Origin of the sequence: Arthrobacter cheniae (assembly GCF_003602275.1) — a bacterium.
Taxonomy (GTDB): domain Bacteria; phylum Actinomycetota; class Actinomycetes; order Actinomycetales; family Micrococcaceae; genus Arthrobacter_D; species Arthrobacter_D cheniae.
This window is the reverse complement of record NZ_QZVT01000005.1, coordinates 114,089-169,852: the sequence shown is the minus strand read 5'-3', so window position 1 is coordinate 169,852 and position 55,764 is coordinate 114,089. Positions and strand designations below refer to the sequence as shown.

General features: G+C 66.9%; 55 protein-coding genes, 1 pseudogene and 3 riboswitches (2 of these 59 only partly in view). Of the genes and pseudogenes, 34 read left to right on the top strand and 22 right to left on the bottom strand.

Annotated features, from left to right (window positions below; all coding sequences use genetic code 11):
• The 4 genes from D6T63_RS11060 to D6T63_RS11045 all read left to right on the top strand — a co-directional run.
• Window positions 1-247 carry the 3' portion of a hypothetical protein gene (locus D6T63_RS11060; protein WP_120149101.1) on the top strand. 2 nt of this gene lie to the left of the window's left edge, so the window shows 247 of its 249 coding nt (coding positions 3-249); only part of the start codon is in view: it crosses the left edge, with 1 base visible at window position 1; the stop codon is at window positions 245-247.
• A 127-nt stretch (window positions 248-374) separates the two neighbouring features.
• Window positions 375-959, top strand: coding sequence for a hypothetical protein (locus D6T63_RS11055; RefSeq protein WP_147394348.1), 585 nt, complete (start codon window positions 375-377; stop codon window positions 957-959).
• 467 nt (window positions 960-1,426) lie between these two features.
• On the top strand, window positions 1,427-1,933 hold the full coding sequence (locus D6T63_RS11050) for a GNAT family N-acetyltransferase (RefSeq protein WP_120149099.1): 507 nt from the start codon (window positions 1,427-1,429) through the stop codon (window positions 1,931-1,933).
• Window positions 1,934-1,964: 31 nt separating this feature from the next.
• Entirely contained in the window at window positions 1,965-2,468 is a 504-nt protein-coding gene (locus D6T63_RS11045; RefSeq protein ID WP_120149098.1) for a tetratricopeptide repeat protein, read from the top strand.
• Between the two features lie 77 nt (window positions 2,469-2,545).
• Here D6T63_RS11045 and D6T63_RS11040 read toward each other — a convergent pair whose 3' ends face one another.
• Entirely contained in the window at window positions 2,546-3,298 is a 753-nt protein-coding gene (locus D6T63_RS11040) for a DUF7793 family protein (RefSeq protein ID WP_120149097.1), read from the bottom strand.
• Between the two features lie 875 nt (window positions 3,299-4,173).
• Here D6T63_RS11040 and D6T63_RS18920 point away from each other — a divergent pair.
• A complete protein-coding gene (locus D6T63_RS18920; RefSeq protein WP_147394347.1) occupies window positions 4,174-4,374 on the top strand; it encodes a hypothetical protein in 201 nt (66 codons plus the stop codon).
• A 61-nt stretch (window positions 4,375-4,435) separates the two neighbouring features.
• Here D6T63_RS18920 and D6T63_RS11030 read toward each other — a convergent pair whose 3' ends face one another.
• On the bottom strand, window positions 4,436-5,320 hold the full coding sequence (locus D6T63_RS11030) for a ribonuclease Z (protein ID WP_120149095.1): 885 nt from the start codon (window positions 5,318-5,320) through the stop codon (window positions 4,436-4,438).
• A gap of 272 nt (window positions 5,321-5,592) precedes the next feature.
• On the opposite strand from D6T63_RS11030, the gene D6T63_RS11025 reads away from it, so the two are divergent.
• Together D6T63_RS11025 and D6T63_RS11020 are read left to right on the top strand one after the other, a co-directional pair.
• Window positions 5,593-6,348 (top strand): CPBP family intramembrane glutamic endopeptidase, encoded by a 756-nt coding sequence (locus D6T63_RS11025; RefSeq protein WP_235830712.1) that lies wholly within the window; start codon window positions 5,593-5,595, stop codon window positions 6,346-6,348.
• 14 nt (window positions 6,349-6,362) lie between these two features.
• On the top strand, window positions 6,363-6,974 hold the full coding sequence (locus D6T63_RS11020; RefSeq protein WP_120149094.1) for a DNA alkylation repair protein: 612 nt from the start codon (window positions 6,363-6,365) through the stop codon (window positions 6,972-6,974).
• Window positions 6,975-7,042: 68 nt separating this feature from the next.
• Here D6T63_RS11020 and D6T63_RS11015 read toward each other — a convergent pair whose 3' ends face one another.
• The 4 genes from D6T63_RS11015 to D6T63_RS11005 all read right to left on the bottom strand — a co-directional run bounded on the left by D6T63_RS11015 (window position 7,043) and on the right by D6T63_RS11005 (window position 10,751).
• A complete protein-coding gene (locus D6T63_RS11015) occupies window positions 7,043-7,804 on the bottom strand; it encodes a glycosyltransferase family 2 protein (protein ID WP_182976961.1) in 762 nt (253 codons plus the stop codon).
• Window positions 7,805-7,852: 48 nt separating this feature from the next.
• A complete protein-coding gene (locus D6T63_RS19235) occupies window positions 7,853-8,017 on the bottom strand; it encodes a hypothetical protein (protein WP_182976960.1) in 165 nt (54 codons plus the stop codon).
• Between the two features lie 59 nt (window positions 8,018-8,076).
• The gene (locus D6T63_RS11010) at window positions 8,077-9,063 is read right to left on the bottom strand and encodes an SGNH/GDSL hydrolase family protein (RefSeq protein WP_120149092.1); all 987 of its coding nucleotides are present in this window, start codon (window positions 9,061-9,063) and stop codon (window positions 8,077-8,079) included.
• A 116-nt stretch (window positions 9,064-9,179) separates the two neighbouring features.
• Complete coding sequence (locus tag D6T63_RS11005) at window positions 9,180-10,751, bottom strand: MDR family MFS transporter (RefSeq protein ID WP_120149091.1); 1,572 nt, start codon at window positions 10,749-10,751, stop codon at window positions 9,180-9,182.
• Between the two features lie 319 nt (window positions 10,752-11,070).
• Between D6T63_RS11005 and D6T63_RS11000 the strand changes: the two are divergent.
• The 7 genes and pseudogenes from D6T63_RS11000 (at window position 11,071) to D6T63_RS10970 (ending at window position 16,884) form a co-directional block, all read left to right on the top strand.
• Window positions 11,071-11,847 (top strand): annotated as a pseudogene (locus D6T63_RS11000) (thioesterase family protein).
• A gap of 138 nt (window positions 11,848-11,985) precedes the next feature.
• Entirely contained in the window at window positions 11,986-12,270 is a 285-nt protein-coding gene (locus D6T63_RS10995; protein ID WP_120149089.1) for a DUF427 domain-containing protein, read from the top strand.
• A 49-nt stretch (window positions 12,271-12,319) separates the two neighbouring features.
• Window positions 12,320-13,351 (top strand): aldo/keto reductase, encoded by a 1,032-nt coding sequence (locus tag D6T63_RS10990; RefSeq protein ID WP_120149088.1) that lies wholly within the window; start codon window positions 12,320-12,322, stop codon window positions 13,349-13,351.
• An 88-nt stretch (window positions 13,352-13,439) separates the two neighbouring features.
• Window positions 13,440-13,538: riboswitch (TPP riboswitch) on the top strand.
• A 42-nt stretch (window positions 13,539-13,580) separates the two neighbouring features.
• Window positions 13,581-14,426, top strand: a complete 846-nt coding sequence (gene thiM, locus D6T63_RS10985; protein ID WP_235830690.1) for a hydroxyethylthiazole kinase — start codon at window positions 13,581-13,583, stop codon at window positions 14,424-14,426.
• Window positions 14,426-15,085 (top strand): thiamine phosphate synthase, encoded by a 660-nt coding sequence (gene thiE / locus D6T63_RS10980; RefSeq protein ID WP_120149087.1) that lies wholly within the window; start codon window positions 14,426-14,428, stop codon window positions 15,083-15,085. Before thiM ends, thiE begins: the two co-directional genes overlap by 1 nt.
• Window positions 15,086-15,248: 163 nt before the next feature.
• Entirely contained in the window at window positions 15,249-16,040 is a 792-nt protein-coding gene (locus tag D6T63_RS10975; RefSeq protein ID WP_147394345.1) for an alpha/beta hydrolase, read from the top strand.
• Between the two features lie 94 nt (window positions 16,041-16,134).
• Window positions 16,135-16,884 (top strand): lipoate--protein ligase family protein, encoded by a 750-nt coding sequence (locus tag D6T63_RS10970; protein ID WP_120149085.1) that lies wholly within the window; start codon window positions 16,135-16,137, stop codon window positions 16,882-16,884.
• A 26-nt stretch (window positions 16,885-16,910) separates the two neighbouring features.
• Here the strand turns inward: D6T63_RS10970 and D6T63_RS10965 are convergent, their stop codons facing one another.
• The 3 genes from D6T63_RS10965 to D6T63_RS10955 form a co-directional block, all read right to left on the bottom strand.
• Window positions 16,911-17,540, bottom strand: a complete 630-nt coding sequence (locus D6T63_RS10965) for an MBL fold metallo-hydrolase (RefSeq protein WP_120149084.1) — start codon at window positions 17,538-17,540, stop codon at window positions 16,911-16,913.
• Complete coding sequence (locus D6T63_RS10960) at window positions 17,540-18,625, bottom strand: S-(hydroxymethyl)mycothiol dehydrogenase (RefSeq protein WP_120149083.1); 1,086 nt, start codon at window positions 18,623-18,625, stop codon at window positions 17,540-17,542. Before D6T63_RS10960 ends, D6T63_RS10965 begins: the two co-directional genes overlap by 1 nt.
• Before the next feature lie 95 nt (window positions 18,626-18,720).
• Window positions 18,721-18,978 (bottom strand): mycoredoxin, encoded by a 258-nt coding sequence (locus tag D6T63_RS10955; RefSeq protein WP_120149082.1) that lies wholly within the window; start codon window positions 18,976-18,978, stop codon window positions 18,721-18,723.
• A gap of 149 nt (window positions 18,979-19,127) precedes the next feature.
• Between D6T63_RS10955 and D6T63_RS10950 the strand changes: the two genes are divergently transcribed.
• The 5 genes from D6T63_RS10950 (at window position 19,128) to D6T63_RS10930 (ending at window position 23,414) form a co-directional block, all read left to right on the top strand.
• Window positions 19,128-19,430, top strand: a complete 303-nt coding sequence (locus D6T63_RS10950; protein ID WP_120149081.1) for a chorismate mutase — start codon at window positions 19,128-19,130, stop codon at window positions 19,428-19,430.
• Window positions 19,431-19,646: 216 nt separating this feature from the next.
• Entirely contained in the window at window positions 19,647-21,641 is a 1,995-nt protein-coding gene (gene thrS / locus D6T63_RS10945) for a threonine--tRNA ligase (protein ID WP_407923740.1), read from the top strand.
• Window positions 21,641-22,279, top strand: coding sequence for an HIT family protein (locus D6T63_RS10940; protein ID WP_120149079.1), 639 nt, complete (start codon window positions 21,641-21,643; stop codon window positions 22,277-22,279). Before thrS ends, D6T63_RS10940 begins: the two co-directional genes overlap by 1 nt.
• The gene (gene pgsA, locus D6T63_RS10935) at window positions 22,279-22,899 is read left to right on the top strand and encodes a phosphatidylinositol phosphate synthase (protein ID WP_120149078.1); all 621 of its coding nucleotides are present in this window, start codon (window positions 22,279-22,281) and stop codon (window positions 22,897-22,899) included. Before D6T63_RS10940 ends, pgsA begins: the two co-directional genes overlap by 1 nt.
• Window positions 22,900-23,141: 242 nt before the next feature.
• Complete coding sequence (locus D6T63_RS10930; RefSeq protein ID WP_120149077.1) at window positions 23,142-23,414, top strand: hypothetical protein; 273 nt, start codon at window positions 23,142-23,144, stop codon at window positions 23,412-23,414.
• Between the two features lie 120 nt (window positions 23,415-23,534).
• Here D6T63_RS10930 and D6T63_RS10925 read toward each other — a convergent pair whose 3' ends face one another.
• On the bottom strand, window positions 23,535-24,788 hold the full coding sequence (locus D6T63_RS10925) for an acyl-CoA dehydrogenase family protein (protein ID WP_182976958.1): 1,254 nt from the start codon (window positions 24,786-24,788) through the stop codon (window positions 23,535-23,537).
• Between the two features lie 61 nt (window positions 24,789-24,849).
• Window positions 24,850-25,461, bottom strand: coding sequence for an AmiS/UreI family transporter (locus D6T63_RS10920; RefSeq protein ID WP_120149274.1), 612 nt, complete (start codon window positions 25,459-25,461; stop codon window positions 24,850-24,852).
• 36 nt (window positions 25,462-25,497) lie between these two features.
• A riboswitch (SAM riboswitch) is annotated at window positions 25,498-25,610 on the bottom strand.
• A 163-nt stretch (window positions 25,611-25,773) separates the two neighbouring features.
• Between D6T63_RS10920 and D6T63_RS10915 the strand changes: the two genes are divergently transcribed.
• Both D6T63_RS10915 and pdxS read left to right on the top strand, forming a co-directional pair.
• The gene (locus tag D6T63_RS10915) at window positions 25,774-26,883 is read left to right on the top strand and encodes a spore photoproduct lyase family protein (RefSeq protein ID WP_220725922.1); all 1,110 of its coding nucleotides are present in this window, start codon (window positions 25,774-25,776) and stop codon (window positions 26,881-26,883) included.
• A gap of 125 nt (window positions 26,884-27,008) precedes the next feature.
• The gene (gene pdxS, locus D6T63_RS10910; protein ID WP_120149075.1) at window positions 27,009-27,923 is read left to right on the top strand and encodes a pyridoxal 5'-phosphate synthase lyase subunit PdxS; all 915 of its coding nucleotides are present in this window, start codon (window positions 27,009-27,011) and stop codon (window positions 27,921-27,923) included.
• A gap of 160 nt (window positions 27,924-28,083) precedes the next feature.
• Here the strand turns inward: pdxS and D6T63_RS10905 are convergent, their stop codons facing one another.
• From D6T63_RS10905 to D6T63_RS10880, 6 genes are all read right to left on the bottom strand, one after another.
• Entirely contained in the window at window positions 28,084-28,800 is a 717-nt protein-coding gene (locus D6T63_RS10905; RefSeq protein ID WP_182976957.1) for a GNAT family N-acetyltransferase, read from the bottom strand.
• Window positions 28,801-28,825: 25 nt separating this feature from the next.
• Window positions 28,826-30,835 (bottom strand): M3 family metallopeptidase, encoded by a 2,010-nt coding sequence (locus D6T63_RS10900; protein WP_120149073.1) that lies wholly within the window; start codon window positions 30,833-30,835, stop codon window positions 28,826-28,828.
• Window positions 30,836-31,029: 194 nt separating this feature from the next.
• Window positions 31,030-31,734: a DUF305 domain-containing protein gene (locus tag D6T63_RS10895; RefSeq protein ID WP_120149072.1), complete on the bottom strand. Its 705-nt coding sequence runs from the start codon at window positions 31,732-31,734 to the stop codon at window positions 31,030-31,032.
• Between the two features lie 134 nt (window positions 31,735-31,868).
• On the bottom strand, window positions 31,869-32,297 hold the full coding sequence (locus D6T63_RS10890) for an ArsR/SmtB family transcription factor (RefSeq protein ID WP_456236539.1): 429 nt from the start codon (window positions 32,295-32,297) through the stop codon (window positions 31,869-31,871).
• A gap of 36 nt (window positions 32,298-32,333) precedes the next feature.
• Window positions 32,334-33,584 (bottom strand): MFS transporter, encoded by a 1,251-nt coding sequence (locus tag D6T63_RS10885; RefSeq protein ID WP_120149071.1) that lies wholly within the window; start codon window positions 33,582-33,584, stop codon window positions 32,334-32,336.
• A gap of 96 nt (window positions 33,585-33,680) precedes the next feature.
• The gene (locus D6T63_RS10880) at window positions 33,681-34,580 is read right to left on the bottom strand and encodes a hypothetical protein (RefSeq protein WP_120149070.1); all 900 of its coding nucleotides are present in this window, start codon (window positions 34,578-34,580) and stop codon (window positions 33,681-33,683) included.
• 264 nt (window positions 34,581-34,844) lie between these two features.
• Here D6T63_RS10880 and D6T63_RS10875 point away from each other — a divergent pair, with 264 nt between their 5' ends.
• Window positions 34,845-35,129: an ANTAR domain-containing protein gene (locus D6T63_RS10875; protein WP_235830689.1), complete on the top strand. Its 285-nt coding sequence runs from the start codon at window positions 34,845-34,847 to the stop codon at window positions 35,127-35,129.
• A gap of 94 nt (window positions 35,130-35,223) precedes the next feature.
• Here D6T63_RS10875 and D6T63_RS10870 read toward each other — a convergent pair whose 3' ends face one another.
• Together D6T63_RS10870 and D6T63_RS10865 are read right to left on the bottom strand one after the other, a co-directional pair.
• Entirely contained in the window at window positions 35,224-35,994 is a 771-nt protein-coding gene (locus D6T63_RS10870) for a type 1 glutamine amidotransferase (RefSeq protein WP_120149068.1), read from the bottom strand.
• Window positions 35,994-37,265: a Mur ligase family protein gene (locus tag D6T63_RS10865; RefSeq protein ID WP_120149067.1), complete on the bottom strand. Its 1,272-nt coding sequence runs from the start codon at window positions 37,263-37,265 to the stop codon at window positions 35,994-35,996. Before D6T63_RS10865 ends, D6T63_RS10870 begins: the two co-directional genes overlap by 1 nt.
• 111 nt (window positions 37,266-37,376) lie before the next feature.
• On the opposite strand from D6T63_RS10865, the gene pdxT reads away from it, so the two are divergent.
• The 9 genes from pdxT (at window position 37,377) to D6T63_RS10820 (ending at window position 47,572) form a co-directional block, all read left to right on the top strand.
• On the top strand, window positions 37,377-38,225 hold the full coding sequence (gene pdxT / locus D6T63_RS10860; protein WP_235830688.1) for a pyridoxal 5'-phosphate synthase glutaminase subunit PdxT: 849 nt from the start codon (window positions 37,377-37,379) through the stop codon (window positions 38,223-38,225).
• Between the two features lie 2 nt (window positions 38,226-38,227).
• The gene (locus tag D6T63_RS10855; protein WP_120149066.1) at window positions 38,228-38,986 is read left to right on the top strand and encodes a YebC/PmpR family DNA-binding transcriptional regulator; all 759 of its coding nucleotides are present in this window, start codon (window positions 38,228-38,230) and stop codon (window positions 38,984-38,986) included.
• Between the two features lie 36 nt (window positions 38,987-39,022).
• Entirely contained in the window at window positions 39,023-39,592 is a 570-nt protein-coding gene (gene ruvC / locus D6T63_RS10850) for a crossover junction endodeoxyribonuclease RuvC (RefSeq protein ID WP_120149065.1), read from the top strand.
• Window positions 39,593-39,713: 121 nt separating this feature from the next.
• Window positions 39,714-40,343 (top strand): Holliday junction branch migration protein RuvA, encoded by a 630-nt coding sequence (ruvA, locus tag D6T63_RS10845; protein ID WP_120149064.1) that lies wholly within the window; start codon window positions 39,714-39,716, stop codon window positions 40,341-40,343.
• Window positions 40,340-41,455, top strand: a complete 1,116-nt coding sequence (ruvB, locus tag D6T63_RS10840) for a Holliday junction branch migration DNA helicase RuvB (RefSeq protein ID WP_120149063.1) — start codon at window positions 40,340-40,342, stop codon at window positions 41,453-41,455. Before ruvA ends, ruvB begins: the two co-directional genes overlap by 4 nt.
• A gap of 99 nt (window positions 41,456-41,554) precedes the next feature.
• Window positions 41,555-42,142, top strand: coding sequence for a preprotein translocase subunit YajC (yajC, locus tag D6T63_RS10835; RefSeq protein WP_235830687.1), 588 nt, complete (start codon window positions 41,555-41,557; stop codon window positions 42,140-42,142).
• An 83-nt stretch (window positions 42,143-42,225) separates the two neighbouring features.
• Window positions 42,226-43,986 carry a protein translocase subunit SecD gene (gene secD, locus D6T63_RS10830; protein ID WP_120149061.1) on the top strand — a complete coding sequence of 587 codons (1,761 nt, stop codon included), beginning with the start codon at window positions 42,226-42,228 and terminating at the stop codon, window positions 43,984-43,986.
• Complete coding sequence (secF, locus tag D6T63_RS10825; protein ID WP_120149060.1) at window positions 43,983-44,981, top strand: protein translocase subunit SecF; 999 nt, start codon at window positions 43,983-43,985, stop codon at window positions 44,979-44,981. The genes secD and secF overlap by 4 nt, the downstream gene beginning before the upstream one ends.
• Window positions 44,982-45,154: 173 nt before the next feature.
• Window positions 45,155-47,572 (top strand): RelA/SpoT family protein, encoded by a 2,418-nt coding sequence (locus tag D6T63_RS10820; RefSeq protein WP_235830686.1) that lies wholly within the window; start codon window positions 45,155-45,157, stop codon window positions 47,570-47,572.
• 47 nt (window positions 47,573-47,619) lie between these two features.
• On the opposite strand, the gene D6T63_RS10815 is transcribed toward D6T63_RS10820, so the two are convergent.
• Both D6T63_RS10815 and D6T63_RS10810 read right to left on the bottom strand, forming a co-directional pair.
• Entirely contained in the window at window positions 47,620-48,270 is a 651-nt protein-coding gene (locus tag D6T63_RS10815; RefSeq protein ID WP_120149059.1) for a hypothetical protein, read from the bottom strand.
• Window positions 48,271-48,377: 107 nt separating this feature from the next.
• Window positions 48,378-50,237: a DUF349 domain-containing protein gene (locus D6T63_RS10810; protein WP_328588670.1), complete on the bottom strand. Its 1,860-nt coding sequence runs from the start codon at window positions 50,235-50,237 to the stop codon at window positions 48,378-48,380.
• A gap of 359 nt (window positions 50,238-50,596) precedes the next feature.
• Between D6T63_RS10810 and hisS the strand changes: the two genes are divergently transcribed.
• A complete protein-coding gene (gene hisS / locus D6T63_RS10805) occupies window positions 50,597-51,925 on the top strand; it encodes a histidine--tRNA ligase (protein WP_120149058.1) in 1,329 nt (442 codons plus the stop codon).
• 90 nt (window positions 51,926-52,015) lie between these two features.
• On the opposite strand, the gene D6T63_RS10800 is transcribed toward hisS, so the two are convergent.
• Window positions 52,016-53,278, bottom strand: a complete 1,263-nt coding sequence (locus D6T63_RS10800; RefSeq protein WP_120149057.1) for an APC family permease — start codon at window positions 53,276-53,278, stop codon at window positions 52,016-52,018.
• A gap of 199 nt (window positions 53,279-53,477) precedes the next feature.
• Here D6T63_RS10800 and aspS point away from each other — a divergent pair, with 199 nt between their 5' ends.
• Both aspS and pnuC read left to right on the top strand, forming a co-directional pair.
• Window positions 53,478-55,244: an aspartate--tRNA ligase gene (aspS, locus tag D6T63_RS10795; protein WP_120149056.1), complete on the top strand. Its 1,767-nt coding sequence runs from the start codon at window positions 53,478-53,480 to the stop codon at window positions 55,242-55,244.
• Between the two features lie 156 nt (window positions 55,245-55,400).
• Window positions 55,401-55,541, top strand: a riboswitch (FMN riboswitch).
• A gap of 111 nt (window positions 55,542-55,652) precedes the next feature.
• On the top strand, window positions 55,653-55,764 hold the 5' end (the start) of the coding sequence (gene pnuC / locus D6T63_RS10790; protein WP_120149055.1) for a nicotinamide riboside transporter PnuC. Its footprint extends 572 nt past the window's final position; 112 of the gene's 684 nt are visible here — the first part of the coding sequence; it begins with the start codon at window positions 55,653-55,655; its stop codon lies beyond the right edge, outside the window.

Sequence of the window (55,764 nt, the reverse complement as noted above, 5' to 3'; positions counted from 1 at the left end):
GAAGGTTTGGCACCTGAGCGTCCTTTCATGGATCGTTACCGCACTCATCGCAGTCCTCGGGGTCACAGCCGCGAGCACCATCTGGTACTTCCAGGAACCCGTCGTCGATTCAGTAGCTCAACCCGGTAGTTACTCAATTGCCGCTGTCTCGGGACTGGTGGTGCTCATGCTCAGCTTCCTCCTCAGCTGCGGACTTACTGTGCTCGCCGAACAATCTGCCAAAGGCCGGAGCACCACAAGCAGATAGCTGCGGACTTACTGTGCTCGCCGAACAATTTGCCAACAGCCGGAGCACCACAAGCAGATAGCTTCGGCAACAGGGACCTGTTGCGTAAAGGACCCCGCCAGTACTGTGGAGGCACCTAAGGGGGGCAATGAATAGTGTGCGGACGTGTCTGGCACTTCTCGTGGTGGGGGTGCTCGTGTCGTGCGGTGTGATGGACGAGAACCCTGGATCGAGGCCAGACACCGGGGAATCGTCCTGGGAGACTGATGCCGGCGAACCGCCTTCCCTGACAACCGACTCGCCCCTCGAATCGCGAGCGTCTGTAGCGGAGGGCGATGTGTCAACGGCCGCTAGCGAAATCACGGGTGAGCTGCAGAGTGAGGAACAGTTCGCTTCGGTCGAGGTCATCGACCGACAGAAGATCCGTGTTCGCTGGTTCGGGGAGCCGACGCCGCAGATGCAGGATGTCCTCGACAAATTCCCCCAGCTCGATATCACGGTGGATCAGGTGTCCTGTTCGCCTGGCCACGTGCGGGAGTTTGGGGAAGGATTGCTGCAGACGGACCCGAACGTGCGGGCCTTCTCCCTGGAGCCGGACGGTTCCAGCGCCAACGTGATACTGGATGAATCACTCCGGGCAATATCTGAGGTATCCGACCTTGAGCACCGTTACTCAGAAGCAGCGGACTGCCCTATAAGGGTGAGTTTCGGCAGTACCCAGCCAGCGCTGTGAGGTACCACGATGAGCACTCTCGGAGCCCTTCAGCAGAGCACTGTGAGGGATCCGATAGCGGACGATTCAGATAACGGGCGATAGGCGTTTCAGGTTGAGTAGCGAGTGCCCTGGTCTTAGCGTGTTCCGACTACCCAGCTGAAGTGAATCACACCGTTGGGGGAAGCGGTCCTGAATATCGTCCGCGAGGCTCCTCGCCTCAGCTTCTGTCTCGTACACTCCTCGAACTGCGTTGTGCGGTGTCTCGTCCTGACACACGATCCAGACTATTTGAGCCACCCCGTGAGCCTCGCGCCACATGACCGACCACCGCGATCGCCGTCAACAGTATTCGCAAGAGGATCCGTATACGGAGTTGTTGGCACTCGCTGAACGAGGCTTACCGGGCTTCGACTCCATACCCGGTGAACGCGAGCCGACGCTCACCACCGCCTGAGGTACCGAAGGCTTCCCGATAGGTTGAGGACATGAACCCACCTGCGCTGAGTCTGCGGCCTCTGCTGTGCAAGGACGCACCTGTTCTGGCTGAATGGGGCGGGGACGGTCTCTTCTGCCAGCACGCCGGATGGACTGCAACGTCTCGCGCCGCCCTGCACGACTTCTGGGTGGGGCAGGTCACCGACCCGCCTGCTGAGCTGATCCGGCTGGCGGTCGAAGACCCTGCCGAGGGCCCATTGGTCGGGTACGTGGATCTTCACGGTTTGGACCCGGGAGAGAAGGAACTCGGGTTCGTCATCGGACCCTCCCACCGCTGGAGGCAGGGTCTGGGGCGACGAGCCGCCGCAGCCGGTCTCATGTACGGCTTCGGGGAACTGGGGCTCGAGCGTGTCTGGGCGGAAGCCTTGGCCGCCAACACAGCATCACTACGCATCCTGCGCTCCGTCGGGATGGAGGAAACAGGGAGAGGCGGGCTTGGGACTTTCCTGAACGAGGACAGCTACTACCGGCAATTCCGCATCAGCCGCACGGTATGAACGCATCAGGGTGACCTGACAAGCTGATGGCATGACAGTGACAGTGACAGCGTGGCAGCAGAAGGTCGATCGCTTCTATGAGCAGGACTTCGACGACGACGATCCGCAAGGCTCCATCGTAAGGATGCGCGAGCTTCTGTCCGAGCGGCCCGAGGGTGATGCAGAGTCCCTGTTCGAGTTGGCCGGTGTGTACGATTCCCTGGGTCTCGAGAACGACGCGATCCCGCTGTACAGGCAAGCTTTCGAAGCGGGACTGGAGGGCACGAGCGCCCTGCGTGCGTCCATCCAACTCGCGAGCACCCTGCGCAACGTCGGCGAGTCCGCCGAGGCTGTGTCGATTCTCGAATCAATGCCCGATGCCGGTATGGACGAGGGAGCGCGCCAGGCATTCCTGGCCCTGGCGTTGCACGATGAGGGCAGACATGGGGACGCGCTCAGGACAGCACTACTGGCCCTCATCCCAACGCTGGATGGCTACAAGCGGTCACTCACCGGTTACGCAGCAGAACTGCCGAGCAGCGTCACGAAGCTCTGAACATCTTCACTGCTCTTGGGAAGGATCGGCCTGCGGTCACGGGAAACACCCTGTAGGTGTGGGGCGCTACCTTGACGCTACGGCGTCGGTATGAGGGTCAGCCAGTGCTCGGCTTCCTCGGTGGTGCTGAAGTGGCGGGTTGTGTAGGGCGGGTGCGACCGCTGCTTGTAGTAGGTGATGAGCGCTTGACCGCGGGGATCCGCGCTGACGACGGCCAGGGCAGCGATGTTCAACCCGTCGGCGAGGATTCTCATCGCGTTGTCCGTCGCTGACATGACCTGCTGGAGTTCCAGGAGCATGGGCGGACACGATGTGGGATTCATGAACTCGGCCCGTAATACGATGTTCTCCGCAATGGCGTCCGTGATGTGCATGGCCTGCGCCCATGTCACCCACAGCACCCCGTCGCGCATTTCCGAGGTGAAGGCTTTCTCGACCCCGTAGCTTTCACCGAAGATGCTGGGGTGCTCACGCGTTTCATCGAGCAACCATTCGGTGGCCTCCTCGTCATCGGTGAAGTACCGGGTGGGCGTCACCGACCGATGGGTGAAGGCGGTGAGGACCCTACCCATGTCGTCGGCGCCGATGATGGCTGTGCGGGAGGAGCAGATGTCCCTGATCAGAAGTTGTTTGGCTTCCGCGGTGATGTGTTCGATGAGGTTGATGCGCACCAGGAGGGGACGTGGACCGTCGGGGGATGCGGCAGTGACCGCCATCGTCGCAGACACCACATCCGCGGCTTCCACGGTGATCCCCGACCTCCACTGAAGGCACAGATAGTCCCCGGCGTGCTCGAGCAGATAACGGGCTCGTGCTCCCTGCTTTTCCATACGTTCCCCTGACCTCACCGCGTACAACTTACCGGTACCAGCGCCCATGGCAGTCCTTATCGCGGTGCATCCTCCTCTCCAAGGGCACGTCATGCGGTCTAGCCCCGGCGGCATTGCGAGCCGAGCGGCGCACGAGTCTCCCTGCCTGAGTACATGAAGGGAACCCTGCCCTTCATGTACTCAGGCGAATCTGTCGGGGGTGGTTCATCGACGACGACGCACCGACAGTGGGGGAGCTGCACCCGAAGCTCCAGCCGATCCGCACGCGAGCGGTTGCACGCGGTTGGCCCTTCGAGGTGGTCGATCCAACAGAATTGGCAATCGCAGGTGCGGTGGGCCCGGGTTCTTCTCGCAGGCCGCCGCTTTTGTCTTCGGTCTCGTGGGGTTACGGGAAGCGCTCGAGGCACCTGAGTCGCAGCGACACTATAAGCACGTGTATTCGGTGAGACCCCACGGGAGTGGTGGAAAAGAGCGACTCCGGGTTACCGTACCGCCCCTGATGTCCTTTTTCGCTTCCGCTGGGATCCGTGGCTGGTGCGACGATGGGAAACTTACTCACCGCCAAGCCATTTCATATGCGGTCATCGATCCTGATCGAGTCCGTCAGGCATGGCCACCGCTGGAAGGTGACCCGTTCAATCACAGGCTCGAGCTTGTCAATCTTGCGTCGCTGGCAGCGAACTACGCGGCCGTTGACATAACAACACTCGTCCTTGCCGGCGTGATCGAAGGAATGGCGGCTGTTCCGCGATATGAGCATGCTGTAGCCGGACTGAGTCTGGTGACCGTTCGGCTTACCGCTGACGAGCAGGTGAGGAAGGCGAGGCTCAAGGCGCGCCACATCGATCTCTCGACAGCGCACTACGGTAGCCGGTATGCCGAAAAACACGTGGTTAGCGGCCATCGCTCTACTTCTCATCAACGCTGTGGGTGGCCTCGGCTACTTTTTCTTCTCCCTGCCTGAGCGGTCGGAGTGGGGCGAGATGACCACCGGAATCATCTGCGGCATCGTCGCGGCTCTTCTGGTCATCAATTACAGGAGAACCTACGGATCAAGAGTGGATACTCGGCCGTGAGTTGGAGCAGCGTTCCGCCGGTCACAAGCAGACGCCGCCGACGAAGGATCGAGGGTTGTCGTCAACCCCGGCGCGACGGGAACGGGATGTGGTCCAGGTCCGACGCCGCGATGACCGTCGTCGCGCCAGCCGTTCCGCGTGCCTGCGCGGCCAGGAGCCCGACGTCGTCGTACCTCGACGAGAAGTGGGTGAGGACGAGGCTGCCGGCTCCACCGCTGCCGGCAAGGGCACCGGCCTGCCCCGCGGTGAGATGCAGGTACTGATCGGCGAGGGCTGCGTCATCGTTGCTGAAGGTGCTCTCGGCGACGAGCAGGTCGGCACCGTCGGCGAGCGCGAAGGCGCCGTCACACACCCCCGTGTCCATCACGAAGCCGAACCGGAGCCCCGGCCGGTGCACGCTGACGTCCTCGAGGCGGACGGGACCGAGGCGGCCCTCCCGTTGTAGCAGCCCGACGTCCGGCCCCGTGATACCTGCTGCCTCGAGGAGCGGGGGGAGGAAGGTCCGCCCGTCCGGCTCGACCACCCGGTAGCCGAACGCCTCGATACGGTGACGCAGCGGCTCGACCTCGATGCCGTCGGCAATCGGGCCGGCCGTGCCATGCGGGTGCAGGTGGAGGTCGAGTCCCGGTGTCGCGAGGGAGACGAGGGCCCGCACCACGTCCCCGCCGGACGCGGGGTAGTGGAGGTGTACAGGGTGCGCCACGCCGTCGAGCACCATCCGGGACAGCACGCCGGGAAGCCCGAAGCAATGGTCCCCATGGACATGGGTGAGGCAGATCCTCGTGATCTTCGAGGCTGAGACGCCGGCGTGGATCATCTGCCGCTGCGTACCCTCGCCGGGGTCGAACAGGAGGCCCTCGCGCTCCCACCGCAGGAAGTACCCGTTGTGGTTGCGGGTCCTGGTGGGTACCTGGGACGCCGTACCGAGGATGACGAGCTCACGCATGGTCCCAGTCTTGCACCGACCCGGTCGGGTCGAGGAAGTGGTGGACCCGAGCAGCGTCGGGAGACAATGGCACTGGGCCGGCATGGGAGCCGACGAGCGAGGCGGCGTGGCGCGGGGGCAGGCGCGCATGGATGGAGGAGCAGGATCACGTGGAGCAGCAAGCCGAACCGGCAGCGCAGGACCTGCGGCGGGAAGGCGTGACGCGGAGGGCCACGCGCGCCTGGAAGCAGGGGGCCTGGAACACACCGTCGCGCCAGCTGATCCCCGCCGCGATGGTGTCTCTCTCAGGCTTCCTCCTTCTCGTCCTGCATATGCCTGCCGCCGGCTACGGGCTCATGGTGCTGGCCCTCGTGACGTCCGCCATCATCGATCGCCCGCTGTTCCGGGACCTCCTGCTCATCGCGTTCGGTCTCACGGTCATGAGCCTCGTCCCCATCACCACGGACATCAGCCCCCAGCACATGGGTGTTATGGGGGCGGCCATGATCCTGGCAGTCGGCGTACCTTACGCGGTGTCGCGCTTCGCCTACCGGGATCATGCGGTCACCTTCCCCGTGCGCACCGGGGAGCCGTGGACGCGGACCGAGAAGTGGTACCTGCCCGCCGTCGTCGTCATCGGGTATGCCCTGCTGCCCGTCTACATGCTCAATACCGGGGTCTACACGAACTGGCCCGCCTCGGACGAGCCCGCAGAAGTCGCCCGACTGTTCCTCGGCACCAACGGGCTGGGCATCTGGGACGAGCTGTTCTTCATCTGCACTGCCTTCGCCCTCCTGCGCCGGCACCTGCCCATGGCGCAGGCGAACGTCCTGCAGGCCGTCCTCTTCACGTCCTTCCTGTGGGAACTCGGCTTCCACGCCTGGGCGCCGCTGTTCATCTTCCCCTTCGCCCTCCTGCAGGCCTTCATCTTCACCAGGACCCGATCGCTCTCCTACATCATCTGCGTGCACCTCCTCTTCGACTTCGTCCTGTTCCTCGTGCTGATCCACGCCCACAACCGGGCGTGGATCGACATCTTCATCTACTGAGGAGGAACACACCCGTGAGCGAGCCCGCCGAGTTCATCGACGAGTCACTGCAGTACGAGAGTTCATGGGAACGCGCGGAGGACCACGAACGCCGCTACGGCCCACACCTCGAGTACTACGGCGCGTCGGTCGGCGCCGTGCGCGGCACCATCCGCAACGCGGAGCGCCGCTACCCGGGACTCGGGCACGACGACGTCACCGCGCTCGCTTCCGAGCTGTGGTCCCGGCCGGTGTTCGAGCGACGATTGGCGGCCGTGGTCCTGCTGCAGTCGGCGGTGGAGCTCCTACGGCACTCGGACCTGACGCGCATCGAGGGGTTCCTCCGATCGGCACAGGTGCCCGAACTCGTGGATCCGCTCGCCGTCGACGTCGTCGGGCACCTCCTCCTGCGACTGACAGGACAGGATGCCGTCCGCGCCCGTGTGGTCCTGGACCGCTGGGCGAGTGCGGACGACGCCTGGTTGCGCCGCTCCGCCGTGCTCGCACACCTGCCCGCCTTCCGCGCGGGCACGGGTGATGACGCCTCCTTCCGCCGCACAGTGCGCCTGATCTCCGGAGCGCAGCAGGGGAGGGTGGTCGAGGTCGAGGAGGCGCTCGTCCTGGTGCGGGAGAGCGGAGCCCTCTGATGCCCGTCCCGCGGGCGACGATAGTGGCGCTGCCGTGGGCGTGCTTGTGAAGCGGCTTCCCAAAGCAGCTAGCGGATGTCGATGGTGCGGATGAGTTTGCCGCGCAGTGCCGGCACGAGGTGGTGGATGCCCATCATGCCGAGGCCGTATCGGCGGACCCGGCGCATTGATGTTGCGACCCTGAGGGCCGGGTCGATGCGCACGGCACCGTAGCCGAGACGACGCGAAACCAGCGTGGAGAACTCGATGTCCTCATCCCGCTCGTCGATGGAGGTCCGCGCGAATCCGCCGGTGGCGAGGTAGGCCGACGCCCGGACGGCCATGTTGTGCCCGACGACGAAGCGCAGGAACGTTGGGTCCAGATGCATGGCGGCCATCATGAGCCGCAGAAGCCTCAGGGCGCCGGGCATGAGCAGGTCATCCCCCCAGCGGTAGTACCGATCCCGCAACGGCACACTCGTACCGCCGACCAACTGCACCTCGGGGTGGCGCGCGAACAACCCGCGGATCCGCCCGGTCCAGTCCTCGGCGGGCTCGCTGTCCCCGTCCGTGCGGGCGATGATCGCGAAGCCGTCCGCGATCGCGGTACGGAAGCCGGTGTCGCACGCCGCTCCCGTACCCTTCTGCAGTTCACTGAGCACCGTGATGGCCAGGTCCGGGTGGGCGGCAGCGAAGCGCTGTACGCGCTGCACCGTGTCATCGGTCGAGCCGTTGTCCACCACGTAGATGCGCAGGTCGCCCCGGTCGCGCTGGCCGCGGAGTGCCTCGAGCGTGCGTGTGATGTCCGGTTCGTTGAAGGCGGGTACGACGACGGCGAGCGAGGCGGTCACGGGGTGTTCCTGACGGGGTGCGGAAGGGGCATGGCAGCGGATCCAGGTTCAGGGGACGTCGAGATCGTGTGCGGCGAAGGTGTAGCAGGACCGCAGGTCACCGGTCTCGTAACGCTGTGAGAACCAGGCCTGGCGCCGGGCGACACCACGGCCGCGTCCACGCCGGTCGCCGACCCTCGACGGGTCGAGCCGGGTGTTGTCGTTGAAGCTCATGCCTAAACCATAAGCCGACTTAGCGTCTGCCTGGGTACCGGTCGTTCGAGTGGTTCGCGCTATTCGAGGGGACGTTCCCAACGGGGCCACTGCGAGGGATTCGAGAGCACCGCCGGCGCACCGAGCTTCAGCGCGGCAAGGTTCTGTTCGAGGACCACGGCTGCCTTCTGGGCACCCGTGGACGTCAGGTGCACCTCGTCGGCGAGGAAGCCCTTCAGCTTGTGCGTCGTCAGCCAGTCACCCGGTGACACGAACGTGATTCCCCGCGAGGTCGCGAAGTCGCGGAGAAGGGCATCGACCTCGGCGCGGCGCCCACCGCCGTCCCGTGGGCTTCGGCTGAGTGTCCCGATCAGGACCAGCCGCGAGGTGGGGTACGTCCGCTCCAGGCCGAGAAGGAGGGCGTTGGCGCTGGCGAGGATGTCGCCGTCGGAGGCGCCGTTCGCGGCATCGTTACCGCCACCCTGTACGACGACGAGGGCCGGATCTCCGTGGGGCAGCACCCAGGCATTGCTGGTGAACGCGTCGTAGTAGTTCGCGGCGCCATTATGCTGACTGTTCGCGACGAAGCCGGTGCCACCAGCACCGGCGAAGCTCACGGTGTAGCCCAGCTGCCGCAGGGCTATCTGGGGCCAGGTATCCGGACCAGCGGCCTGGGAGTCACCGATCAGGACCGCGGTACGCCGGACATCGGGCACCACGATCTCGCGACGGCCCGTAGCAGGATTCTTGGCGAAGCTGCCCACCTGTGGTCTCACCACCGGTGGGGTCACAGGAGCGTTGACCGTCGTCGTACCGGTTGTCCTGGGGGCCGTGGCGCGCGATTCCGGCCCTGCGGGAAGGCTGACCCCGGGCGGCGTGAGCAGGGGGACGGCTCGTGGCGCTTCGGCGCTGATGACCGATGGCCTGTCCGGTGGGTTCGCGGCGGCGGGCGGCACGAAGCCTGCTACCACGGCCAGATTGAGCCCGAGTGCCATGACGGCGGCTCGGGAGGTGCGCTTCCGCACGCTGTCGCGGACCCCGGAGGGTCCCGTCGTCCTGCTGTTCATTGATGTCCGTTCCCGCCCTGAGCGCCCCCATGCGGCGTCCCCGGTACAGCCTATAGCGGGACGCGACGAAGCCCCGCCGGAATACTCCGACGGGGCTTCGCGGACCGTGCTTCTCGCTAGTGGAGCGGCGTGGGTGCGTCGTCGTCCTGCTGCGGTGTACGCACGAAGAACGAGGCGACGACGGCGAGCAGGAAGATGATCGCCCCGTACAGGAAGGCCGCCCTGATGCCACCGGCGAGGGCCGCGTCCGCAGCGACGCCCGTACGTGCCAGGGAGGTGCTCTGGATGGTCATCACCGAGATGAACAGGGCAGTTCCGGCGGCCCCGGCCAGCTGCTGCGCCGTACCGAACACGGCGCTCCCATGGGAGTAGAGGTTCCGCTTCACAGAGCCGAGGGCGGAGGTCAGCAGGGGAGTGAACATCAGTGCAAGGCCGATGCTGAGGAACACGTGCGCGACCAGGACCAGCTGGACGGGCGTCGTCTCGGTCACCTGGGTCATGGACCAGAAAACCGCACTGACGATGAACGCTCCCGGTACCAGCAGCACCCGGGGTCCACGGCGATCGTAGATACGACCGACGACGGGACCGAGGAGGCCCATGGCGAGACCACCGGGCAGGAGCAGCAGTCCGGAGATCAGGGGGTCCATGCCGAGGACGGTCTGCACGTAGATAGGAATCAGGATGATGGTTCCGAAAAGGGCCATCATGCTGACCGCGATGGCCACGATGGAAATGGTGAAGTTGCGCGAGGCGAAGACCCGAAGGTCCAGCAGGGCGGCGTCCTGCCGCTGCAGCATCAGCTGGCGCGCGATGAAGAGCCCGAGTCCGACGATGCCGGCGACCAGCGGGATCCATGCGGGGACGGCGCTTCCGGTGGAAGCCTCGCCCAACTGGCTCAGGCCGTAGATGATGCCGCCGAAGGCGACAGCGGACAGGATGACCGACGGGACGTCGATCGCCGACCGGCGGGGCTCCGTGACATTCTGCATCTTCGAGGAGCCGACGGCGAGGGAGGCGAGGGAGATCGGGAGGACCAGCCAGAACATCCAGCGCCAGTCGAGCACGCTCAGGATCGCGCCGGAGATGGTGGGGCCGAGCGCGGGAGCCACGGAGATCACGATGGAGATGTTGCCCATGATCTTTCCGCGCGAAGCCGGAGGGACCAGTGTCATGACCGTCGTCATGAGCAGGGGCATCATGATCGCCGTTCCGCTGGCCTGCACGACGCGGCCGACCACCAGGACGCCGAACCCAGGAGCCAGTGCGGCAATCAGCGTGCCGAGGCTGAAGAGACCCATGGCCGCCATGAACACCGGACGCGTGTTGAACCGCTGGAGCAGGTACCCGGTGATGGGAATGACGACGGCCATGGTCAGCATGAAGGCGGTGCTGAGCCACTGACCGGCGCCCACGGTGATGCCGAGGTCCTCGACGAGACGGGGGATCGCCACACCCATGATGGTCTCGTTGAGGATGACCACGAAGGCGGAGATCAGCAGGAGGGTGATGACCAGCTTGTCGCGCGGCGGGAGGGCGCCGTCGGCGGGAGAAGATGAGGGGGCCGGGGAGTAGGGACGCGTGTTCTGTGTGGTGGACCCGGCTTCCGGGGAGGCGGCAGCGCCGGGGGACGGAACCTCGGGGCTCGGGATCGCGTCGGAGACGCGGGACGGTGTGCTCTGGGTCATGGGGTCCGCTCGATTCGATCTGCTGCGCGGCTCGGCCGGGATCTAGCCGTCCGGGTGCCGCTGAACATGTGCTCTGTGGGACCGCTCAGGGAGCATTGGTCCGATCAATCATCTGAACTCCGGGACGGGGGAGTCTATTCCGTCCCGCCCATCCACGGGGCGCGTCCGTCGGCGCGGGTACCCGGATGCCCGGGAGATGGGAGCACGACTGCTCCATTAGCATAGGGCGGGTGCGACGCCCGGAGCTCCGGCTCCGGGCGTATTCCTGCCGGCCGGCGCACCACGAGCGCCCGGCTTTCATCGACGAAGGAGAGTCCTTGTGCCTGATGCTTTCTACCGCGAGCTCGGCGGGGGCAGATTCGCATCGACGATCAACGCCCAGGGCGCCTGAAACCCTGAAGAGCAACACATGGCTCCTATCTCGGGACTCCTGACGCAGTGCCTGCTCGAGTGCGAGCCCCGCGAGGGGATGCAGCTGAGCCGCCTGAGCTTCGACATCCTCGGCATGATCCCCGGGGGAGAGTTCGACATCTCCACCGCCGTCGTCCGGCCCGGACGCACCATCGAACTGCTGGAGGCGCGGATGGAGGCCGGTGGACGGACAGCCATCGTGGTGAAGGCCTGGCGCCTCAGCTCGCAGGACACCGCCGCCGTCGCCGCTGTCGAGGATCCACGCATCCCGGGGCCCGACGCGGCAGGGCCGCACGAGGGGATGACGGCGTGGCCGGGAGGCTTCATCCGCTCGCTCGAGGTCCGCGTGGTGCCCGGCCATCGCCCGGGGCGGGGACAGGTCTGGATCCGAAACCCCTACGCGATGGTGGACGGGAAGAAGACCTCCGATGTCGTGCGCCTCGTCGGCATGATGGACGCGGCCAACGGAATCGCTTCCCGGGTGCTGCCGGGCGGGGACAGCTGGATGTTCCCCAATGTCGACCTGCAGATCCACCTCCACCGCATGCCGTCCGGGGAGTGGCTCGGACTCGACACCCGGGTCACCTTCGGTGAGCACGGCGTGGGGCTGACCTCGAGCGTCGTCCACGACCTCGATGGGCCGTTCGGTCGGCTCGAACAGATCCTCACCGTCCGGAAGCTCTGAGCAGAAGCCGAGGCCCGGACGCCGCGGAATGCGCCGGGCCCGCCCCGGGTTGCACGGAGAACGGCCGCCCACGCACCACCCGGGCGCGGCGGACATCACACCCACGCGACCGTGGGACGTTTTCGAGGAAGAGGAATCATGCCCAAGGCAGTCTGGAACGGCAGTGTCATCGCGGAGTCAGCGGACACAGTGATGGTCGAGGGGAACCACTACTTCCCACCGAGCTCGATCACCGAGGAGTTCTTCGTACCCACGCAGACCAACACCGTCTGCCACTGGAAGGGAACGGCCAGCTATTTCACCCTGGAGGTCGGGGGCGAGAAGAACAAGGATGCCGCCTGGAGCTATCCGGAACCGAAGGAAGCGGCGGAGAACATCCGTGGTTACTACGCTTTCTGGAAGGGCGTCACGGTCAGCGAATAACCGACCGGACGCACGACGGCGCCGCACGGCGCACCAATGAAGGAGCACCATGAAGAACCGGAAACTCGGCAACAGCGGCACGTCGGTGTCGCACCTCGCGCTCGGCACGATGACCTTCGGCGCGGAATCGGACGAGGCCACGTCACACGCCATGCTGTCCGACTACGCGGCGGCGGGCGGAAACCTGATCGATACCGCCGACGTCTACACCGCAGGGACCTCGGAGGAGATCATCGGGCGATGGCTGGGCAAGAACCCGGCGGAGCGGGATCGCATGGTGCTCGCTTCCAAGGGCCGCTTCCCCATGGGCTCCGACGCCAACGACCTCGGCTTGTCCCGGCGGCACCTCCGCCGCGCACTGGATGCATCCCTGAGCCGCCTCGGGGTGGACCACCTCGACCTGTACCAGGTGCACTCGTGGGATCCCCTGACCCCGCTGGAGGAGACCCTCGGCTTCCTCAATGAAGCGGTGGTGCAGGGCAAGATCGGCTACTACGGTTTCTCCAACTACACGGGCTGGCAGCTGACGAAGGCGGTCATGATCGCGCGCCAGCGCGGGTACTCCCTCCCGGTCACACTGCAGCCGCAGTACTCCCTGCTGGTACGGGAGATCGAGGCGGAGATCGTCCCCGCAGTGCTCGACGCCGAGATGGGCATGCTGCCCTGGTCCCCGCTCGGCGGTGGCTGGTTGACGGGCAAGTACACCCGCGACACCGAGCCGACAGGAGCCACCCGGCTCGGCGAGAACCCCCAGCGCGGCATGGAGGCCTGGGAGAAGCGGAACGCGCAGGAGCGGACGTGGCGCATCATCGACACGGTGACCGGCATTGCGACAGAGCGTGCCGTCAACGCGTCACACGTGGCGCTGGCCTGGGTGGCCGCGAAGCCCGGTGTCACCTCGGTGATCCTCGGAGCGCGTACACAGGAGCAACTGGCCGACAACCTCGCCTCGGCGGACCTGCAGTTGAGCGCCGAGGAGCTCGGGCGGCTCGACGACGTCAGCGCCCCGACCTTCAGCGACTACCCCTACGGTGGCCCGGGCATCGAGCAGCGCAGTCGCGGCATCGACGGCGGCCGCTGACAGGTCCGCCCCGGCGGTAACAGCGCTCCGACGTGAAGGGCGTCGCAGACCAGGGGTTGGATGCGTCCGCGTGACGCGTTATCGTTCGAGCAATGACACGGGGTGTCCCTCCACCGGAGGGGCTGAGATAAGACCCGTCGAACCTGATCCAGCTCATACTGGCGAAGGGATGTCCTGCCGGGCTGTCAGCCCCGTACGTCCTCTCGCCTCCTCACGAGAGGCACACCGCTTGAGAAACGCCACAGAACGTCCCACCCCGACCGCCGGGCACACCACCGCCGAGGCCTGCGCGGGGCTGCTGGCCGACCTGCGCGATACCGCTCCGCTGGTCCAGTGCATCACCAACGTCGTGGTCTCCAACTTCACGGCCAACGTCCTGCTCGCGCTCGGTGCGTCCCCTGCCATGGTCGACATACCCGGCGAAGCCCGGCAGTTCGCGCCTGTGGCATCAGGGCTCCTGGTCAACCTCGGGACGCCCACCGGATCGCAGCGCGACGCGATGCTCGAGGCGTCGGAGGCAGCGGCCGACGCCGGGACCCCGTGGGTCCTCGATCCCGTCGCCGTCGGGTTCCTCTCCATCCGCACCGGGACCGCGAAGCTCCTCGTCACCCGGCGACCGACGATCATCCGCGGCAACGCGTCCGAGATCATCGCGCTCGCCGGCGCCGGGGAAGGCGGACGCGGGGTCGACTCCCTCGACGAGCCGGCAGCTGCCCTTGAGGCCGCGCGGCTGCTCGCCTCGCTGCACGGCTCCGTGGTCGCGGTCTCCGGGGCGGTCGATGCAATCGTCGCGCCGGGGGATGCCGTCATCAGGGTAGCCAACGGAACACCCCTGCTGACGCGCGTCACCGGCGGCGGATGTGCGCTCGGCGCCGTGATGGCCGCCTTCGCCGCACTCACCCCGGACGCACTGCTCGCGGCTACCGCCGCGACCGGCATCTACACGCAGGCAGCGGAGTCGGCAGCCGCAACGGCAGCCGGACCAGGGACCTTCGCGCCACTCTTCCTGGACGCGCTCGCCGCGATCACGCCCGACGACGTCGTGCGCGGCCTGAACCTGTCGGCAGGTGCCTGATGGGACGGCCGGACCCTTCCTCCTACCTTCCCCTCTACCTCGTGACCGATACGGCTCTGTGCTCACCGAGATCAGTGCCCGAGGTGGTCGCAGCGGCGATCTCCGGCGGCGTGACCTGCGTGCAGGTGCGGGACAAACAGGCGGGAGGACGTGAGCTGGTCGACCTCCTGGTCGCCGTGGCCGCCGCCGTCGACGGGAGGGTGCCCGTGCTGGTGGACGACAGGGTCGACGTGTTCCTCGCCGCACGCGCACGGGGTGCGCAGGTCCACGGCGTGCATGTGGGGCAGTCCGATATCCCCGCGGCACTCGTGCGGGAGATCGTCGGCGTGGACGCCGTCGTCGGATTGAGTGCCGCCACTCCGGAGCAGTTCGCCGTTACCGCTGCGCTTCCTACGGGCACCGTGGACTACCTGGGCGTGGGCGCAGTGCACGCGACCTCGACCAAGCCGGACCACCCCGCACCGCTGGGTATCGACGGTTTTGCGCACCTCGCGGCGACTGCGCACCTGCCCTGCGTCGCTATCGGGGGTATCAGCGGAGCGGACGCGGCGCCCCTGCGCCGGGCGGGAGCAGCGGGCATCGCCGTCGTGTCGGCCATCTGCGCCGCTCCCACTCCGGCAGGCGCGGCCCGAGCCCTGCTCACCGCATGGAACTCCTAGGAGCCGAAGGAGCATGCGGGATGACCCGACCTGCGCGGCCACCGGCGTCCTGTCCGGTCCTGATCGTCAATGCGCGGCAGCGCATCCGGGAATCCGCCGGTAGCCGAATCTGCGCCGAACGGCAACCAGGATCGCGCTGCCCCGGGAATCTAGAATCCGAGGTGTGGCAACGAGGAGGTCCGTGCTTGCCGGTGCGATGATCGCGCCGCTCCTCCTGACGGCCACGGCCTGTGAGGGAGATTCCATGGACGGCAGACGGCCCGAGGGCACGGCGGGGGATCCCGCCGTGCTGACAGCACGACCCGGGGCGGCGGCACCCGGTCCCACGAGGAAGCCCGGAGTGCATGCCCTCGGTGTCGCCGAGACGCGGGACGCGATCGTCTTCCTCCCCGAATCACTGGCGACCGATGCACCGGTTCCACTCCTCGTCGCGCTCCACGGTGCGGGCGGGGACGCGCAGGGCGGCCTGTCCGTCCTGCGCGCGGCGGCAGAACAGCTCGGCATCGCCATCTTCGCGCCGGCCTCACGAGGAACCACCTGGGACGCCATGCGGGGAAGGTTCGGCCCGGACACGGACGTCATCAACCGGGCGCTGGAAGAGATTTTCTCCTTCGTCCCGGTCGACCCGGAGCGGATCGGCGTGGCCGGATTCTCGGACGGTGCGTCCTACGCGCTGGGACTCGGCCTCGCCAACGGTGACCTCTTCCGCAAGGTGCTCGCCTTCTCCCCAGGATTCGTTCCGGCCGGGCCGCAGATCGGTCGGCCGGCGATCTTCATCGCCCACGGCACCAAGGACACCGTCCTCCCGATCGATGCCACGAGTCGACGCGTGGTCCCTGCCCTCGAGCGCCAGGGCTACGAGGTCGTGTACCGGGAGTTCGACGGCCCGCACACCGTCCCGTCGGCCATCGCGGTCGAAGCGGCGCTCTGGCTCGACTGGACTCCCACGCCCTGATGCGAGCGGCACCGACACCGGAAGGGCTTCCGGCGGAATCTGGCCGGATCCGGACGTGGCGTCTGCCGTTCGACCCACTGCCTACGATGGACGAATGAGCACTTCGTGGAACGGCGCAGGCGGGCTCGAACTCGTCACGGACCCCGCCTCCGTTGACGCCGCCGCAGAACTCGGCCGGGGGATCAGCCTCCTGCGCGACGTGGCGGACGGGAAACGCCCGCCGACACTCCGTCTCTACCGCCCGAGCCCCACGGTGGCTTTCGGGCAACGGGACGCACGGCTACCCGGTTTCGTCGACGCCGGCAGGGCCGCGGCAGACAGTGGTTTCGCGCCGCTCGTGCGCCGGGCCGGAGGTCGGGCGGCCGCGTACCACCGGGGATGCCTGGTCATCGACCACATCGAGCCGGCGCCCGACGCCGTCGCGGGGACGCATCTGCGGTTCGCGGCGTTCGGGAACTTCTTCGCGGACGTACTCGCCGCTGTAGGGATCGACGCACACGTGGGTGAGGTTCCCGGCGAGTACTGCCCGGGTGAGTTCAGCGTGCATGGGCGGCGTAACGGCGTCCCGGCCATCAAGCTCGTCGGCACCGCCCAGCGCGTCATCGCGGGAGCGTGGCTGTTCTCGTCCGTCGTCGTCGTCGAGGACTCGCGCCCACTGCGTTCCGTCCTCACGGATGTCTATGCGGCGCTCGGCCTCGGCTGGGAACCGGCGACCGCCGGAGCGGCCGAGGACCTGGTGCCCGGGGTCACCGTCGACGCCGTCCAGGACGCCCTGCTGGCAGCCTACGCCGCTGTCCTGGACCTGCACGCAGCTCCAGCGGAGGTGGCGTCCCGCCCCTCCTGACGGGAAGGGCAGGACGCCTGGCGCGGTCAGTGTCCGCGCTGGATCCACTCCTCGAGGTGTGGAGCCTCATCACCGATGGTGGTGCTGTCCCCGTGCCCGGTCCGCGCAATGGTGTCGGCGGGCAGGGTCAGCAGGCGGGTACGGATGGACTCGATGATGGTCGGGAAGTCGCTGTACGAGCGACCCGTGGCTCCCGGCCCTCCCTGGAAGAGCGTGTCGCCGGTGAACACCGTGCCCGCCTCCTCGAGGTAGTAGCACACGGACCCCGGCGAATGGCCAGGGGTGTGGAGTGCGGTGAGGGTGACCCCTGCGACGTCGATCGTGTCGCCGTCGCTGATCCACTGGTCCGGGCTGAGCTCGGGGAACACCATGTTCCACAGCTCCCGGTCGGCGGCGTGCAGGTAGATGGGAGCATGCACGACGTCGAACAGGTCCCGAACGGCCCGGATGTGGTCATCGTGGGCATGGGTCAGGAGGATCGCGCGGACAACCCTCCCGTTCACCTGGTCGACGATCGCCGCCGCGTCATGCGGTGCGTCGATCACCACGCACTCCACGTCGTCGCCGATGACCCATACATTGTTGTCGACGTCCCACGTGCCGCCGTCCAGCGAGAAGGTGCCGGAGGTGACGAGGTGCTCGATCCGCGCCGCCATCAGAGCTCCACCACCGAACGGAGGACGGTGCCGCCGTGCATCTTCTCGAAGGCCTCTTCGACCTGATCGAGGGTGATGCGCTCGGTGATGAAGGCGTCCAGGTCGAGGTTGCCCTGCAGGTAGTGGCTGACGAGCATCGGGAAGTCCCGGCTGGGCAGGCAGTCGCCGTACCAGGAGGATTTCAGCGAGCCGCCACGGCTGAAGACGTCGAGCAGGGGGAGCTCGAGGGTCATGTCCGGCGTGGGAACCCCGACGAGGACCACCGTTCCGGCGAGGTCGCGTGCGTAGAACGCCTGCTTGTAGGTCTCCGGGCGTCCGACGGCGTCGATCACGACGTCGGCCCCGTTGCCGCCGGTGAGTGCGCGGATGGCCTCGACCGCATCCTCCTCCTGGGAGTTGACGGCGTGCGTGGCGCCCAGGCCCTTCGCCAGGTCCAGCTTCCGGTTGTCGATGTCCACGGCGATGATCGTGGTGGCACCGGCGAGCTTCGAACCGGCGATGGCTGCAATGCCCACTCCGCCGGCGCCGATGACGGCGACCGAGTCCCCGCGGGAGACGTTGCCGGTGTTGATGGCCGCACCGATGCCGGCCATCACACCGCAGCCGAGCAGCCCCACGGCGGCGGCATCCGCTGCAGGATCCACCTTCGTGCACTGGCCCGCGGCAACGAGTGTCTTCTCCGTGAAGGCCCCGATGCCGAGTGCCGGTGACAGCTCGGTGCCGTCCTCGAGCGTCATCTTCTGCGTGGCGTTGTGGGTGTTGAAGCAGTACTGCGGCTCTCCTCGGCGGCAGGCGCGGCATTCGCCGCAGACAGCACGCCAGTTTAGGATCACGCGGTCGCCGGGGGCCACCGTGGTGACATCGTCGCCGACCGCGCTCACGACGCCGGTGGCCTCATGGCCCAGCAGGAAGGGGAAATCATCATTGATGCCGCCCTGCTTGTATTGGAGGTCGGTGTGGCAGACACCGCAGGTCAGGATGTCGACCAAGGCCTCACCCGGCCCCGGATCCGGCACCAGGATTGTCTCTATCGCGGCGGGGGCATCCTTCGCCCGCACCACGACGCCCTGAACTCTATGCACCATGTTCTTGCTGTCCTTCCGCTAGGAGCGGTGGTCCCGTCGAGGGAGCCACCGGTCCCAGCATATGGGGGACGGCCGGCGAGGGCGGGCAAGTGAGGCTAGACCGCGAGCTTCGTCTTCACCTCGGCGAGGGAAGGATTCGTGGCCGTGGTGCCATCGGGGAAGATCACCGTGGGCACGGTCTGGTTGCCGCCGTTCAGCGACTCCACGAGTTCCGCGGTCCCCTCGACCTGCTCGATGTTGACCTCGTTGTAGCCGATCCCCTGGGCGTCGAGCTGCGACTTCAGGCGACGGCAGTAGCCGCACCACGAGGTCGAGAACATGGTGATGGATCCGGCTTCTGGCGTGTAGTCCACGGTGCTCCTCAGGTCTGCGTGCGGTGGTCCCGCAGCTGTGTATCGATGGATGGCGGCTGATCTGCCCGCACACGCGTCAACACGGCGCGCCGCTGTGGCATTCCTTGCCCGGTGCTCCGCGAGGACACCTGCACCGGTAGGCTCACGGGATGGCCGGAGAAGACGAAGAGCAGAATGCACAGCAGTTGATGGCGGTACGTGACGCCATCAACGAGGTGGACGAGCAGATCGTGTCCCTGATCTCCCGCAGGGAGCGCCTCGTCCGCAGGGCGGGGACGCTGAAGCGCGACGACGCTTCGGTGCGCGCCCCCGCGCGCGTCGAGCAGGTCATCACGAACGTCCGCGGCTACGCCTCGAAGCTCGGTGTCGATCCGACGGTCGTCGAGCACACCTACCGCGCCATGATCTCGGCGTTCATCGAGTTCGAGCTGCGGGTGCGTCGGGAGCCCTGACGTCCGCTCCGCGCCACGCCGTAGGGCCGTGCGGTAGTCCGCCACGTTCCGCCGGAGGGCGGAGTCGACGCACGGCGGCGAGCTTGTTGGTCGGCCCCGCGGCCACCCGATACGATCAGGACGGCGATTCCCTGTCCTACCGGGAGGCGTCGCGCCCCGCAGGGGCACCCATCTTTCCCAGCACCGAGGAGACCGCCCGTGTCAGCGCCCCAGTCCATGAAACTCATCGTCGACGGCGAAGAGAAACAGGCGACCACGGGCACCACCGGCGCTGAGCTGTTCGGAGAGCGGCGAGACGTCGTCGTCATGCGGGTCGACGGGGAGCTGAAGGACCTCGACCAGGAACTGCCCGACGGCGCATCCGTGGAGGGCATCACGCTCGAGGATCCCGCGGGCCTCGAGGTGCTCCGGCACTCCGCCGCCCACGTCATGGCGCAGGCGGTCCAGCAGTTGCGTCCGGGTGCCAAGCTCGGCATCGGCCCATACATCACCGACGGCTTCTATTTCGATTTCGACGTCGAGGAGCCCTTCACGCCGGACGAGCTCAAGCAGCTCGAGAAGATGATGCTGAAGATCGTCAACACCAACCAGCGCTTCGTGCGCCGCGTCGTGTCCGAGGACGAAGCCCGCGAGGCGATGAAGAACGAGCCGTACAAGCTCGAGCTCATCGGGCTGAAGGGCGGGGCGACGGACGAGGACGGCGCCTCCGTCGAGGTCGGCGCCGGTGACCTGACCATCTACGACAACGTGGACCGCAAGTCCGGCGACGTCGTCTGGCAGGACCTCTGCCGCGGCCCGCACCTGCCCAACACGAAGCTCATCTCCAACGCGTACGCGCTCACCCGCTCCGCCGCCGCCTACTGGCGCGGGAGCGAGAAGAACAAGCAGCTGCAGCGCATCTACGGTACGGCGTGGCCCACGAAGGACGCGCTGAAGGCCTACCAGGAACGCCTGGCCGAGGCGGAGCGCCGCGATCACCGGCGTCTCGGCACGGAGCTCGACCTGTTCTCCTTCCCCGACGAGCTCGGCTCGGGCCTGCCGGTGTTCCACCCCAAGGGCGGCATCATCCGCAAGGCCATGGAGGACTACTCGCGCCAGCGCCACACCGACGCCGGATACGAGTTCGTCTACACACCGCACATCACGAAGGGCCACCTCTACGAGGTCTCCGGCCACCTCGACTGGTACCGCGACGGCATGTTCCCGGCGATGCACGTCGACGAGGAGCTCAACGAGGACGGCACGGTGCGCAAGCCCGGGCAGGACTACTACCTCAAGCCGATGAACTGCCCCATGCACAACCTGATCTTCAGGTCCCGGGGCCGGTCCTACCGCGAACTGCCACTGCGCCTGTTCGAGTTCGGTTCCGTCTACCGGTACGAGAAGTCCGGTGTGGTGCACGGCCTGACGCGCGTCCGCGGCATGACGCAGGACGACGCCCACATCTACTGCACGCGCGAGCAGATGAAGGACGAGCTGACGGGAACGCTGAACTTCGTCCTCGGACTGTTGAAGGACTACGGCCTCGAGGACTTCTACCTGGAGCTCTCGACGCGCAACCCGGAGAAGTCCGTCGGATCCGATGAGATCTGGGACGAGGCCACCCGCACGCTCGCGGAGGTCGCGGAGGCCTCCGGGCTGGACCTCGTGCCCGATCCCGGGGGAGCTGCGTTCTACGGGCCCAAGATCTCGGTGCAGGCGCGCGACGCGATCGGGCGCACCTGGCAGATGTCGACGATCCAGCTCGACTTCAACCTGCCCGACCGCTTCGAACTCGAATACCAGGCCGCCGACGGCACCCGCCAGCGCCCGGTGATGATCCACCGGGCCCTGTTCGGGTCGATCGAGCGCTTCATGGGAGTGCTCACCGAACACTATGCCGGAGCATTCCCGGCCTGGCTTGCACCCGTGCAGGTCCTCGCCGTTCCTGTCGCCGAGGCCTTCAACGACTACCTGTACGACGTCGTCGACAAGCTCAAGGCCGAGGGCATCCGGGCGCACGTCGACGCCGGCTCTGACCGTTTCCCGAAGAAGATCCGAACAGCCAGCAAGGAGAAGGTGCCGTTCGTGCTCATTGCAGGGGGCGAGGACCAGGAGGCCAACGCCGTTTCCTTCAGGTTCCGGGACGGCAGCCAGGACAATCAGGTGCCTGTGGACGAGGCCGTCCGCCGAATCGTGGAGGCGGTTCGCAGCAGGGAGGCTACTCCCTGATGGCGGACGCGGACGCTGCGAACGGGCTCCCGGCCGGGCAACCGGCGGGAGCCTATCCGGGTGATGCTGCCGTGACGGACGGCTTCGATCTTGCCGGCGTCCCGGATGCTTTCCAACGACTGTGGACGCCGCACCGCCTCGCCTACATCAAGGGCGGACAGGACAAGGTCACGTCGGAGGAGACCTGCCCGTTCTGCCACGCTCCGGGACTGAGTGACGAGGAATCCCTGATCGTGCACCGTGGCGCCCACGCCTTCGTGCTGCTCAACCTCTTCCCGTACAACGCCGGTCACCTCCTCATCTGTCCCTACCGGCACGTCCCCGACTACACGGACATCAACGAAGCCGAGACCGCGGAGATCGCGTCACTCACGCAGACCGCGATGCGCGTCCTGCGCCACGTTTCCAACCCGTCGGGCTTCAACCTCGGGATGAACCAGGGTGTCACCGGCGGCGCCGGCATCGCCGCGCACCTCCATCAGCATGTGGTGCCGAGATGGGGCGGAGACGGCAACTTCCTGCCGATCATCGCGCAGACCAAAGCCATCACGCAGACGCTCGGCGAGGTCCGCGATCAGGTGGCCGCGGCCTGGCCGGCAGGCGACGCCACGGGTGGTACTCCCGGGTCGGTGTCCTGATGCTCAACAAATATGCGAGGGGATTCTTCACGCGGCTGCTCACGCCCTTGGCGCGGCTCCTGCTCAGGTGGGGCGTCACTCCCGACGCCGTCACCGTGGCCGGGACCATCGGAGTGGCCGGCGGTGCCCTCGTGTTCTACCCGCTGGGACAGTTGTTCTGGGGCACGGTCTTCATCACCCTCTTCGTCTTCTCGGACATGATCGACGGCATCATGGCGCGCATGAAGGGCCACGATGGTCTGTGGGGGAGCTTCCTCGACTCGACCCTGGACCGCATCGCCGACGGCGCGCTCTTCGCCGGCGTCGCTATCTGGTTCTTCACGGGCGGGCAGAACCCTGCCATCGCCATCGCGGCACTCGCGTGCCTGGTCCTCGGCATGATCGTCTCCTACGCGCGAGCCAAGGCAGAATCGCTCGGGTTCACGGCCAATGTGGGCCTGGCGGAGCGCGCCGAACGCCTCGTATCCGTCCTCGTCGTCACGGGGCTGACGGGGCTGGGCCTGCCCGAAGGCGTCCTTCTCACCGTTCTCGTGATCCTGGCACTGGCCAGCGTCGTCACGGTATTCCAACGTGTGAGTGCGGTGCGGCAGCAGTCGCTCGAGGCGCCGTCGCCGTCCTGACCCTGCGCCGAGAGTTAGGTGCATGATCGGGTTCCGACAACCCGGCAGCCCGGAAGGTCCGCCCGCGACGGTCCCGGGCATCCTCCCCGGCGGCTTGGCACCGGGGTATCGATGCGTCCGCTTGCACGGTTCTCCTATCCGCCGTCGGACCTCCACTGAAGTGGGTGGCCGCCGCGATGACTTAGCGCCGGATGAACCGTCTAAGAGGGGAGGACACCTGCTCAACTCGGAAGGACGCCCCCATGCCACATCTTTCAGGATTCCTGCCCGCGGACCTGCACATCGTTTCGCAAGTGGATCTGCTGCTCCTCCAGCGGGGTGCCGTACCGCGTAGCTCCCGGCCTGAAGCCACGCGGGCAGGACATCGCTCCTCACCGTGGCCCGAGCAGGCGGTGGACCGCGTACTCGACGAACTCGAGCGCCGCGAGATGATGGCCGCCCGCTGCCCGACGGTACATGGCCCGACGGTACATGCGCCGAGGCACTCGAGTTCGCACGGCGACGACACCGGGTAACGGGACCTCATCCTCCGCCGGAGCTGTCGCCCTGCAGCTCCGGCGGGCAGCATCCCTGCCATGGGCGGTGGACAGGGTGGCAGCACGGCCGTGTCCCCACCTCCTGATTGCTCCGGTCGCTTACGCTTTCGCGGCGCCCGAGGGTGCTGACCCTATGGACCAGACCCGAGGCGGCACGACCCCGTTCACCGAGTGGTCCCCGATGATCCTCGCCTTGAAGACCCACGGGTTATGGTTGGCAGCCGTACGCGCGTTCCGCCAGTGACGATCGAAGTTCTTCGCCGTGCTCACGCCGGAGGCGGCGAGCGCGTTGAAGACGTCCGATGTCGCCCTCGTGGCAAGTGCCGTCAGGATCACCTGCGCCTTCGCGGTCTCGAGTTCGGCGACGTCGTTCCGCCGCTCGTCCTCGGCCTCGTCGTCGAGGAAGGCACCCTCATAGGCGTGCTGCAGGGCGCGGGCGGCCCGTTCGACCGTGGCGTCCGCGGCGTAAGCGGCTGCGGAGACCTCTCCGATGACCTGCAGGATCTGCGGGTCGGCCGCGAACGACGAAGCATTGCCGTGGCTGAAGATCCGGGTCCGGTTGCGCACCTCGTGTGCGACGTCGCGTTCGGCTGCAGTGATGGTCCCGGCCAGGACGGCGAGCAGCACCGCCTGGTAGAAGGCCGTCTGGTACTTGAACCTGGTGTCGAAGTCGATGACGTTCCCGGCGTCGACCCGCGCCCGCTCGAAGGTCGAGGTACCGGAGCCGGTTGTCTGCTGGCCGAAACCATTCCAGTCGTCGGCGTGCGTGACCCCGGGCTGGTGGGCGCTCACCACCGCGATCACCTTGACGTCGTTGTCGGTGCGCTGGGCGAAGGTGTCGATCCAGTCCGCGAAGATGCTGCCGGTCGAGTAGTACTTGGTGCCGCTGATGAGGAAGCCGCCGTCGTGCCTGTCGGGGTCGGGGCTCACCTTGGTGATGACGTCGCCGATCGTGACGCCGCCGACCTCCGTCCACGAATTGCCGACGGTTTCGCCATCGACGAAGCGCTTGAGCCAGACTGCGCGCTGAGGGCCGGTCGAGACGAGGCGGTCCTCGACGAAGGCGAAGTGCGCGCGCAGCGCTTGCGGGATGTTCGAATCGGCAGCTGCCAGCTCGGTGAGGAGGCGGAAGAGCTGTGGCAGGGAGGCGCCGAGACCGCCGTCTGCGACCGGCACCCGCAACGCTCCGAACCCGGCAGTGATGAGCGATCGAATCTCCTTCCGGGGCAGCTCATGGTCGAGCTCGCGGCGTGACGCGCCCTCGGCGATCTCGGCGAAGAGGGGCCGGAAGCGGGCGGCCAGGAGTTCGTAATCCGCGTCCGTGGTCGGAGGGGTGTGGGTCAGGGTCGGCATGTCGGACCTTTCGCTGGTGGAGATCGAACGGGAAGGGTGGGAGAGAGGAAGCAGAGGAGCGTCAGGCTGCGACGGGTACCGGTGGTGCAAGGACACGCACGGGGCGTGCGCTGATGGTGGCGGCCACGACGAACAGGACACCTAGGGCTGCGGCAGCAGCGATGACAGAGGTACCGCCCGACGGCCATGCTCCGTTGAGGCCGAGGACGGCGGGAATTACGGTGCTGGACGTGCCGACGAGGATCGCGCTCCAGGCGGTGATTCGTGTGAGGCGCGTGGCGCCGCGGGCGAGCAGCAGGAAGAAGAGACTCCAGAGCACCGCCCAACCGAGCCACAGCACGGAACTGACGGGGTCGCTGTCGGCCGCAGTTCCGGCGAACACGACTGCGAGAACGGCGACGAAGGCACAGAACCAGCCGACGCCGGCGGAACCGAGGCCGGCGACCGAGCTCAGCCCCACATAGAGGTAGGTGAGACCGAACAGGACGATTCCGCTGGCCGAACCAGCGGCTTCCGGGCCTCCCGTCGATGCGATCAGCAGGGCGATGACCAGTTGGAGTACGCCGATCACCAGGTTGAAGAATCCCGAATCGCGCGGTGCCACGCGGCCCAGCAGGCCGAGACCGTTGATCAGAAGAGCTGCTCCGGAAAGCAGGAGACAGATGTATGACATGGACGTCCCATCGACGGGACGCGGACCCTCGGGTACGCGCCGTGCTTGCCCCGCGCGGTTCACGCAGTGCCGGATCTTCACCTGGGGCACCCCACCACGGAGGGGGTTGCCGTCCGACGAGCCAGGGCTTTGCGTCGGAACTCTTGATCTGTGCTCCCGAGACTAGGCCGACAGAGGCGGAAGAAACGGCATTGAGACGCGCGGTAACGCACTATGACCTCGCGTGACCTGAACCGTGCGGACGACCGCGGATGACGTTGCGGACCCTGATCCGGCGGAACATCCGAGACGTCCGACTTGTTATACGAGGTAATGACAACAGCCCAGGAAATGGACCTGACCACCCTCTCTCCTACCCGTCTGTGGGTGCCCAGACACGTGATGATCACGCGGGCCGCAGCCGACCTACCGCACACAGCCGAGATCATCAGGCGCTGCGAAATCGCCGGCGTCGACGACATCCGGATCCTGCCCGGCAACGCGCTGACGGGACTCCGTGGCGCCACCGAGCGCGAAACCTACGCATCCGCCAAGAACACGCTGGCCGTCGTCGTCGCGCCTCCGAGCGCCCTCAAGCCGCAGCCGATCCCACCGAGCGCGGACTGGCGGATCGACCTCGCCAAGGGCTGCCCCGCCCACTGCCAGTATTGTTACCTCGCCGGATCCCTGCAGGGGCCTCCGGTCACCCGGGTCTACGCCAATCTCGACGAGGTGCTGGGCGGGATCCGCACCCACTCCGGCAGGGGTTCCGTCACCCGCGGGACCATCGATCGGGGTGACGAGGGCACGACCTTCGAGATGTCCTGCTACACCGATCCACTCGGCATCGAGAGCGTGACCGGCTCGCTTGCTGCCGCGATCTCCCGCGTCGGCTCGGGCGAGTTCGGCAGCGACGTCCAACTGCGGTTCACCACCAAGTTCGACGACGTCGGAGAGTTGGTGACGCTCGACCATGGGCGCCGGACGCGGGTCCGTTTTTCGGTCAATGCCGCCGAGGTAGCCAACCGGTTCGAGGGCGGAACGGCGCGTATGCCGGCCCGGCTCGCCGCCCTCCGTGCTGTGGCCACAGCCGGCTACCGTGTAGGCCTGACGATCGCCCCCATCATGCCCGTACCGGATTGGCGCGAGCAGTACGGCGCATTGCTGGACGAGATCTCCGAGGCAGTCGCAGGTATCGACGACCTCGACCTGACGGCGGAGATCATCACGCACCGCTTCACCCCGGCGAGCAAGGAGGTGTTGCTGAGCTGGTATCCCAGGACGAAGCTCGACATGGACGAGGATCTGCGGAGCCAGAAGCGTTCGAAGTTCGGCGGGGTCAAGTACGTGTACCCGAAGCAGACCATGACGGAGATGCGGCAGTGGTTCACGGAGGAACTGGAGCGGCGCCTACCCGCTGCCCGGCTCCTATACTGGACCTGATCCATCCGCATCCATCCGCGCGCGACGGCGGCGTGCGCGTTACCGGAGGACGCCGGCGAGCGGGGGAGGGGTCGCGAGCGGCGTATCATGAAGGGTCAGCTTTTATCTACCTTTAGGGGCAAGTTGTGTCCACCGTTGAAGACAATTCGGCAACCACAGCGCAGACCGGCGGCAACCGGGTCAAGCGCGGTATGGCTGAAATGCTCAAGGGCGGCGTCATCATGGATGTCGTCACAGCCGATCAGGCACGCATCGCCGAGGACGCCGGTGCGGTAGCCGTCATGGCGCTCGAACGGGTTCCCGCGGACATCCGTGCCCAGGGCGGCGTCTCCCGCATGAGCGATCCCGACATGATCGACAGCATCATCGACGCCGTGTCCATCCCCGTCATGGCCAAGGCCCGTATCGGCCACTTCGTGGAGGCACAGGTCCTTCAGTCCCTCGGCGTCGACTACATCGACGAGTCCGAGGTCCTCACGCCGGCCGACTTCACCAATCACATCGACAAGTGGAAGTTCACCATCCCCTTCGTCTGCGGTGCCACCAACCTCGGTGAGGCGCTCCGGCGTATCAACGAGGGCGCTGCGATGATCCGCTCGAAGGGCGAGGCTGGTACCGGTGACGTCTCCAACGCCACGATGCACATGCGCAAGATCCGCTCGGAGATCAACAGGCTGTCCTCGATGGCCGAGGATGAGCTGTACGTCGCTGCCAAGGAGCTCCAGGCTCCCTACCAACTCGTGAAGGAAGTGGCCTCCGCCGGCCGCCTGCCCGTGGTCCTGTTCACCGCGGGTGGCATCGCCACGCCTGCGGATTCGGCCATGATGATGCAGCTCGGCGCCGACGGCGTCTTCGTCGGCTCGGGCATCTTCAAGTCGGGAAACCCGGCCGAGCGCGCGAACGCCATCGTGCAGGCGACGACGTTCCATGACGATCCCGACATGATCGCCAAGGTGTCGCGTGGACTGGGCGAAGCGATGGTCGGCATCAACGTGGACGAGATCCCGCAGCCGCACCGTCTCGCGGAGCGCGGCTGGTAGCAGCTTTGAAGTACGGCCCGTAGGACGGCCGAGCGCCGGCATCGGGCCCGCAGCGGAAAGGACCGCACCCTCAGGAGGGTGCGGTCCTTTCTGCTATCGGCCGGTATCGCCGTCATGCGTCAAGGGTAGCGACGTGCGGCGCAGTGGCACGGAGCGGGGCTCAGAGATGCAGGGCGTAGGTCCTGCCGCGTCCGATCAGCGTGAAACCGCGCCGAGAAAGGAACTCGAATCCCTGCGGAGTGGCATTCACGGCGAGGTTCGTGGCCCCGGCATCACCCGCCGCCCGGGCCGTCGCGCTCAGCAGCGCTGTGGCAAGACCGCGCCGCTGGTGGTCCGGCAGCACTTCGAGGTGATGGATGCCGCCGAGGCGGTCGAGCCCGTCGACACCCGAGGGGTAGAACGAATACGCCGCGCCGGAAAGCATGCCGCTGTCCCGGTCCCGTGTCACCGCGTGCCAGGCCTGCCGAGGCTGGGACCTCACCACCCGCAGTTCCTGCTCGAGCGGGCCCGAGTAGTCGGGAACGTCCGTTGTGAGGACGGCGGCGTCGTCGTCGGAGCGGACGACGGCGGACACAGGTGCCGCCATCCACCAGGGCTGCCAGCTCGGGGAGAACCCGACAGCTCCCAGTTCGGTGGCGTTCACCGCGCTGTTCAGCCACACGCGCGCCGATGAGGCGCCGAGACGCATGCCCTCGGCCAGGGCCGGCCGGACCGCGTATGCGCTGACCCGCTCGGGGAACATCATCATCAGTTCCTTCCGAGCGGGCAGCCAGACCCAGGTGGAACCGTGCGTCGAGAACGTCTTCCCGCCCGTGGCCGTGGCCAGCGCAGCACACCACGCGGACTGGAGCCGCTGGCACTGCGCGATGGTCACCATCCCGCACCGCCGACGGGACGGGAACTCATGCCAGGCCGCGGCGTACGAGCAGCGGGTGCAGGTCGGCATCACGGCCGCGGAAGCGGCGGAACGCCTCAAGCGGATCGATGCTGTTGCCCCGCGACAGAAGTTCGCGCCGGAAGTGGTCGCCGTTCTCGCGCGTCAGGCCACCGGAGGACTTGAACCACTCGACGGTGTCGGCGTCCAGCATCTCGCTCCAGATGTACGCGTAGTAGGAAGCCGCGTAGCCTCCAGCGAAGATGTGCTTGAAGTAGGAGGTGCGGTAGCGCGGGGGAACGGGCGCAAAATCCACGCCGGCATCGGCGAGGGCGGACGCTTCGAAGGCGAGCGGGTCCTCGATCACCGTGCCGGCGGGGATGGAGTGCCAGGCGAGGTCCAGGAGGGTGGCTCCGAGGTAGGCGGTCGTCTCGAAACCCTCACCCCACGCTCCGGCGGCGTGGATGCGGTCGATGACCTCCTGGGGAAGTGCCTCGCCGGTCTCGTGATGGCGCGCGTAGTTCGCGACGATCTCGGGCCAGAGGATCCACATCTCGTTGACCTGGGAGGGGTACTCGACGAAGTCGCGCGGCACCGAGGTCCCGGCGAAGAGCGGGTAGGTGACGTCCGAGAACAGCCCGTGCAGTGCGTGGCCGAACTCATGGAACGTGGTGACCACCTGGTCGTAGGACAGCAACGTCGGTTCCCCGCGTCCGGGCTTCGAGATGTTGAGGTTGTTGATGACGACGGCGCGGGTGCCCTCGAGCGTCGACTGGTCGACGAAGGAGTTCATCCAGGCTCCGCCGCTCTTGGTATCACGGGTGTAGTAGTCGCCGAGGAACAGGCCGAGTCCGGATCCGTCCTCGTTGAAGACCTCCCACACCCGGACGTCCGGGTGATAGCCGACGAGGTCGGGTCGCTCCGTGAACGAGAGCCCGTAGAGGCGGTTGGCAGCGTAGAAGACGCCGTCGTGAATGACCCGCTCGAGCTCGAAGTAGGGGCGCAGCGCGTCCATGTCGACGTCGAACTTCGCCTTCCGGACCCGGGCGGCGTAGAACGCCCAGTCCCAGGGCTCGATCGGGTGGCCTGCCTCGGCCTCGAGCTCGGCAGCCTCGTCCCGCGCGTTCCGGACGGCCGGAGCGGCGAGTTGCCGCATGCGGTCCATGATCGCGTCCAGCGACGGAGCCGTCTGATTGTCGGTCGCTGCGGCGGCGTAGGTGTCGAAGCCGAGCAGGGCGGCGCGCTCGGCGCGTAGGGTCGCCATGCGGGTCGCGATCGCGAGGGTGTCGGCGTCGGTGCCTCGCGCACCCCGGTTGACCGACGCCTCGTGCAGGCGACGGCGCACGCCCCTGTCGGTGAGCGATTCCAGGGCCGGCTGCGCCGTCGGCAGGATGAGGGTCAGGAGGTACTTGCCCTCGTGGCCGGCATCCGAAGCCGCACCGGCTGCGGCGGAAATCGAGTCGGCGGACAACCCGTCGAGCTCCTCGACCGAATCGAGCAGCAGCGCGGAGTCATTGGTGTCCTTCAGCAGCTTCTGCGAGAACTCCGTGCTGAGCCCCGACAGCTCGGAGTTGAGCCGCCGTAGCGTGGCCTGCGCGTCGTCGTCGAGCTCCGCGCCCGCCCTGACGAAACTGCGGAGGTATTCCTCGACGAGCCGCACGGACTCTTCGTCGAGCCCGTCGAGCGGCACTTGACGGAGGCGTCCGAACAGGGCCCGGTTCAGCTTGATGTTGTCCTCGTGCTCGGCGAGGCGTGGGGCCACCTGCTGTTCGAGGTCTTGGATGGCCGCCGTGGCGTGGCTGACCGAGTTGCTGAAGAAGACGCTCGACACCCGGTCCAGCGTGCTCCCCGCACGCTCGAGCGCGACGACGGTGTTCTCGAACGTGGGCGTCTCGCCCGAAGCCGTGATGCGGTCGATGTCGGCGAGGTGCTCCGCGAATCCCGCATCGAAAGCAGGCAGGTAGTGCTCTTCCCTGATGGAGGCGAAGGGGGGCAGCTGATAGTCGAGGGTGCTCGGCTCGAGGAAGGGGTTGCTCATGGGAACTAACTTTTGCACGATGTTGCACCTTCGTGCACCACCCTCGACCGTGCTCGGGCAGCATACCTACGGTCGGAAGGCCGCGGATCCTCCCCAAGGGTGAGGCGCGCATGAGCGGAGCATCCCTCGGGCCATGGTCGGAAGTCCCTACGCGTCGGGCGAGGTGATCATCGGATAGACGAGTACTGACGGAGTCAGAGGCCTTCGAGCAGCTCTTCCATCTCGTCAATCTCGGCCTTCTGGGTGGCGACGATGGTCTCGGCCAGTTCCACGGCTTCGGGATTCTGCCCGTTCTCAATCTCGTTCCGTGCCATGCCGATCGCACCCTCATGGTGGGCCGTCATGGACTCGAGGAAGATGCGGGAAGCCTCGACTCCCTCGGCGGACTCGAGTTCGGACATCTGGCGCTCGCTCAACATGCCCTCCATGGATCCGGAATCGGAGCCCATTCCCGTATCCGTGCCGTCCATCGAGTGGCCTTCCATACCGCCGTCCGGTTCGACAGGCTCATCCCAGGCTTCGAGCAAGCTGGTCATCGTCCCGATCTCCGGGCCCTGGGCTTCCTTGATCCTCGTTGCGAGCTCTGTGATCTCAAGGCTGATGCCGTCCTGAGCGAGCATCAGGTCGCTCATCTCGACAGCCTGCTGGTGGTGGGGGATCATCATCTGCGCGAACATGACGTCCGCGTCATTGTGTTCCGACGGCAGGGCGTCGGAGCTGATCGACCCTCCAGTGGACGAAGAAGTTCCGGCGGCCGCGCTCGGGGCAGGTGCCGCTGCCTCGGCGCTCGTGGTTCCGGTTGTCGTGTCACTGCCGGTGGTGCCGGAATCGGTGCCGCAGGCGGAGAGGGGGAGGGCTGTCGCGAGACCCAGTGCGGCAAGAGTGAGGTAACGCTTCATGATGGCTAGATCTTTCAGGACTCGGATGGGTGTTTTGTCGGTTGCTTCCGCCCTATGGGCACGGAGACCCGTTGTGCGTGCTCGGTGCGAGGTCGCTGTCCGGGATACCGCGGCGTCCTCGCTGTCGCAGCGGATTATTCGTGAGCCGGCTCGCCGCTCACGCGGTGATCCGCGTGATTCATACCTTCGCGGATGAGGCGGGTCAGGTGCCCGTCAACGATGCTGTACTCGACGTTGCGTGCGATCTTGCGTGTGGAGACGAGGCCGGAAAATCGCAGTTTAGCCAGGTGTTGGCTGACCGCGGTGCGATGTGCGCCGGTCGCTGCGACGAGGGTTCCGACGTCGGACGGGTTCTGTGTAAGGAGCCAAAGGATGTGTAGTCGGGTCGGATCGGCAAGCATGCGGAAGGTTTCCGCCCCTGCCTCGAGGCGCTGCCTGTCCGGTTCTATCGGATGGACGAGACTGGGCCCACCGGAGGGGGGCGAGTGCACGATCGGGGGTGGTGCTGGAGCCCGATGCGGTGCTGGGTCGTGTTCGTTGAGTTGCTCGCCGATGTCGATCACCGTCCTTCCCTGTTCACTTCGCTGTTGATCGCTACGTTACCGCCGGCTTCTCGTGTCCCCGGTCACGTCCTCTGCACCCGCGGGTGCGCCGGCCGATTCTGACGGCCACACCGATACGGCGGTGATGGTCCCGGCCAGGGCGAGCGCGCCGAGAATGAGGGCTGCAGCCGTTTGGCCCGCGGCGGCTCCGACCCATCCGGCGACGGGGTACGTGAGCATGAAGCAGGCGTGCGAGAGGGAGAACTGGGCCGTGAAGAGGTAGCTTCGCGTCTTGTCCGTCGCTACCCGCCTCAGCAGCCGCGAGGACGGTGTACTGATCATCGACGTCCCGATGCCCAGCGCGAACCACAGGCCAAGAAGCAGAAGCCATGGTGCGCCCGTCGGTGCAATGAACGCAGCACCGACCAGGCCCAAGGGCACGATGGTGCCACCGATCAGCATGAACGTGCGGTCCGGCATGCGCTCGAGGACTCGTGGTGCGATGAACGCGACGAGCATCGACCCGGCACCGTAGAACGCCAGGGCGATCGCGACGTCGGTGTTGGATCCGTCGAACAGGTCCCGGGCGTAGACGACGGTGTTCACGAGTACGAGGGCTGTGGCGGCGGCGACGACAAGATTGAGCGCCATCAGTCCGCGCAGGGCCGATTCCCGTTGGAATATTCGTGTGCCAAGGGTGGTGCGGTGTAGGAGCGAACCGTGAGCGGGTGAGCTTGGGGGAGTGGGAAGCCTGGTCGCAAGGACCATCGCAGCAGACACCAGGAACCCCACCATCGTGCCGACGAAGAGGTTGTGATAGCTCGTGACGGCCAACAAGGCTGCAGCGAGCAGGGGGCTGACAAGGGATTCGAGGTCGTACGCGAGCCTCGAGAGCGACAGGGCCTTCGTGTAGTCCCTCTCCTCCGGCAGGACAACCGGGATCAGGGCCTGAAATGCGGGTGTGAAAGTGGCCGATGCCGACTGGAGGACGAAGACCAGCGCGTAGATCTGCCACACCTGATCGATGAACGGCAAGCTCAGGGCTATGGCCACCCGGACCAGGTCCGCCCCGACGAGGACACCCTTGCGGGGAAGGCGTTCGACCAGCGCAGCCATCAGGGGTGCCACGAAGACGTAGGCGACCATCTTGATCGTCAGTGCGGTGCCCAGCACAGCACCGGCCCGGGCACCGGCCACGTCGAAAGCCAGCAGACCCAGTCCCACCGTGAGCAGGCCCGTCCCCAACAGGGCAACGACCTGAGCGGTGAAGAGGTTGCGGTATGCGGAATGACGGAAGACTGAAAGCAAAGTGCCTCCTTAAGGTGGAATCAGAAGCAATTGCCCTGAGCGTGCATCTGTGCGCACTCACGAACTTTACCTCGTCGAAGGCCCTTGGAACGAACGCTAGATCAGATCATTCTCGACCCGGAACCGAGCAATTCGGCGGTGGAAAAGATCATCATCGCCGGTGCGCCGGAACGCCTCGGGTTCGTCCTGTCCATTGCCGCTCAGCTCCCAGCCGAAACTCCTGAAGAGTTCGTTCTCCAGCGACCGAGCCTCCTTGATCTTCACCTCCCAGTCGGAGGAGGAAATGGGCTCCGAGCAGGTAGGAAGATCCTGGTAGAGCTGGACGCGCCGTTCCCACGTCGGAGCGACGAAGTCGTCCCAGTTCTGACGTGCATACGGCGGGAGCGCCTCTACGGCAAACGTACTCTTGGGGTTTGTGGACGAACCGATGGTGTACGCCAGGGTCGTCACGAGGATGTCTGCCGCCCCGGTGATTTCAGCAAGCAGGTTCTTCACGACCGACTCGGCCAGGGTGGCATTGATCTCGAAAAGTATGATGTCCCAGTAGTCGAGCGCGGTAGGAGGCGCAGGGTCGAATCCAAGCTGGGCCAGCCTGCGCTCGATGCGGTATTCCTCCATACCCTTCACAGCGAGCCCGATGATGTTCCACTGCCACTGTGTGGTCGCGAGGCTGTGGTAATTCCTGCCGTCCTCCTCCCGGAGATTCATCAGGACGTGTCCGGCTTCATGCGCAGCCAGACGCTTGAGGCCGCCGTCAGCCAGCTCGTCCAACACCGATGCATTGATGATCACCTGGTCTTCTACGGTCTTCGCAGCGACTTGTCCACTGCCTCGAGCCGCTGAGTAGTCCTCCAGACCTGAGAGGGTGCGGACGGACTGCTCGAAGTCGGTCGTGACGAGGACCGTACCTTCCGGATCCCCCATGGCGAGAAGCCCCGTCTCCACGTCGTTCCGCTGGTTGCTGGTCAAAGTGATGCCGTCTGTGTTGATGATCATGACCCAACTGTATTGACCAGGGGAGCAGGTGGCACGCCCTGAGAGCTGAAGGAGCCCCTGCTTGGATGCCTCGATGGCCGTAACGACGCGGCCAGGAACGGGTGGAACTGGTAGAAGCCGCGATGGCACCGACCCGCTCACGGGAGGCAGGGAACACCGTCAGCGCAGCGAATCCTTGGGGTGGGTGACCCTGTCTGATGTCGACTTCTCCGGTTAGGCTTTGCCCAACGGTCTCAACCGGAGCGGGGCATGAGGGGGAGCATCATGGAGACGTATCCCTTTGTTGATGCGGGCATGTGGGAGTTGAAGTATCAGGAGCTGCTCCTGCGCTTCGAGCAGGAGCGGGCGAAGGTGGGCCAGCTGTATGAAGCGCTGGCGTCGCGGGACGTGATCGGGCAGGCAAAGGGCGTCCTGATGGAACGCCACCGGCTGGATGCTGACAGTGCGTTCCAGCTGCTCATGCTGGCGAGCTCCCGGACCAATTTGAAACTGCACGAGGTGGCACGGAAGCTGGTGACGACGGGTGTGTTGGTAGCGCCGGAGCCCTAGGGCCTCCCGGGATGAGGTTCGCTTCCGCTAGGAGGTGCACCGCTCACAGGTCGAAGCCTCGGCTCGCGCCGTGAGAAATGGCGGAGGGTTGTCCCTACCGTGGCCTGGCGCCGGCGTGCTTCCGCGCGAGGTCCGCGAGGGAGTCGTCCACGCCTTCGTCCTGGAACGAACCGAACTTCCGCTCCGCCGCCGTGCGCAGCAGGAAGTCGGCAATCGCAGGATTCTTCGGCAGAAGTGAGCCGTGAAGGTAGCTCGCCACGATATTCCTGTGTCGAGCGCCCTCGTGTCCCTCTTCGGCGTTGTTGCCGGCTCCCTTGACGACGGTGGCCAACGGTTTCAGGCCGTCCCCGAGGAAAGTTTGCCCACTGTGGTTCTCATACCCGTGGATCTCGCCGAACTCCTCGCTCGTGGCGACGACGTTGCCGATCAGGCGCTCGGTACCGCCGCGCGTCTCGAGGTCCAGCACGCCGATGCCGGGGATGACGGCGCCGTCGTGCGTGCGGAACTCGTTGCCGAACAGCTGGTACAGCCCGCAGATGAGCAGCATGGGAGTTCCCTCCTCCGCCAGCTCGCGCAGCCTCGGAGCTATGGCCTGCAGGTCGTCCTGGATGACGACCTGACCGCTGTCCTGTCCTCCTCCACCGACGATCAGGTCGACGTCCTCGGGGAAGGTGTCGCCGGCGTTGTGTTCAAGGATCTCTGCCCCGTAGCCGCGCCATGCGAGGCGTTGTTTGAGCACGAGGACGTTCCCGTAGTCCCCGTAGATGTTCATCTCCCGCGGGTAGAGCTGCAGGATGCGCAGCGTGCCCTTCGACGGATCGGCGGGTGCCTCGGTCAGGGCGCTGGCGGATGGTGCGTCGGTCATCAGGAGACCACCTCGACCTTCGTGATCTTGGAGAGTTCGCGGCGAACCGCGAGCATCGCCGTGTAGGTGCAGAAGATGCGCTTGGGGCGCCCCTCCGAGCTGCGGATGAACAGCTTGAGTGCGTCGGCGATGTCGGTTTCGACGGCACCCACCCGGACGTCGTCGTACGTGAGCCGGAGCGCCATGTCGTAGGCGCGGACGCCGCTGACGATGTCCACGCCGCCGAGGCCGAGCGAATCGAAGTCGACGTCCCACAGCCAGGACATGTCGCGCCCGTCGGCATAGTTGTCGTTGATGGCGATCATGGTGGCGCATCCTGCCGGGTCGAAGGATTTCAGTCCGAGCCGGAAACCACTGGGATTCTTCACGAGGACCAGCTCGAGAGCCTGGCCGTCGACGACGAGACTCTCGCCCCGCCCGAACGCTGGTTCTACCGCGGCCAGCGACGAGAAGAGTCGCGCGTCGTCGGCCGTGGCGCCGAGGACGGCGCGGGCCGCCGCGAGCGCAGCGGCGGCGTTGAAGATGTTGTAGACCCCGCGCAGTCGCAGATCGGTGTGTGTCAGTTTTCCGTCCGCCTCGAACTCCGCGGAGTTGCCGTCGACGGAGCGGAGCACGACGTCGGCCGGCAGCTCCGATGCGGGAGCGGTTCCTTCGGCGCCGCGCAGCTCGTCGTCGTTGGGGAATGTGCTGCGGAGGGAAGCGTCGAGTCCGAAATAGACGACGTCGGCCCTGGAGATCGACGAGGCGAGGCCGGCGACGCGGGGATCCTCGCGGTTCAGCACCACCGTCCCCGTGGTGGCGAAGGCTATGCGCTCCAGCAGGCGGGTGGTCGCGTCGATCTCGCCGAAGCGGTCGAGCTGGTCCCGCAGGACGTTGAGGAGGAGCGAGTACTTCGGGGGCACGAGCTTCACGAAGTGCACGGCATGCGCTTCGTCGAGTTCGAGGACGGCGACGTCGGCCTTCAGGCGTCCGCGCCAGTCGACGTCACCGAGGAGCGCCGCCGCGACGCCGCGCGTGAAATTGCTGCCTGTGCGGTTGGTGAAGACGGTCAGCCCTTGCCCCTCGAGCAGCTCGACCACCATCTTGGTGGTGGTCGTCTTGCCATTGGTTCCGCTGACGACGACCACGCCGTGGGGGAGGGTGGACAGGGCGCGGCCCATGAAACCGGGGTCGAGGCGCTCGACCACGAGGCCGGGAAGGGCGGAGCCGCCGCCGCGCAGGCGGGACGCGATGCGCACGGCCTTGCCCACGAGAACTGGAAGGGGATTCATCCCTCCACATTATCGCTGGCGTGCCACCGTTGCCGGGAAGCGACGGGGACTCGCTCCGCGCGGCCGCCTCCGAGGGTCGGGTACGGGATCCGCACGCCATAGAATCGAGGGATGTCCTCCCCGTCCTTCTCGGCGCCCCTGCCCATGTCGGTCCCCGGATCCGATGATGCACCGTCACCACCTGTCCCTTCAGCTGCAGGGACCATCGGCACGACGGCGAACGGCCGGCGCGATATCGTCGTCGGCGTTCTCGCCGTGCAGGGCGACGTGCGCGAGCACATCGCGACCATCGAATCACTGGGAGGGCGCGCAATTGCCGTCCGGCGTCCGTCCGAGCTCTCGGCGGTCGACGGGCTGATCATTCCCGGAGGCGAGTCGACCACCATGGACAAGCTGTCGCGCACCCTTGGGCTCGCCGATCCGTTGCGGGACCTGATCGCCGGTGGACTGCCGGTGTACGGCTCCTGCGCGGGCATGATCATGCTGTCCGACGTCGTCGCCGATCCTTCCACCGACCGCTCGGGGAATCCGCAGCAGACCTTCGGGGGCCTCGACATGGTGGTGCGGCGCAACGCCTTCGGACGCCAGCGCGAGTCCTTCGAGACGGACCTCGACTTCGCGGGCCTCGCGACGACCGGCGGCGCGGCGGGTGATGACCCCGTTCGGGCGGTCTTCATCCGCGCTCCATGGGTGGAGAAGGTCGGCGAAGGTGTCGAGGTCCTGGCTCAGGTGCCTGCCGCTGAGACGCCCCGGGCCGGCCCGTCGGGCGGTGCATCGGACAGCGCATCGGGCGCTTCGTATGGGGGCGGGACCTCCGGTACGGGGATCGACTTGGACTCGGTCGCTAGAATTGTCGCAGTGCGTTCAGGGAACCTCCTGGCCACGAGTTTCCACCCGGAAGTAACGGGCGAGCGGCGGGTCCACGAATTGTTTATCCGGATGATCAGAGGAGAAGCGTAAGCATGTCGGGCCACTCCAAATGGGCAACAACCAAGCACAAGAAGGCTGCGATCGACGCCAAGCGCGCGAAGTCCTTCGCGAAGTTGATCAAGAACATCGAGGTCGCTGCGCGGGCCGGCGGTGCAGACGTCGCCGGTAATCCTGGCCTCGAGCTGGCCGTCTCCAAGGCCAAGAAGACCTCCGTCCCCATCGACAACATCAACCGTGCAGTGAAGCGCGGTGCCGGTCTGCTCGGCGAGGTCGTCGACTACCAGACGATCATGTACGAGGCCCGCGGTCCCCAGGGCTCAGCCCTGCTGATCGAGTGCCTGACGGACAACAAGAACCGCGCAGCGTCCGAGGTGCGCCTGGGGATCAGTCGCAACGGGGGCACCATCGCCGACCCCGGCTCCGTGGCGTACCTGTTCGCGCGCAGGGGCGTGGTCACCCTGCCGAAGAACGGACTCACGGAGGACGAGCTGCTCATGTCCGTGCTCGACGCTGGAGCTGACGAGGTCAGGGAATCGGCTGATGCCTTCGAGATCGTCTCCGAGCCGCAGGACCTTCGCGGAGTGGTCGCAGCGCTCGATGAGAGTGGTATCGAGTACGAGTCCGACGAGGTGGAGTTCGTCCCGTCCATGCACGTGGACCTCGATGCCGACGGCGGCCGGAAGTTCCTCAAGCTCGTGGACGCGCTCGAGGAGCTCGACGACGTCCAGAATGTCTACTCGAACGCGCATCTCGCGGACGACGTGCTGGCCGAGCTCGAGAACGACGACTGACATCGCACCGCTCGACGCCGCCCTGCGGGGTGCCCGATGACCTACCGCGTGATGGGCGTGGACCCCGGACTGACCCGCTGCGGACTCGCCGTCGTCGACATCGAACCGAACCGGCGTTCCACCCTCGTCGCCGTCGGTGTCGTCGGCACGGAGGCGGGTCGCAGCCTGGATGAGCGGCTCCTGGTCATCTCGGACGCCGTCGACTCCTGGTTGGACTTGCACAAGCCGCAGGTCCTCGCCGTCGAGCGAGTCTTCAGCCAGCTGAACGTCAGCACCGTCATGGGCACCGCGCAGGCCTCCGGAGTCGTGATCGTCGCGGCCGCCCGGCGTGGGATCCCGGTGGCCCTGCACACGCCGACCGAGGTGAAGGCGGCGGTCACGGGCAACGGCCAGGCCGACAAGGTGGCGGTCACGAAGATGGTGACGAAGATCCTGCGGCTCGACACCGCCCCCAGGCCCGCGGATGCCGCCGATGCGCTGGCCCTCGCCATCACCCATGCGTGGCGACGGGGAGTGGGACAGCAGGGTGCTGCCGCGGCGGCCGGTTCCATCACGCCCGCCCAGAGGATCTGGGCCGAGGCAGAAGCCAGGGCGCGACGTCGGTAGAACCGGTTTTCGGTGTGGCGGCTCGATCGCACGGCGCGACGCCGGTACGGTTGAGCATTAGAACGTATGTTCGACGGGCGGAAGCCCGGACATCCATCCGCACGTGCCCCTGGAGTTCCTCATGATCAGTTCCCTACGCGGGACAGTGACCCACGTGGGCCTGCAATCCGCCGTCATCGACGTCAACGGCTTCGGCATGCTCGTCCAGGCCACGCCGCAGACCCTCGCCGGGCTGAGGACGGGGGAGCAGGCCTCCGTGTCCACCGCCATGATCGTGCGCGAGGATTCAATGACTCTTTTCGGGTTCGAGGACGCGGACCAGCGCGAAGTCTTCGAGACGCTCCTCGCGGTCAGTGGGGTCGGGCCGCGCCTGGCGCTGGCCGTCCTCGCCGTCCACACCCCCGATGCCGTCCGCGTGGCGGCGTCGTCGGGTGATGACAAGGCGTTCAGCAAGGTGCCGGGCATCGGGCCCAAGGGTGCGCGGCGCATCGTGCTCGAACTCGCGGGCAAGCTCGTGCCGCTGGAATCCAAGCCCGGCATCTCCAAGCAGACGTGGCAGGGCCAGGTGCTCACCGCCATGATGGGCCTCGGCTGGTCCGAGAAGGACGCCGGAGCGGCCATCGACGCCGCGGTCGAAGAGTCCCCCGAGGTGGCAGCGACAGGTGATGTCGGGCAGATCCTCAAGCTCACGCTGCGCAGGCTCGGCCAGGACGGCGCACGCAGCTCGGCCCGGAGGAGGGTCGGCTCATGACGAACCAGAACCCCGAGGAGGTGCCGCTCGTCGCTCCGTCCTCCGATCCCGAGGACCGCGCCGTCGAGGCGGCGCTGCGCCCGAAGAACCTCGACGATTTCGTCGGTCAGAAGCGGGTCCGGCGGCAGCTCTCCCTCGTCCTGGAGGCCTCGCGGCTCCGCGGACGCAGCGCCGACCACGTCCTGCTGTCAGGTCCGCCCGGCCTCGGCAAGACGACCCTCGCCCTGATCATCGCCGCCGAGATGAATGCACCGCTCCGCATCACATCCGGTCCAGCGATCCAGCACGCCGGCGACCTCGCCGCGATCCTCTCGTCCCTGACCGAGGGGGAGGTGCTCTTCCTCGACGAGATCCACCGCATGTCGCGACCGGCCGAGGAGATGCTCTACATGGCCATGGAGGATTTCCGTGTCGACATCATCGTCGGCAAGGGTCCCGGCGCCACCGCCATCCCCCTCGAACTGCCTCCGTTCACCCTCGTCGGGGCCACGACACGCGCGGGACTGCTGCCGGGTCCGCTGAGGGACCGGTTCGGATTCACGGGGCACCTCGAGTTCTACTCCACAGCGGAACTCGAACTCGTGCTCCGCCGCTCCGCGATGCTCATGGACATGAAGGTCAGTTCGGCATCCTTCGCCGAGATCGCAGGCCGTTCGCGCGGCACGCCCCGTATCGCCAATCGCCTGCTGCGGCGCGTCCGTGACTGGGCGCTCGTCCACGGTATGGATACCATCGATGTTCGCGCGGCGAGTGCTGCGCTGGACATGTACGAGGTCGATGCACGGGGCCTTGATCGCCTCGACCGCTCGGTCCTCATGGCACTCATCACGAAATTCAACGGCGGCCCCGTCGGCTTGTCCACGCTGGCGATCGCCGTAGGAGAGGAACCCGAGACGGTCGAGACGGTGGCTGAACCGTACCTGGTCCGCGAAGGCATGCTCGGGCGTACGCCGCGTGGGCGTATCGCGACGGCGGCGGCCTGGAAACACCTGGGCCTGGTGATGCCGGCGAATGTTGCCGCCGCCATGCCCGAGGATCTGTTCTCCGTAGCTCCGGATGACCTGATGGGTACCGAATCCGCCCTTGACAGTTGGGGCCAACAGGACTCCTGACGCGGGAGTGGTCAGCATTCCCCTTTAGACTGGAGTCTCACGATGTGTGCCGGGGCACAGTTCTGCCGCCCACACCCAGTCCCAGGAACGGATTTTCCAGTGCTTGCACATGTAGTTGCCCAGACCGCCTCCGGAGATGCACCCCCCTTCGACATCTTCTCGCTGCTGCTGCCGCTGGCATTGGCCTTCCTGATCTTCACGATGTTCCGCAGGCAGCGTAAGTCGCAGAAGCAGGTGAAGGAGATGCGTACGCAGATGGAGCCCGGTACCGAGGTCATGACCCAGTTCGGTCTCTACGGCACGATCGTCTCGATCGACCAGGAGAACAACAAGGCAGTCCTCGAACTCTCTCCGGGCAACCTCGCGACCGTGCACACGCAGGCCCTGTCCAAGGTCGTCCAGCAGGAGAGCGCCGTCGCTGGTGACGGAGCGGAAGCTCCCGCGGATGACGCCGCTGCGCAGCGCGATCTCGATGCGTACGACGGCGCTCCGGTACCCGACGACGCCTCCTCGATCGACGGCGCCGACCGCGCCCCATCAGCCGGTGCCACAGCGGCGGGAACCACAGGTTCGACGCTGGGCGAGAGCCATGAGGAGACCAGCGAACGGTTGAACCGGGAGCAGGCCGTGCGGGAAAACCGCGACGCGCGTGATGCCCGCAATCCCAAAGTGAACCCGGACAACTAGCATTCCGTAGGGCCGGTACTCAACCGGGCCCGTCACGATCAATTCGGCGCACGAGCCGCGCCATTGCATAAGGACAACCCACCATGCCTCGTACCGGTCCCGGGACGGCAGCCAAGCGGACATTAGTCTGGCTGGGCGCATTGACAGCACTGCTCGCGATCCTGCTGGGAGCGGGCTCCTACTGGAGTACCGCGAGCTGGAGCCCCCGCCTCGCCCTCGACCTGGAGGGCGGCACGCAGATGATCCTCGCCCCCCGGGTACAAGGTGGCAGCGAGATCACACCGGAGCAGCTCGATCAGGCCGTGGAAATCATCCGCCAGCGCGTCGACGGTTCGGGTGTTGCCGAAGCGGAGATCAACACGCAGTCCGGCCAGAACGTCATCGTGTCGCTGCCCGGAACCCCGGATCCGCAGACACGCGACCTGATCCAGGCCTCGGCGCAGATGGAATTCCGTCCGGTCCTGGCGGGCGGTCCCGGCCAGGCTCCGGCGGCCGAGACCCCGACCCCGGACGACCAGCTGCCCCAGCCCGCGGCCGAGCCGCAGGATGCGAGCGACCCCAACTGGATCACCCCGGAGCTGTACAAGGAGTTCGAGGCGTTGAACTGCCTCGACCCTGCCGCTCTGGAGCCTTCGGAGGAAACCGCCCCCGCCGACCAGCCCATGGTCGCCTGTGAGCCCGACACGCAGGGGAAGTACATCCTCGGCCCCGTCGAGGTGCCCGGTACCGACATCTCGACGGCAAGCTACGGGCTGCAGCGGAGCCCGCAGGGTCAGGCCCTCAATACGTGGGCCGTGAACATCGACTTCAACGATGAAGGCACAGAGACCTTCCGCGAGGTCACCGAGCGACTCTTCGCACTCGGCGAAGGCGATCCGAGGAATCAGTTCGCCATCGTGCTGGACGGGCGGATCGTGTCCGCGCCGACCACCAACGCTGTGATCGCCGACGGCAACCCGCAGATCAGCGGAAACTTCACCGAGGAATCCGCCGCCGCCCTGGCCGAGCAGCTCAAGTACGGCGCACTACCCATCAGCTTCGAGATCCAGAGCGAGCAGCAGATCTCGGCGACCCTCGGTGCGGACCAGTTGCGCCTCGGGCTCATCGCCGGCCTGATCGGGCTCCTGCTGGTCGCCGCGTACTCGATGTTCCAGTACCGACTGCTGGGCCTCGTGACGATCGCGTCGCTCGTCGTGGCCGGCATCCTGACCTACCTCGCCATCTGCATCCTCGGCTGGACCGAGAACTACCGCCTTTCACTCGCGGGTGTAGCAGGGCTGATCGTCGCCATCGGCCAGACGGCCGACTCGTTCATCGTCTACTTCGAACGCATCCGTGACGAGTTGCGCGATGGGCGCGGGCTCATCTCCGCCGTCGAGAACGGCTGGCGCCGCGCGAAACGCACGGTGCTCGCGTCGAAAGCCGTGAACCTCCTGGCCGCGCTCGTCCTGTACTTCGTCGCAGTGGGCAACGTGCGCGGGTTCGCGTTCACACTCGGCCTGACCGCCATCGCCGACCTCATCGTGGTCTTCCTCTTCACGCACCCTGTCCTTCGGCTGCTGGCGAAGACGAAGTTCTTCGGCGAAGGGCACCCGTGGTCCGGTCTGGATCCCCGACGGCTCGGTGGCATCCCGCTCTATCGCGGGGCCGGTCGGGTTCGCGAGCCGGGCGACAAGCCTGTCGTCGCCGCCCGCACCAGGAACAAGGGTGCAACGGCCGAGGCCGACCGACGCCTCACCATCGCCGAGCGCCGCCGCGCCGAGCAGCAGAAGGCACTTGCCGGGCGTACAGGATCGTCCGTCGTCGAACGCACCGGTTCTTCCAAGAAAGAGATCAACGAATGAGCCGCACAAGCTTCGCCACTTTCGGCAACGAGCTGTACTCGGGCAAGCGCTCCTACCCCTTCGTCGCCAAGCGCAACCTCTGGTTCCTGATCGCCGGCGTCGCCATGCTGATCTCGATCCTGATCCCGGTGGTGAAGGGTGGTTTCAACCTCGGGATCGACTTCCGCGGTGGATCCGAATTCACGGTCTCGGCGACCGAGAACACGGACGTCGCCGTCGGCGAGAAGGCGGTGACCGACGTCGTACCCGAGGCCGTCCCCCGCGTCACCAACATCGCCGCAGACACCATGCGCATCCAGACGGAGCGGCTCTCGGACGATCAGACCCTCAGCGTGCGCGACAACCTCGTCACCGGGTACGGCGTCGGACAGGACCAGGTGACGTCGAGCTTCGTCGGGCCGACCTGGGGTGAGGACGTCAGCCGCCAGGCCCTGATCGGCTTCGGGGTCTTCGTGATCCTCGCGGCGGTCCTGATGGCCATCTACTTCCGCACCTGGAAAATGGCACTCGCTGCGATGGCCGCACTGGTCGTGGTCATGGTCGTCACCGCAGGGCTGTACTCGCTGAGCGACTTCGAGGTCACCCCGTCGGCGATCATCGGTTTCCTGACCATCCTGAGCTACGCCCTGTACGACACCGTGGTGGTGTTCGACAAGATCCGGGAGAACACGGCGGACGTGACGAAGTCGACCAAGCGGACCTTCGCCGAGCAGGTCAACCTGGCCGTGAACCAGACCCTCGTCCGGTCCATCAACACCTCGGTCGTGGCGATCCTGCCGGTCGCCTCGATCCTCTTCATCGGGTCCTTCCTCCTCGGTGCGGGGACGCTTCAGGATCTGTCCCTCGCTTTGTTCATCGGCATCATCCTGGGCACCCTCGGCACCATCTTCATCGCGGCTCCGCTCTACGCGGCGTTGCGGCTCAATGAACCCGAGATGAAGAAGCAGGAGAAGAAGGTCAGGAACAGGCGCTCCGTGGAAGCGGCAGCGGCCTGAACCACGGGCCGACGAGTGCACGCCGGCTTCGCTTCACCTCACTTCAGCCGCAGGTTCCCCGCGGGGAACCTGCGGCTGATGAGGTAACGAGCCCAGCTAGACTTGGAGTTGTCGCGTTACCTGTGGCATCTTGAGTCCTTTAAGGATCCGAGATCGAGATTGAGGGGCTGTGAATGGCTGAAGCGGTGAATCCCGTCGTGCGGCCCGGAGATGCCCCGGGACTCGCAGCTCACGAGGCATCACGCCCGGTCGCCACCGAGGCTCCGCGTCCTGTCCCCTCACGCGGACTCGTCCAGCCGACCTCTCCGACGTCAGCCCCTTCCGCGACGAGTGCGGATCAGGTAGCCCCGGGCAGGCGAGGCCGAACACGGGCGCGAATAGCACGGCTCACGGGTCGCGGTTCGTCCGGCTACTCCCCGGTCCTGGAGCCTCTGCTGCGCACGGTCCGGGCGAACAACCCGAAGGAAGACCTCGACCTCATCCAGCGTGCCTACCTCGTGGCAGAGCGGAGCCACGAGGGCCAGACGCGCAAGAGCGGCGATCCGTACATCACGCATCCCGTGGCCGTCGCCACGATCCTCGCCGAGCTGGGGATGACCGGCACCACGCTCGCCGCAGCGCTGCTGCACGACACGGTGGAAGACACCTCCTACACGCTCGATGAGCTCAAGCGTGACTTCGGCCCCGAGGTCGCCATGCTGGTAGACGGCGTGACGAAGCTGGACAAGGTGTCCTTCGGTGACGCCGCACAGGCCGAGACGGTTCGCAAGATGGTCGTCGCCATGGCCAAGGACATCCGCGTCCTCGTCATCAAGCTCGCCGACCGCCTGCACAACGCCCGCACCTGGCGCTTCGTCTCCCCGGCGTCCTCTGCGAAGAAAGCGCGCGAGACCCTCGAGATCTTCGCGCCGCTCGCCCATCGCCTCGGCATGAACACCATCAAGTGGGAGTTGGAGGACCTGTCCTTCGCAGCTCTCCACCCCAAGGTGTACGAGGAAATCGTGCGCATGGTGGGGGACCGGACCCCGGAGCGGGAGAAGCATCTCGGCCTCGTGCGCAACCAGATCGAGGAAGACCTCCGCGCAGTGAAGATCAAGGCGACCATCACGGGACGCCCCAAGCACTATTACTCCATCTACCAGAAGATGATCGTGCGGGGTAAGGACTTCGACGACATCCATGACCTGATGGGCGTGCGCGTCCTGGTGGACAGCGTGCGTGACTGCTACGCGACCCTCGGCTCGCTGCACTCGCGGTGGAACCCCCTCCCGGGGCGGTTCAAGGACTACATCGCGATGCCGAAGTTCAACATGTACCAGTCGCTGCACACCACCGTGATCGGTCCCGGCGGCAAGCCCGTCGAGATCCAGATCCGGACGCATGACATGCATCGCCGCGCCGAGTACGGCGTCGCCGCGCACTGGAAGTACAAGAACGGCGGCAGGCAGCTCGACACTTCCGAGAACGGCGACATGGGCTGGCTCCGGAGCCTCGTCGACTGGCAGCAGGAGACGTCGGATCCGAACGAGTTCCTGGACTCCCTCCGGTTCGAGATCAATGCCCGGGAGGTGTTCGTCTTCACGCCGAAGGGTGAGGTCATGGCGCTGCCCGCCGGATCCACACCGGTGGATTACGCCTACGCAGTCCATACCGAGGTGGGGCACCGCACCATCGGTGCCCGCGTCAACGGGAAGCTCGTCCCCCTCAACAGCGAACTCAGCCATGGCGACTGGGTGGAGATCTTCACCTCCAAGGCCGAGGGTGCCGGCCCGAGCCAGGACTGGCAAGGGTTCGTCAAGAGTCCCCGCGCCCGCAACAAGATCCGCCAGTGGTTCACGAAGGAACGCCGTGAGGAGGCGGTGGACAAGGGCAAGGAACTGCTGACGCGGGCAATGCGCAAGCAGAACCTGCCGCTGCAGCGCATGATGACGCACAGCGCGATGATGTCGGTGGCCGAGGAACTGCGCCATCAGGACATCACGGCCCTGTATGCCGCCGTCGGCGACGGGCACACCTCGGCCCAGAACGTGATCGAGCATCTCGTGGCGCTGATGGGCGGCCACGAGGGCGCCGAGGACAAGATCGCGGAGACGGCGGTCGCCACGCAGCCCCGGCGTCCCAAATTCTCCGACTCCGGTGTCACGGTACGCGGCGTCGGGGACGTATGGGTCAAGCTGGCCCGGTGCTGCACGCCGGTCCCGCCGGATCCCATCATCGGATTCGTCACTCGTGGCTCGGGCGTCTCGGTCCACAGGAGCGACTGCCGGAACGTCGAGGAGCTGCGTGACCAGCCGGACCGGATCGTCCCGGTGGAATGGGCGCCGACGCAGTCGAGCGTGTTCCTGGTGGAGATCCAGGTCGAGGCACTCGACCGGAAGAGCCTGCTCTCGGACGTCACGAGCCTGCTCGCTGAGAACCACGTGAACATCCTCGCGGCGAACGTGAATACGTCCTCCGATCGCGTGGCGGTGTCCCGCTTCGCCTTCGAGATGGGCGACCCCAAGTACCTGAACCACATCCTGAGCGCTGTGCGGCGCATCGACGGCGTCTTCGACGTATACCGGACCACGGGTTCCCAGCGGCGCCCCTGACCTCTGCCGCACGGCACTGGACGCGGACCCTCCGCCCTCCCGGGTTCTTACTCACCAGCATTGTCCTTCTGGGCCTCGCGAAGCCGGGTCAGGGCGCGGGTCTTCCCCGGCACCCGGGACGTGTTGACGAGGGCGGCCTCCACGAGGCGTAGCGGGCAGTCGAGTTCCGCCGACCTGCCGATGGCTCGGAGGATCAGGGCGGCGTCGCGGTCCTCGCCATGGACGGCGATGTCGAGGGCGGTCCGAAGCGGCGTCGTCACCGACACGCCGCCCACCAGATTGACGTCGAAGGGCCCCAGTGCGACCTGGTGCATGACCGCGCGGGTGAAGGGCGGCAGTGCAGTCGTCCGGCGCCGATGATCGGTCACGAGGCTGATCAGGGCCGGGGGAGGCGCGCACCCGTAGATCCAGGCAGCGCACGAGCGTCCCAGGGCTACTCGGGGACGCAGGGAGTGCGGGACGCTGCGTGCCGCCGCCTGCGACCTCGTTGCCGCATCCTCCCGGAAGTCGCTGCGAAGGTAGGAGTCGCCGATGACGAGGCGCACGAGACCGTCGAGGCGCATGGCCTGCAACTCCGCCGAGGTGAAGATGTCCCCGGCGTGGAAGAGCGCGCCACCCGTGGACGTGACCGGGTGCGCGCCCGCACCGAGGTGCCGTTCGGGTGGTGCTGCGACGGCGGCGCTATCGAGGGGACACATTCCTCCAGCATCGCGAGTATGCGCGGCATGCAAAAGCCCTCCGGCACCGCTGTGGACAACGGTGCCGGAGGGCCGGCGGTGCTATTGCGTCGGCCGGATGCGGGGTGCTAGGAGAAGTCCTGCGCCGATTTCTGCAGCATCTGGAGCCACTGCTCGCGGGCGGCCAGGGCCTCCTTCGCGGTGGCGATCTTCTTGGCATTGCCCGCACGCTCCGCGTCGGCGAGGTCCTCCTTGAGCTGGGCGATCGTCGCCTCGAGCTGGCTCAGGGCGCTGTTGGTCCGCGCCTTCGTCTCGGGGTTGGTCTTCGTCCAGTTCTCGTCGTCGGCGGCCTTGATGGCGTCTTCGACCTGGCGGAGTCCGGCGTCGATCCGGCCCATGTCGGCGCGGGGGACCTTGCCTGCCTCGTCCCAGCGGTCACGGACGGACTGGAGCGCCTTCTTCGCGGCGGCCAGGTCCCTGATCGGCAGGATCGCCTTGGCTTCCTTGAGCAGGGCTTCCTTGGCCACGAGGTATCCTGCGTATTCGTCGTCGACCGCCTCGTTCGCGGCTTTGCGTGCCTCGAAGAAGCGATCCTGCGCAGCCCTGAACCGGGCCCACAGTGCGTCGTCGTCCTTGCGGCTTGCACGCTTGGACGCCTTCCACTCGTCCATCAGGCGCCGGTACTCAGCTGCCGTCTGGCCCCAGTCGGTCGACTCGGAGAGCTGCTCGGCGCGCTTGATCAGCGATTCCTTGGACTGCTTGGCCTCGGCGTTGTCATTGTCGAGCTGCGAGAAGTAGGCGCGGCGGTGGCGGTCGAAGATGGTCCGGGCGGACCGGAAACGCTTCCACAGGGCATCCTCCGTCCCACGACCGAGGCGGGGCCCGTTCTTCTGGGCTGCCTTCCACAGCTCGAACAGCTCATTCATCCGAGTGCTGCTGGCCTTCCACTGCACGGTGGAGGGGTCGCGCCCCGCGAGCTCCTCGGCCTCGGCGACGATGGCTTCGCGGGCAGCGAGTTCCTTCGCCTTCAGCTCGTCCTGCACGGCGCGTTCGGCCTTCTCGATGCCGCTGATCGCCTCGAGGAGCGCATCTATCCGGGCTTCCAGGGCGAGGACATCGCCGACCATCTTGCGTTCGCCGACCTGGGCCCGTAGGTGTTTGGCCGTCTTGGTCATGTCCGACGACGGAGCCTTGGCCACGACGCGCTGCTCGAGCAGCGCCACCTGGCTGACGACGTCGTCGTACTTGCGCACGAAGTACCCGAGGGCCTCGTCACGCGTCGCGTCGGGGTACTGGCCGACGGCGTGCTCGGCGCCGTCGACGATCAGGAAGACGTGGCCGTCGTCCTCGACTCGCGCGAACCTGCCGGCTTCCTCGAGCGAAGTGCTGTACGCGGGCGGTGCTGCGACGGGCTGCGTCGGCTTCTTCAACGGTCGCGGAGCCATGGCCGTGGGAAGTGGCGGCTTGGGCGCATCCAGGCGCGGAGACGCGGGACTCAGCGGAGCGGGCTGTGCGGCGAGGGGCACGGACGGCTCCTCGGGAGCACCTGCCGCGTCACCGAGGGCGGTGTCGGTCGCGGTGTCGGTTGCCGGGTCGGCCGCATCTGCAGAGGCGGTGTCGACCGCTGTGTCGGCTGCTGCATCGGGCGCCGCATCGGCGACGTCATCGGCGACGTCATCAGTGACGTCACCGGACGCATCGTCCGCCGACCCAGGGCCGGCGTCGGCCGTGGCCGGCTCGACGACGTCGGACGCCGAGGCTTCCGCTTCCGGGGTCCCTGCGGCGTCCGCTGCCGTCACATCGGCTTCACCTGCGGGGTCGGCTGCCGGAGCAGACGCCGGATCGGCGACCGTATCCGCGGAGGTGCCGTTCACATCGTCGGAGCCGGTGGCTGCGGACGTTTCGGTGGGGGTGCCATCGCCTGCACCAGCATCAAGCTGCGTGTCGTGGCCGATGGTCGTTTCGTCGGATTGCTGACTCTCTGTCACCGCTAGAAGTCTTTCGCTCGTCGGATGGCCATGAGCAACGCCGGGGCCATTTCATGCAGGGCTTAGGAGTCTATCGGTCCGGCTGGTCGGGTCGCGGTGGAGAAGCCTGATGGACAACCCTCTTCAGCACCCCGCCGATTGCCGGAACAACGCGAAACCTGCCCCTGAGGCTACTTTACCCATTGCCTTTCATCCCCTTTGCGGCGCGGGATTGCAGCGGGACGCAGTGCGGCCTGCGTCCCGAGCCTGCCGCTTTTCCCCCGAGCGATAGAGGGCACCTAGGATTGAGGCCGCAGAACCGGACCGCTGACCCACGGGGGAGCGACGACCGGCAACCCGTGCAGGAGGAGAACTACACCATGGCCCGTAAGGCATCACTGTCCGGCTTTCCGGAGTGGCTCCCGGAAGAGCGCCTGATCGAGTTGCACGTCCTCGGGGTGCTGCAGCGCACGTTCGAGTTGCACGGCTTCTCCAGCATCGAGACGCGTGCAGTCGAGACCGTGGATCACCTCCTCCGCAAGGGCGAGATCGACAAGGAGGTGTACGCCGTCTCGCGGCTGCAGGCCGACGAGGCGTCGGCCTCCGAGAGTGGCCTCGCGCTCCACTACGACCTCACCGTGCCCTTCGCGCGGTACGTCGTCGAGAACGCGGGATACCTGGCTTTCCCCTTCCGCCGGTTCCAGATCCAGAAGTGCTGGCGCGGTGAGCGCCCGCAGGAGGGCCGTGCGCGCGAGTTCACGCAGGCCGACATCGACGTCGTGGGCGACGGCGTCCTGCCTTTCAGGTACGACGTCGAACTCGCACTCGCCGTCGTCGAGGCACTGGGCGCCCTCCCGATTCCGGACTTCACCCTTCGCGTCAACAACCGCAAGCTGGCCGAGGGTTTCTACCGGGGGATCGGCCTCGCGGACACCGCGGCGGTCCTCCGCAGCATCGACAAGCTGGAGAAGATCGGCGCGGAGAAGGTGGGACTGCTCCTGCGCGACGAGGTCGGCGCCGACGATCACCAGGTCCGTCTCGCGCTCGACCTCGCGGGGATCTGCACGCCCGACACCTCCTTCGTCGAGCGTGTCCGGGCTCTCGGCGTCACCAACGACCTGCTCGAGGAGGGCCTCGAGGAACTCCGCCAGGTGGTGGGCGAGGCCGCCCGCCGGGCTCCGGGCCGCGTGGTCGCGGACCTCAGCATCGCCCGGGGACTCGACTACTACACGGGCACCGTCTACGAGACCGTGCTCAACGGGCACGAGGGCCTCGGCTCCATCTGTTCCGGCGGCCGGTACGACGCCCTGGCACGCAAGGGCAACCGCACGTTCCCGGGCGTCGGTCTGTCCATCGGCGTCACGCGTATCGTCTCGCGCATCCTCAGCCAGGGATTCGCCACTGTGTCCCGCTCCGTCCCCACCGCGGTCCTCGTGACGCTCGCCGACGACGAGTCGTGGTCGCAGGCGCAGGACGTCGCCTCCGCGCTGCGGGGCCGCGGTATCCCGGCGGAGGTCGCGGCGAGCGCCGAGAAGTTCGGCAAGCAGATCAAGTTCGCGGACCGCCGCGGCATCCCCTTCGTGTGGTTCACCGCGCAGGACGGCTCGCACGAGGTGAAGGACATCCGGTCCGGTGACCAGGAGGCGGCGGATCCTGCCTCGTGGAGCCCTCCGGCCGAAGATCTGCACCCGGTCGTGGCCACCGCCTGACGCGACCCGCGGACGGCTGGAGCCGCCGCGTCGTCGCCCCGTTGTCTGAGGGGGGACGACCGGGTGGGACTGCAGGGCCCGTCGTCCTGTTCAGGCTCGTCTCCTGCGCCCCGCGAGCACGATCGCGCGCGCGATCAGTCCGACGGCGAGCACGGCCGTCATGGTGAGCACCGACATCGCCGGCAGGGTGAAGGCGAGGACGAGGCAGGCGACGGCGCCGACAGCGTTGAGCCAGCGCGGCGCGTACCACTGCCGCTCGGCGAGCGTGAAGGCCGCGACGTTGGCGATGGCGTAGTAGAGCAGCACGCCGAAGCTCGAGAAGCCCACGACGGTCAGGACGTCCGTGGTGAGCAGGAGGACGGCGACGACGACGGCTGTTGCGATGTCCGCGACCCAGGGCACGGAGTAGCGGGTGGAGATGCGGGTCAGCACTCGCGGGAGGTCGCGCCCGCGGCCCATGGCGAGGCTCGTCCGGCCCACCCCCGCGATGAGGGCGAGCAGTGCGCCGAGACAGGCGAGCGCGGCGGCGATGGTGACGACTGCTCCGCCGCGACCGGTGGAGCCCTCTCCGGGGACCGCCGCGTCGATGGCATCCCGCAGGGGTGCCGTGCTCCCGGCGAGCCCGGCGGGCCCGAGAGCGTGGAGGAGCGAGAGGGCCAGCAGCACGTACAGCAGCAGCGTGAAGCCGAGGGCGCCGAAGACGGCGACCGGGATGGTCCGGCGTGGATCGCGGACCTCCTCGCCCATGGTCGCGATGCGGGCGTAGCCGGCGAAGGCGAAGAACATCAGGCCCGCGGCCTGGAAGACGCCGCCGGCGGCGACCTGCGCGGCGACGGCCTCGCCCTGGTCCGCGGGTGCGGAGAACGCGACGACGATCACGAAGGCGAGGACGGGCACCACCAGCGAGACGATCACCCGGGTCGCCAGGGCAGTCCGGGTCACGCCGAACAGGTTGATGATGGTGAGGGCGGCGACGGCGGCCACCGCAGCTGCTTTCTCGGCGCCGGGGGCGGCGTAGAGGCCGAACGTCAGTGCCATCGCGGCGCAGGACGCCAGCTTTCCCGTGATGAAGCCCCAGCCGGCCAGGAATCCCGGCCAATGGCCCAACTGTTCGCGGCCGTAGACGTAGGTACCGCCGCTCGAGGGGTAACGGATAGCCAGCGAGGCCGTCGCGGAGGCATTGCAATAGGCGACGAACCCGGCGATCACGACCGCCAGCGGCAGGAGGTGTCCGGCGGCTGCTGCGGCCGGTGCGAAGACCACGAAGGCGCCCGCTCCGATCATCGCGCCGACGCCGACCATGGTGGCGTCCACCCGTCCCATCGCTCGGCGGAGTCGGGGCTGATGGGACATGGTTCTCCTCGGGATCGGGAAGCACGCGGACGGACGAGCAGGAGGAGCAGAGCCGACGGCTACCTCTGCCGGCTGTCCCGGCTGTCCCGGCTGTCGGGGTGGCCGGACGGGGACCGGTAAAGTTGGCCGGGTTTGGACCAACTCTAGGCAGGCGCCGCTCGCCTGCGACTCATCTGACACATCTGTGGGAAGGAATGCTGTGCTCCGCACGCATGAACTCGGCTCCCTTCGGCCCGAGCACGTAGGACAATCGGTCACCCTGGCTGGCTGGGTAGCCCGCCGCCGCGATCACGGCGGGGTGGCTTTCCTCGACCTTCGGGACGCCTCGGGCTTCGCCCAGGTCGTCGTGCGCGAGGAGGACGTGTTCGCCGGCCTTCGTAACGAATACGTCCTGCAGATCATCGGCACGGTCCAGCAGCGACCCGAGGGCAACGAGAACCCGGCCCTGCCCACGGGTTCGGTCGAGGTCATCGCGGACACCGTGACCATCCTCAACACGTCGGATCCCCTGCCCTTCCAGATCGACGAGCACGTGGAGGTCGGTGAGGAAGCGCGGCTACGCCATCGCTACCTCGACCTCCGCCGGCCGGGTCCCCAGGCGAACCTGCGGCTGCGTTCGGAGGCCAGCCGAATTGCCCGGGAGCTGCTGCACCAGGACGGCTTCGTCGAGATCGAGACCCCCACGCTGACCCGCTCCACGCCCGAGGGCGCCCGTGACTTCCTGGTCCCGGCACGCCTGGCTCCCGGCTCCTGGTATGCGCTGCCGCAGTCACCGCAGCTGTTCAAGCAGCTCCTGCAGGTCGGCGGGTTCGAGAAGTACTACCAGCTGGCCCGCTGTTACCGCGACGAGGACTTCCGTGCCGACCGCCAGCCCGAGTTCACGCAGCTCGACATCGAGGCGAGCTTCGTCGAGGAGGACGACATCATCGCGCTCGGCGAGCAGCTTGTCAGCGCGCTGTGGAAGCTGATCGACGTCGAGATCCCCCTGCCCATCCGCCGGATGACCTACGCGGACGCCATGGCGAAGTACGGGTCCGACAAGCCCGACCTTCGTTTCGGGCTCGAGCTGACCGAACTCACCGGGTTCTTCAAGGACACCGGCTTCGGCGTGTTCAAGGCGCCCTACGTCGGCGCCGTCGTCATGCCCGGCGGCGCGTCGCAGCCCCGCCGCCAGCTCGATGCCTGGCAGGAGTGGGCCAAGCAGCGTGGCGCGAAGGGTCTCGCCTACGTCCTGATCGACGACGACGGCAGCCTCCGCGGCCCCGTCGCGAAGAACCTGACGGATACCGAGCGGAACGGCCTGGCGTCGGCTGTCGGTGCAGCCCCGGGCGACTGCATCTTCTTCGCGGCAGGTGACAGGACGTCGTCGCGTGCCATCCTCGGCGCCGCCCGTGTCGAGATCGGCCGGCGCACGGGACTCATCAAGGATGGCGACTGGGCCTTCGTGTGGGTCGTCGATGCTCCCATGTTCGAGCCCGCGTCCGCTGCGGTCGCGGCGGGTGACGTCGCTGTCGGCGGTGGCGCCTGGACTGCCGTCCACCACGCCTTCACCTCCCCGAAGCCCGAGTTCCTCGACACCTTCGACACGGACCCCGAGAACGCGCTCGCCTACGCGTACGACATCGTCTGCAACGGCAACGAACTCGGTGGCGGTTCCATCCGCATCCATCAGAGGGACGTGCAGGAGCGCGTGTTCGCCGTCATGGGCCTCGGCGCCGAGGAAGCCCAGGAGAAGTTCGGGTTCCTGCTCGAGGGCTTCAAGTACGGCGCACCACCGCACGGCGGCATCGCGCTCGGATGGGACCGTGTGGTGTCGCTCCTCGCGGGCACGGACTCCATTCGCGACGTCATCGCGTTCCCGAAGTCCGGCGGCGGCTACGACCCGCTCACGGCGGCGCCGGCACCCATCACGGCCCAGCAGCGCAAGGAAGCAGGCGTCGACTTCAAGCCGAAGGCCGAAGCCTGACCCGTCTCCCGACGAGGGCTCTGACGATCGACCAAAGGACGGGACACCCACGGGTGTCCCGTCCTTTCCGCGTCGGTCGTGCAGGCCTGATCGCTGTCGGACGAATTGTGACGCTCCGACGTCGAGCAGGGGGCCGCTGTGAAATACTCGTCGGAGTACGTGCTCCGGGGTCGGTGTAAGTCCGAACCGGCGGTGATAGTCCGCGACCCGCATTTGTTCCGCACCCGCGGGACGACGGCGGTTGAGCCGGTGGAATTCCGGGACCGACAGTTAAAGTCTGGATGGGAGAAGCACGAACAGCAGGATGACCGCTGCCCGCCTGAGGGGCATCGGCCCCGCCGTGGTACGTCCACGGCAGTACCACCCTGCTGCCCTTGCCCGGAGCCGTCGTATCGGCGAAGGATAGGCATGGACTTTCTGCAGTGGCTCTTCGAGGCCCGCATTCCCGTAGGCAACGGTTCCCTCCTGCTCCGTGAAGTAGTGGGCAACGTCTTCGGCCTCCTCAGCGCCCTCGGCGGCA

Excerpts from the sequence above, each read along its gene's own strand:
- ruvB (WP_120149063.1), top strand. The coding sequence starts at position 40,340 with ATGACGAACCAGAACCCCGAGGAGGTGCCGCTCGTCGCTCCGTCCTCC.
- D6T63_RS10950 (WP_120149081.1), top strand. The coding sequence starts at position 19,128 with ATGGCCGGAGAAGACGAAGAGCAGAATGCACAGCAGTTGATGGCGGTA.
- D6T63_RS10865 (WP_120149067.1), bottom strand. The coding sequence starts at position 37,265 with ATGAATCCCCTTCCAGTTCTCGTGGGCAAGGCCGTGCGCATCGCGTCC.
- D6T63_RS10990 (WP_120149088.1), top strand. The coding sequence starts at position 12,320 with ATGAAGAACCGGAAACTCGGCAACAGCGGCACGTCGGTGTCGCACCTC.
- D6T63_RS10930 (WP_120149077.1), top strand. The coding sequence starts at position 23,142 with ATGCCACATCTTTCAGGATTCCTGCCCGCGGACCTGCACATCGTTTCG.
- ruvA (WP_120149064.1), top strand. The coding sequence starts at position 39,714 with ATGATCAGTTCCCTACGCGGGACAGTGACCCACGTGGGCCTGCAATCC.
- D6T63_RS10965 (WP_120149084.1), bottom strand. The coding sequence starts at position 17,540 with ATGGCGGCGCGGATCGAGCACCTCGTCACCTCCGGCACCTTCTCGCTG.
- D6T63_RS10960 (WP_120149083.1), bottom strand. The coding sequence starts at position 18,625 with ATGGTGCATAGAGTTCAGGGCGTCGTGGTGCGGGCGAAGGATGCCCCC.
- D6T63_RS10940 (WP_120149079.1), top strand. The coding sequence starts at position 21,641 with ATGGCGGACGCGGACGCTGCGAACGGGCTCCCGGCCGGGCAACCGGCG.
- D6T63_RS10895 (WP_120149072.1), bottom strand. The coding sequence starts at position 31,734 with ATGAAGCGTTACCTCACTCTTGCCGCACTGGGTCTCGCGACAGCCCTC.
- D6T63_RS10800 (WP_120149057.1), bottom strand. The coding sequence starts at position 53,278 with ATGTCCCATCAGCCCCGACTCCGCCGAGCGATGGGACGGGTGGACGCC.
- pdxT (WP_235830688.1), top strand. The coding sequence starts at position 37,377 with ATGTCCTCCCCGTCCTTCTCGGCGCCCCTGCCCATGTCGGTCCCCGGA.
- D6T63_RS11055 (WP_147394348.1), top strand. The coding sequence starts at position 375 with ATGAATAGTGTGCGGACGTGTCTGGCACTTCTCGTGGTGGGGGTGCTC.
- D6T63_RS11010 (WP_120149092.1), bottom strand. The coding sequence starts at position 9,063 with ATGAACAGCAGGACGACGGGACCCTCCGGGGTCCGCGACAGCGTGCGG.
- D6T63_RS10880 (WP_120149070.1), bottom strand. The coding sequence starts at position 34,580 with ATGATCATCAACACAGACGGCATCACTTTGACCAGCAACCAGCGGAAC.
- D6T63_RS10995 (WP_120149089.1), top strand. The coding sequence starts at position 11,986 with ATGCCCAAGGCAGTCTGGAACGGCAGTGTCATCGCGGAGTCAGCGGAC.
- secD (WP_120149061.1), top strand. The coding sequence starts at position 42,226 with ATGCCTCGTACCGGTCCCGGGACGGCAGCCAAGCGGACATTAGTCTGG.
- thrS (WP_407923740.1), top strand. The coding sequence starts at position 19,647 with ATGAAACTCATCGTCGACGGCGAAGAGAAACAGGCGACCACGGGCACC.
- pgsA (WP_120149078.1), top strand. The coding sequence starts at position 22,279 with ATGCTCAACAAATATGCGAGGGGATTCTTCACGCGGCTGCTCACGCCC.
- ruvC (WP_120149065.1), top strand. The coding sequence starts at position 39,023 with ATGACCTACCGCGTGATGGGCGTGGACCCCGGACTGACCCGCTGCGGA.
- D6T63_RS10820 (WP_235830686.1), top strand. The coding sequence starts at position 45,155 with ATGGCTGAAGCGGTGAATCCCGTCGTGCGGCCCGGAGATGCCCCGGGA.
- thiE (WP_120149087.1), top strand. The coding sequence starts at position 14,426 with ATGGGACGGCCGGACCCTTCCTCCTACCTTCCCCTCTACCTCGTGACC.
- D6T63_RS11045 (WP_120149098.1), top strand. The coding sequence starts at position 1,965 with ATGACAGTGACAGTGACAGCGTGGCAGCAGAAGGTCGATCGCTTCTAT.
- D6T63_RS10970 (WP_120149085.1), top strand. The coding sequence starts at position 16,135 with ATGAGCACTTCGTGGAACGGCGCAGGCGGGCTCGAACTCGTCACGGAC.
- D6T63_RS10870 (WP_120149068.1), bottom strand. The coding sequence starts at position 35,994 with ATGACCGACGCACCATCCGCCAGCGCCCTGACCGAGGCACCCGCCGAT.
- D6T63_RS19235 (WP_182976960.1), bottom strand. The coding sequence starts at position 8,017 with ATGAGCTTCAACGACAACACCCGGCTCGACCCGTCGAGGGTCGGCGAC.
- D6T63_RS11025 (WP_235830712.1), top strand. The coding sequence starts at position 5,593 with ATGGTGTCTCTCTCAGGCTTCCTCCTTCTCGTCCTGCATATGCCTGCC.
- D6T63_RS10915 (WP_220725922.1), top strand. The coding sequence starts at position 25,774 with ATGACAACAGCCCAGGAAATGGACCTGACCACCCTCTCTCCTACCCGT.
- hisS (WP_120149058.1), top strand. The coding sequence starts at position 50,597 with ATGGCCCGTAAGGCATCACTGTCCGGCTTTCCGGAGTGGCTCCCGGAA.
- D6T63_RS10900 (WP_120149073.1), bottom strand. The coding sequence starts at position 30,835 with ATGAGCAACCCCTTCCTCGAGCCGAGCACCCTCGACTATCAGCTGCCC.
- D6T63_RS10920 (WP_120149274.1), bottom strand. The coding sequence starts at position 25,461 with ATGTCATACATCTGTCTCCTGCTTTCCGGAGCAGCTCTTCTGATCAAC.
- D6T63_RS11005 (WP_120149091.1), bottom strand. The coding sequence starts at position 10,751 with ATGACCCAGAGCACACCGTCCCGCGTCTCCGACGCGATCCCGAGCCCC.
- D6T63_RS10925 (WP_182976958.1), bottom strand. The coding sequence starts at position 24,788 with ATGCCGACCCTGACCCACACCCCTCCGACCACGGACGCGGATTACGAA.
- D6T63_RS10815 (WP_120149059.1), bottom strand. The coding sequence starts at position 48,270 with ATGTGTCCCCTCGATAGCGCCGCCGTCGCAGCACCACCCGAACGGCAC.
- secF (WP_120149060.1), top strand. The coding sequence starts at position 43,983 with ATGAGCCGCACAAGCTTCGCCACTTTCGGCAACGAGCTGTACTCGGGC.
- D6T63_RS10905 (WP_182976957.1), bottom strand. The coding sequence starts at position 28,800 with ATGGTGACCATCGCGCAGTGCCAGCGGCTCCAGTCCGCGTGGTGTGCT.
- D6T63_RS10855 (WP_120149066.1), top strand. The coding sequence starts at position 38,228 with ATGTCGGGCCACTCCAAATGGGCAACAACCAAGCACAAGAAGGCTGCG.
- D6T63_RS11050 (WP_120149099.1), top strand. The coding sequence starts at position 1,427 with ATGAACCCACCTGCGCTGAGTCTGCGGCCTCTGCTGTGCAAGGACGCA.
- D6T63_RS11030 (WP_120149095.1), bottom strand. The coding sequence starts at position 5,320 with ATGCGTGAGCTCGTCATCCTCGGTACGGCGTCCCAGGTACCCACCAGG.
- D6T63_RS11040 (WP_120149097.1), bottom strand. The coding sequence starts at position 3,298 with ATGGAAAAGCAGGGAGCACGAGCCCGTTATCTGCTCGAGCACGCCGGG.
- D6T63_RS18920 (WP_147394347.1), top strand. The coding sequence starts at position 4,174 with ATGCCGAAAAACACGTGGTTAGCGGCCATCGCTCTACTTCTCATCAAC.
- D6T63_RS10875 (WP_235830689.1), top strand. The coding sequence starts at position 34,845 with ATGGAGACGTATCCCTTTGTTGATGCGGGCATGTGGGAGTTGAAGTAT.